The sequence below is a fragment of the Mycobacterium mantenii genome (assembly GCF_001667865.1).
GTDB lineage: Bacteria > Actinomycetota > Actinomycetes > Mycobacteriales > Mycobacteriaceae > Mycobacterium > Mycobacterium mantenii_A.
Map to the genome: position 1 here is coordinate 1 of NZ_LZJP01000008.1, position 53,648 is coordinate 53,648.

Annotated in this window: 66 protein-coding genes and 4 tRNA genes (1 of these 70 running past the window's edge); 41 read left to right on the forward strand and 29 right to left on the reverse strand. The window is 68.0% G+C overall.

Translation table 11 applies throughout. The annotated features are described in order from the left end of the window. The 3 genes from A5688_RS00405 to A5688_RS27610 all read left to right on the forward strand — a co-directional run. Positions 1-344: universal stress protein (locus A5688_RS00405; RefSeq protein WP_068268017.1), on the forward strand; the 344-nt coding region annotated here is incomplete at its 5' end. A gap of 225 nt (positions 345-569) precedes the next feature. Continuing rightward, positions 570-944 (forward strand): hypothetical protein, encoded by a 375-nt coding sequence (locus A5688_RS00410; protein WP_131811906.1) that lies wholly within the window; start codon positions 570-572, stop codon positions 942-944. 305 nt (positions 945-1,249) lie between these two features. Next, complete coding sequence (locus A5688_RS27610; RefSeq protein WP_165606868.1) at positions 1,250-1,408, forward strand: hypothetical protein; 159 nt, start codon at positions 1,250-1,252, stop codon at positions 1,406-1,408. 190 nt (positions 1,409-1,598) lie between these two features. Here A5688_RS27610 and A5688_RS00415 read toward each other — a convergent pair whose 3' ends face one another. Continuing rightward, entirely contained in the window at positions 1,599-2,798 is a 1,200-nt protein-coding gene (locus A5688_RS00415; protein ID WP_067827546.1) for a cytochrome P450, read from the reverse strand. A gap of 299 nt (positions 2,799-3,097) precedes the next feature. Between A5688_RS00415 and A5688_RS00420 the strand changes: the two genes are divergently transcribed. Then, a complete protein-coding gene (locus A5688_RS00420) occupies positions 3,098-3,781 on the forward strand; it encodes a TetR family transcriptional regulator (RefSeq protein WP_067914857.1) in 684 nt (227 codons plus the stop codon). Positions 3,782-3,920: 139 nt separating this feature from the next. On the opposite strand, the gene A5688_RS00425 is transcribed toward A5688_RS00420, so the two are convergent. From A5688_RS00425 to A5688_RS00435, 3 genes are all read right to left on the reverse strand, one after another. Then, positions 3,921-3,995: transfer RNA gene (locus A5688_RS00425), tRNA-Val, on the reverse strand. 15 nt (positions 3,996-4,010) lie between these two features. Continuing rightward, positions 4,011-4,084 (reverse strand) — tRNA-Cys (locus A5688_RS00430). 28 nt (positions 4,085-4,112) lie between these two features. Continuing rightward, positions 4,113-4,185, reverse strand: a tRNA-Gly gene (locus A5688_RS00435). Positions 4,186-4,363: 178 nt separating this feature from the next. Here A5688_RS00435 and A5688_RS00440 point away from each other — a divergent pair. From A5688_RS00440 to A5688_RS00455, 4 genes are all read left to right on the forward strand, one after another. Then, positions 4,364-4,435 (forward strand) — tRNA-Val (locus A5688_RS00440). 120 nt (positions 4,436-4,555) lie between these two features. Then, positions 4,556-5,002, forward strand: a complete 447-nt coding sequence (locus tag A5688_RS00445; RefSeq protein ID WP_067914918.1) for a hypothetical protein — start codon at positions 4,556-4,558, stop codon at positions 5,000-5,002. 29 nt (positions 5,003-5,031) lie between these two features. Continuing rightward, on the forward strand, positions 5,032-5,325 hold the full coding sequence (locus tag A5688_RS00450) for a hypothetical protein (RefSeq protein WP_067914859.1): 294 nt from the start codon (positions 5,032-5,034) through the stop codon (positions 5,323-5,325). 88 nt (positions 5,326-5,413) lie between these two features. After that, a complete protein-coding gene (locus tag A5688_RS00455) occupies positions 5,414-6,244 on the forward strand; it encodes an enoyl-CoA hydratase/isomerase family protein (RefSeq protein WP_067914861.1) in 831 nt (276 codons plus the stop codon). 17 nt (positions 6,245-6,261) lie between these two features. On the opposite strand, the gene A5688_RS00460 is transcribed toward A5688_RS00455, so the two are convergent. The 3 genes from A5688_RS00460 to A5688_RS00470 form a co-directional block, all read right to left on the reverse strand. After that, the gene (locus A5688_RS00460) at positions 6,262-7,050 is read right to left on the reverse strand and encodes an MBL fold metallo-hydrolase (protein ID WP_067914920.1); all 789 of its coding nucleotides are present in this window, start codon (positions 7,048-7,050) and stop codon (positions 6,262-6,264) included. Positions 7,051-7,058: 8 nt separating this feature from the next. Then, a complete protein-coding gene (locus A5688_RS00465) occupies positions 7,059-8,618 on the reverse strand; it encodes a long-chain-fatty-acid--CoA ligase (protein ID WP_067914863.1) in 1,560 nt (519 codons plus the stop codon). 91 nt (positions 8,619-8,709) lie between these two features. Continuing rightward, the gene (locus A5688_RS00470) at positions 8,710-9,312 is read right to left on the reverse strand and encodes a hypothetical protein (RefSeq protein WP_067914865.1); all 603 of its coding nucleotides are present in this window, start codon (positions 9,310-9,312) and stop codon (positions 8,710-8,712) included. A 245-nt stretch (positions 9,313-9,557) separates the two neighbouring features. Between A5688_RS00470 and A5688_RS00475 the strand changes: the two genes are divergently transcribed. From A5688_RS00475 to A5688_RS00485, 3 genes are all read left to right on the forward strand, one after another. Beyond that, positions 9,558-10,349, forward strand: coding sequence for an SDR family NAD(P)-dependent oxidoreductase (locus A5688_RS00475; RefSeq protein ID WP_067827564.1), 792 nt, complete (start codon positions 9,558-9,560; stop codon positions 10,347-10,349). 18 nt (positions 10,350-10,367) lie between these two features. Then, on the forward strand, positions 10,368-11,309 hold the full coding sequence (locus A5688_RS00480) for a catalase family peroxidase (RefSeq protein WP_067914867.1): 942 nt from the start codon (positions 10,368-10,370) through the stop codon (positions 11,307-11,309). An 80-nt stretch (positions 11,310-11,389) separates the two neighbouring features. Then, the gene (locus tag A5688_RS00485) at positions 11,390-12,160 is read left to right on the forward strand and encodes a sulfite exporter TauE/SafE family protein (RefSeq protein WP_120312438.1); all 771 of its coding nucleotides are present in this window, start codon (positions 11,390-11,392) and stop codon (positions 12,158-12,160) included. A gap of 44 nt (positions 12,161-12,204) precedes the next feature. Here the strand turns inward: A5688_RS00485 and A5688_RS00490 are convergent, their stop codons facing one another. Then, the gene (locus tag A5688_RS00490) at positions 12,205-13,290 is read right to left on the reverse strand and encodes a glutamate--cysteine ligase 2 (RefSeq protein ID WP_067914871.1); all 1,086 of its coding nucleotides are present in this window, start codon (positions 13,288-13,290) and stop codon (positions 12,205-12,207) included. A gap of 23 nt (positions 13,291-13,313) precedes the next feature. Beyond that, positions 13,314-13,751 (reverse strand): anti-sigma factor antagonist, encoded by a 438-nt coding sequence (locus A5688_RS00495; RefSeq protein WP_067827578.1) that lies wholly within the window; start codon positions 13,749-13,751, stop codon positions 13,314-13,316. A 154-nt stretch (positions 13,752-13,905) separates the two neighbouring features. Between A5688_RS00495 and A5688_RS00500 the strand changes: the two genes are divergently transcribed. Further along, positions 13,906-14,523: a TetR/AcrR family transcriptional regulator gene (locus tag A5688_RS00500; protein WP_067827581.1), complete on the forward strand. Its 618-nt coding sequence runs from the start codon at positions 13,906-13,908 to the stop codon at positions 14,521-14,523. Here the strand turns inward: A5688_RS00500 and A5688_RS00505 are convergent, their stop codons facing one another. Further along, a complete protein-coding gene (locus A5688_RS00505) occupies positions 14,524-15,189 on the reverse strand; it encodes a DedA family protein (RefSeq protein ID WP_067827585.1) in 666 nt (221 codons plus the stop codon). A 36-nt stretch (positions 15,190-15,225) separates the two neighbouring features. Beyond that, the gene (locus tag A5688_RS00510; protein ID WP_067827588.1) at positions 15,226-16,035 is read right to left on the reverse strand and encodes an SGNH/GDSL hydrolase family protein; all 810 of its coding nucleotides are present in this window, start codon (positions 16,033-16,035) and stop codon (positions 15,226-15,228) included. Between the two features lie 170 nt (positions 16,036-16,205). Here A5688_RS00510 and A5688_RS00515 point away from each other — a divergent pair, with 170 nt between their 5' ends. Then, positions 16,206-17,246: a permease gene (locus A5688_RS00515; protein WP_242660417.1), complete on the forward strand. Its 1,041-nt coding sequence runs from the start codon at positions 16,206-16,208 to the stop codon at positions 17,244-17,246. A 40-nt stretch (positions 17,247-17,286) separates the two neighbouring features. Next, entirely contained in the window at positions 17,287-18,102 is an 816-nt protein-coding gene (locus A5688_RS00520; protein ID WP_067827594.1) for an IclR family transcriptional regulator, read from the forward strand. Between the two features lie 55 nt (positions 18,103-18,157). On the opposite strand, the gene A5688_RS00525 is transcribed toward A5688_RS00520, so the two are convergent. The 5 genes from A5688_RS00525 to A5688_RS00545 are packed head-to-tail and all read right to left on the reverse strand — an operon-like array spanning position 18,158 to position 21,820. Then, positions 18,158-18,874 carry a class II aldolase/adducin family protein gene (locus A5688_RS00525; protein ID WP_067914873.1) on the reverse strand — a complete coding sequence of 239 codons (717 nt, stop codon included), beginning with the start codon at positions 18,872-18,874 and terminating at the stop codon, positions 18,158-18,160. Further along, on the reverse strand, positions 18,871-19,662 hold the full coding sequence (gene hcaB, locus A5688_RS00530) for a 3-(cis-5,6-dihydroxycyclohexa-1,3-dien-1-yl)propanoate dehydrogenase (protein ID WP_067914874.1): 792 nt from the start codon (positions 19,660-19,662) through the stop codon (positions 18,871-18,873). The genes A5688_RS00525 and hcaB overlap by 4 nt, the downstream gene beginning before the upstream one ends. Beyond that, positions 19,659-19,925, reverse strand: coding sequence for a dihydrodiol dehydrogenase (locus A5688_RS00535; RefSeq protein WP_067914877.1), 267 nt, complete (start codon positions 19,923-19,925; stop codon positions 19,659-19,661). The genes hcaB and A5688_RS00535 overlap by 4 nt, the downstream gene beginning before the upstream one ends. Positions 19,926-19,937: 12 nt before the next feature. Beyond that, positions 19,938-20,477 carry a 3-phenylpropionate/cinnamic acid dioxygenase subunit beta gene (locus tag A5688_RS00540; protein WP_067914879.1) on the reverse strand — a complete coding sequence of 180 codons (540 nt, stop codon included), beginning with the start codon at positions 20,475-20,477 and terminating at the stop codon, positions 19,938-19,940. Continuing rightward, the gene (locus A5688_RS00545) at positions 20,474-21,820 is read right to left on the reverse strand and encodes an aromatic ring-hydroxylating dioxygenase subunit alpha (protein ID WP_067914881.1); all 1,347 of its coding nucleotides are present in this window, start codon (positions 21,818-21,820) and stop codon (positions 20,474-20,476) included. The genes A5688_RS00540 and A5688_RS00545 overlap by 4 nt, the downstream gene beginning before the upstream one ends. Before the next feature lie 283 nt (positions 21,821-22,103). Between A5688_RS00545 and A5688_RS00550 the strand changes: the two genes are divergently transcribed. From A5688_RS00550 to A5688_RS00570, 5 genes are read left to right on the forward strand one after another with little or no spacing between them, the layout of a single operon-like run. Then, a complete protein-coding gene (locus A5688_RS00550; RefSeq protein WP_067914883.1) occupies positions 22,104-23,078 on the forward strand; it encodes a Rieske 2Fe-2S domain-containing protein in 975 nt (324 codons plus the stop codon). Then, positions 23,075-23,560 (forward strand): hemerythrin domain-containing protein, encoded by a 486-nt coding sequence (locus tag A5688_RS00555; protein WP_067827614.1) that lies wholly within the window; start codon positions 23,075-23,077, stop codon positions 23,558-23,560. The genes A5688_RS00550 and A5688_RS00555 overlap by 4 nt, the downstream gene beginning before the upstream one ends. A gap of 59 nt (positions 23,561-23,619) precedes the next feature. After that, positions 23,620-24,390: a protocatechuate 3,4-dioxygenase subunit beta gene (gene pcaH / locus A5688_RS00560; RefSeq protein ID WP_067914885.1), complete on the forward strand. Its 771-nt coding sequence runs from the start codon at positions 23,620-23,622 to the stop codon at positions 24,388-24,390. Continuing rightward, complete coding sequence (pcaG, locus tag A5688_RS00565; RefSeq protein ID WP_067914886.1) at positions 24,383-24,949, forward strand: protocatechuate 3,4-dioxygenase subunit alpha; 567 nt, start codon at positions 24,383-24,385, stop codon at positions 24,947-24,949. The genes pcaH and pcaG overlap by 8 nt, the downstream gene beginning before the upstream one ends. Beyond that, a complete protein-coding gene (locus A5688_RS00570) occupies positions 24,946-26,172 on the forward strand; it encodes a lyase family protein (protein ID WP_067914888.1) in 1,227 nt (408 codons plus the stop codon). Before pcaG ends, A5688_RS00570 begins: the two co-directional genes overlap by 4 nt. Here A5688_RS00570 and A5688_RS00575 read toward each other — a convergent pair. The 5 genes from A5688_RS00575 to A5688_RS00595 form a co-directional block, all read right to left on the reverse strand. After that, positions 26,163-26,810, reverse strand: coding sequence for a TetR/AcrR family transcriptional regulator (locus A5688_RS00575; protein WP_067827627.1), 648 nt, complete (start codon positions 26,808-26,810; stop codon positions 26,163-26,165). The two genes, A5688_RS00570 and A5688_RS00575, sit on opposite strands and share 10 nt — an antisense overlap. A 97-nt stretch (positions 26,811-26,907) precedes the next feature. Next, a complete protein-coding gene (locus tag A5688_RS00580; protein WP_067827630.1) occupies positions 26,908-27,171 on the reverse strand; it encodes a hypothetical protein in 264 nt (87 codons plus the stop codon). A 179-nt stretch (positions 27,172-27,350) separates the two neighbouring features. After that, positions 27,351-27,560 (reverse strand): hypothetical protein, encoded by a 210-nt coding sequence (locus A5688_RS00585; RefSeq protein ID WP_179970132.1) that lies wholly within the window; start codon positions 27,558-27,560, stop codon positions 27,351-27,353. 165 nt (positions 27,561-27,725) lie between these two features. Next, on the reverse strand, positions 27,726-28,565 hold the full coding sequence (locus A5688_RS00590; protein ID WP_067914890.1) for a methyltransferase domain-containing protein: 840 nt from the start codon (positions 28,563-28,565) through the stop codon (positions 27,726-27,728). After that, complete coding sequence (locus A5688_RS00595) at positions 28,565-28,876, reverse strand: DUF2249 domain-containing protein (protein WP_067827638.1); 312 nt, start codon at positions 28,874-28,876, stop codon at positions 28,565-28,567. Before A5688_RS00595 ends, A5688_RS00590 begins: the two co-directional genes overlap by 1 nt. 56 nt (positions 28,877-28,932) lie before the next feature. On the opposite strand from A5688_RS00595, the gene fdxA reads away from it, so the two are divergent. The 5 genes from fdxA to A5688_RS00620 all read left to right on the forward strand — a co-directional run bounded on the left by fdxA (position 28,933) and on the right by A5688_RS00620 (position 31,779). Next, a complete protein-coding gene (fdxA, locus tag A5688_RS00600; protein ID WP_067827641.1) occupies positions 28,933-29,289 on the forward strand; it encodes a ferredoxin in 357 nt (118 codons plus the stop codon). Positions 29,290-29,394: 105 nt separating this feature from the next. Next, the gene (locus tag A5688_RS00605) at positions 29,395-30,015 is read left to right on the forward strand and encodes a helix-turn-helix transcriptional regulator (protein WP_242660419.1); all 621 of its coding nucleotides are present in this window, start codon (positions 29,395-29,397) and stop codon (positions 30,013-30,015) included. Then, positions 30,012-30,437: a hypothetical protein gene (locus A5688_RS00610; protein WP_067827646.1), complete on the forward strand. Its 426-nt coding sequence runs from the start codon at positions 30,012-30,014 to the stop codon at positions 30,435-30,437. Before A5688_RS00605 ends, A5688_RS00610 begins: the two co-directional genes overlap by 4 nt. 49 nt (positions 30,438-30,486) lie before the next feature. Beyond that, entirely contained in the window at positions 30,487-30,831 is a 345-nt protein-coding gene (locus A5688_RS00615) for a cupin domain-containing protein (protein ID WP_067827649.1), read from the forward strand. Positions 30,832-30,837: 6 nt separating this feature from the next. Further along, complete coding sequence (locus A5688_RS00620) at positions 30,838-31,779, forward strand: NAD(P)H-dependent flavin oxidoreductase (protein WP_067914895.1); 942 nt, start codon at positions 30,838-30,840, stop codon at positions 31,777-31,779. Positions 31,780-31,785: 6 nt separating this feature from the next. On the opposite strand, the gene A5688_RS00625 is transcribed toward A5688_RS00620, so the two are convergent. Beyond that, complete coding sequence (locus A5688_RS00625; RefSeq protein WP_067827655.1) at positions 31,786-32,496, reverse strand: helix-turn-helix transcriptional regulator; 711 nt, start codon at positions 32,494-32,496, stop codon at positions 31,786-31,788. A gap of 91 nt (positions 32,497-32,587) precedes the next feature. Here A5688_RS00625 and A5688_RS00630 point away from each other — a divergent pair, with 91 nt between their 5' ends. Then, positions 32,588-33,037 (forward strand): DoxX family membrane protein, encoded by a 450-nt coding sequence (locus A5688_RS00630; RefSeq protein ID WP_067914897.1) that lies wholly within the window; start codon positions 32,588-32,590, stop codon positions 33,035-33,037. 9 nt (positions 33,038-33,046) lie between these two features. On the opposite strand, the gene A5688_RS00635 is transcribed toward A5688_RS00630, so the two are convergent. Beyond that, positions 33,047-33,547: a DUF1990 family protein gene (locus A5688_RS00635; protein WP_067827926.1), complete on the reverse strand. Its 501-nt coding sequence runs from the start codon at positions 33,545-33,547 to the stop codon at positions 33,047-33,049. A gap of 57 nt (positions 33,548-33,604) precedes the next feature. Between A5688_RS00635 and A5688_RS00640 the strand changes: the two genes are divergently transcribed. Genes A5688_RS00640 through A5688_RS00655 form a run of 4 tightly spaced genes read left to right on the forward strand, consistent with a single transcriptional unit; the run spans position 33,605 to position 37,136 of the window. Continuing rightward, positions 33,605-34,489, forward strand: coding sequence for an aldo/keto reductase (locus A5688_RS00640; RefSeq protein ID WP_067914899.1), 885 nt, complete (start codon positions 33,605-33,607; stop codon positions 34,487-34,489). Between the two features lie 39 nt (positions 34,490-34,528). Further along, the gene (locus A5688_RS00645; protein WP_067827664.1) at positions 34,529-35,164 is read left to right on the forward strand and encodes a PaaI family thioesterase; all 636 of its coding nucleotides are present in this window, start codon (positions 34,529-34,531) and stop codon (positions 35,162-35,164) included. Positions 35,165-35,197: 33 nt separating this feature from the next. Beyond that, entirely contained in the window at positions 35,198-35,890 is a 693-nt protein-coding gene (locus A5688_RS00650) for a trimeric intracellular cation channel family protein (RefSeq protein WP_067914901.1), read from the forward strand. Beyond that, complete coding sequence (locus A5688_RS00655) at positions 35,880-37,136, forward strand: amidohydrolase (protein ID WP_067914903.1); 1,257 nt, start codon at positions 35,880-35,882, stop codon at positions 37,134-37,136. Before A5688_RS00650 ends, A5688_RS00655 begins: the two co-directional genes overlap by 11 nt. Positions 37,137-37,158: 22 nt before the next feature. Here the strand turns inward: A5688_RS00655 and A5688_RS00660 are convergent, their stop codons facing one another. Further along, entirely contained in the window at positions 37,159-38,868 is a 1,710-nt protein-coding gene (locus tag A5688_RS00660; RefSeq protein WP_242660420.1) for a Na+/H+ antiporter, read from the reverse strand. A 98-nt stretch (positions 38,869-38,966) separates the two neighbouring features. Here A5688_RS00660 and thrS point away from each other — a divergent pair, with 98 nt between their 5' ends. The 10 genes from thrS to A5688_RS00710 all read left to right on the forward strand — a co-directional run bounded on the left by thrS (position 38,967) and on the right by A5688_RS00710 (position 48,769). Continuing rightward, a complete protein-coding gene (gene thrS / locus A5688_RS00665) occupies positions 38,967-41,021 on the forward strand; it encodes a threonine--tRNA ligase (RefSeq protein WP_067914922.1) in 2,055 nt (684 codons plus the stop codon). A 2-nt stretch (positions 41,022-41,023) separates the two neighbouring features. Further along, the gene (locus tag A5688_RS00670) at positions 41,024-41,608 is read left to right on the forward strand and encodes an HIT family protein (protein ID WP_067827673.1); all 585 of its coding nucleotides are present in this window, start codon (positions 41,024-41,026) and stop codon (positions 41,606-41,608) included. After that, positions 41,605-42,246: a phosphatidylinositol phosphate synthase gene (gene pgsA, locus A5688_RS00675; RefSeq protein WP_067914905.1), complete on the forward strand. Its 642-nt coding sequence runs from the start codon at positions 41,605-41,607 to the stop codon at positions 42,244-42,246. The genes A5688_RS00670 and pgsA overlap by 4 nt, the downstream gene beginning before the upstream one ends. Further along, entirely contained in the window at positions 42,243-43,217 is a 975-nt protein-coding gene (locus A5688_RS00680; protein ID WP_242660418.1) for a phosphatidylinositol mannoside acyltransferase, read from the forward strand. Before pgsA ends, A5688_RS00680 begins: the two co-directional genes overlap by 4 nt. Beyond that, the gene (locus tag A5688_RS00685; RefSeq protein WP_067827682.1) at positions 43,217-44,341 is read left to right on the forward strand and encodes a glycosyltransferase family 4 protein; all 1,125 of its coding nucleotides are present in this window, start codon (positions 43,217-43,219) and stop codon (positions 44,339-44,341) included. Before A5688_RS00680 ends, A5688_RS00685 begins: the two co-directional genes overlap by 1 nt. Beyond that, positions 44,341-45,375 (forward strand): NUDIX hydrolase, encoded by a 1,035-nt coding sequence (locus tag A5688_RS00690; protein ID WP_067827686.1) that lies wholly within the window; start codon positions 44,341-44,343, stop codon positions 45,373-45,375. Before A5688_RS00685 ends, A5688_RS00690 begins: the two co-directional genes overlap by 1 nt. Positions 45,376-45,445: 70 nt before the next feature. Continuing rightward, positions 45,446-46,351, forward strand: a complete 906-nt coding sequence (gene pdxS / locus A5688_RS00695) for a pyridoxal 5'-phosphate synthase lyase subunit PdxS (protein WP_067827688.1) — start codon at positions 45,446-45,448, stop codon at positions 46,349-46,351. Positions 46,352-46,360: 9 nt separating this feature from the next. Then, entirely contained in the window at positions 46,361-47,206 is an 846-nt protein-coding gene (gene tesB, locus A5688_RS00700; protein WP_067914908.1) for an acyl-CoA thioesterase II, read from the forward strand. After that, complete coding sequence (gene pdxT, locus A5688_RS00705) at positions 47,203-47,793, forward strand: pyridoxal 5'-phosphate synthase glutaminase subunit PdxT (RefSeq protein WP_067827693.1); 591 nt, start codon at positions 47,203-47,205, stop codon at positions 47,791-47,793. Before tesB ends, pdxT begins: the two co-directional genes overlap by 4 nt. A 220-nt stretch (positions 47,794-48,013) precedes the next feature. Next, positions 48,014-48,769, forward strand: a complete 756-nt coding sequence (locus A5688_RS00710; protein WP_067827696.1) for a YebC/PmpR family DNA-binding transcriptional regulator — start codon at positions 48,014-48,016, stop codon at positions 48,767-48,769. Here the strand turns inward: A5688_RS00710 and A5688_RS00715 are convergent, their stop codons facing one another. Genes A5688_RS00715 through A5688_RS00735 form a run of 5 tightly spaced genes read right to left on the reverse strand, consistent with a single transcriptional unit; the run spans position 48,770 to position 52,402 of the window. Next, positions 48,770-50,350 carry a polyamine aminopropyltransferase gene (locus tag A5688_RS00715; RefSeq protein WP_067914909.1) on the reverse strand — a complete coding sequence of 527 codons (1,581 nt, stop codon included), beginning with the start codon at positions 50,348-50,350 and terminating at the stop codon, positions 48,770-48,772. It abuts the gene before it with no gap. Then, the gene (locus A5688_RS00720; RefSeq protein ID WP_067827702.1) at positions 50,347-50,802 is read right to left on the reverse strand and encodes a DUF350 domain-containing protein; all 456 of its coding nucleotides are present in this window, start codon (positions 50,800-50,802) and stop codon (positions 50,347-50,349) included. Before A5688_RS00720 ends, A5688_RS00715 begins: the two co-directional genes overlap by 4 nt. Before the next feature lie 27 nt (positions 50,803-50,829). Next, a complete protein-coding gene (locus A5688_RS00725; protein ID WP_067827933.1) occupies positions 50,830-51,261 on the reverse strand; it encodes a DUF4247 domain-containing protein in 432 nt (143 codons plus the stop codon). Beyond that, positions 51,258-51,773, reverse strand: a complete 516-nt coding sequence (locus A5688_RS00730) for a DUF2617 family protein (protein WP_067827704.1) — start codon at positions 51,771-51,773, stop codon at positions 51,258-51,260. The genes A5688_RS00725 and A5688_RS00730 overlap by 4 nt, the downstream gene beginning before the upstream one ends. Before the next feature lie 17 nt (positions 51,774-51,790). Further along, complete coding sequence (locus A5688_RS00735) at positions 51,791-52,402, reverse strand: DUF4178 domain-containing protein (RefSeq protein WP_067914911.1); 612 nt, start codon at positions 52,400-52,402, stop codon at positions 51,791-51,793. A 180-nt stretch (positions 52,403-52,582) separates the two neighbouring features. On the opposite strand from A5688_RS00735, the gene ruvC reads away from it, so the two are divergent. Together ruvC and ruvA are read left to right on the forward strand one after the other, a co-directional pair. Beyond that, entirely contained in the window at positions 52,583-53,149 is a 567-nt protein-coding gene (gene ruvC, locus A5688_RS00740) for a crossover junction endodeoxyribonuclease RuvC (RefSeq protein ID WP_067827711.1), read from the forward strand. Next, positions 53,146-53,648 carry the 5' portion of a Holliday junction branch migration protein RuvA gene (gene ruvA / locus A5688_RS00745; RefSeq protein WP_067827714.1) on the forward strand. Its footprint extends 97 nt past the window's final position, so the window shows 503 of its 600 coding nt (coding positions 1-503); the start codon lies at positions 53,146-53,148; its stop codon lies off the right edge, out of view. The genes ruvC and ruvA overlap by 4 nt, the downstream gene beginning before the upstream one ends.

The following is a 53,648-nucleotide window of genomic DNA, read 5'->3' on the forward strand; positions in this document are numbered from 1 at the left end:
CGGCGCATACTCCCGTCCCCGAGGAACGGGGCCGCTACGCCATTCCGCCGGGGAGCGACCACGGTCAGGACTACCGGACCGTGGGCGAGGCCCCCTTCTACGCGATCCTGCGGGACGCCAGGGAGCGGGCGCACCAGGCCGGGGCCAAGAACGTGGAGGAGAAATCGGTCGTCGGTGCCCCCATCAACGCGCTGGTGCAACTGGCCGAGGAGGTCGCGGCCGACCTGCTGGTCGTCGGCAACGTCGGACTCGCCAGCGTCGCCGGGCGGCTGCTCGGGTCGGTCCCGTCCGCGGTCTCCCGCAGGGCCAAGACCGACGTGTTGATCGTCCACACCAGCGACTGAGGCATCGCCGTCGTTCGGCGTCGAGTCGCAACCGAGCATTGATTCTAAAACCGCGCCAAAGCTGGTGCGCGATACTGGGATTGCGCGTCGGGTTCGCGCCAGCGATAGTCGCGAGTTGTCCACGACCGCGAGCCGTCCATCAACGGATGACACACTCGCCGTCCCGCGAAAATCGCTCAGATTGGGAGGCGCCGGGTTGAGCGAGTCAAGGGCGAGAGCTGACGATTGATCCGAGACAACCCCGGCATCGAATTGTTTGCTGATTATCCATCGTTGCAGCTGGGTATCCGCTTAAACATGCGTTTCGTCCACGCCGCCGCCGCGATCGGCATAGCCATCGCCGCCTTGTTCATCGCCCAGGCGATGCTGACAGAGACGTCTGCCCACGCCGACTTGAGTGGTTACCGCCGCTGCGTGGGAAAGGTGACCGAACCTGTGGCGGGACGAGACCCCCAAAACTTGCAGCTTGTGGGCACTGTTGAGCAGGATCTCAATTCTGGCGCCTCCCCTGCTGCTGAGGCTCAGAAGGTAGCGCGGATGGGATTCGACCCGCCCCTTGCCAATGCGATTGTTCAGTGCGTGATTGAAGAGCACCCTTAAGGAGTGTCCGAGCGAAACGGTTGAGCTCTGGTGCGCGGGCTGCGGCCGAGCAGGCGCCGGCCGATGATGCGACGACGACCAGGCGACCGCGTTCGACCCGACTGTCGTAGCTGGGAAGGTTCAGGCTTTACAAGCCGCGGGAATTTTTACAATTCCCGATGTAAATAGACGCGGAAGCGTCTAGGCTGCCATCGACGAATCGGCACACATCACCAGATGCCAGGGTCGCCGAACGGGAGAGGTTTGGAACGAATGTTGTTGTTCGGGGCAGCTCGCGTCGCCGCACGCGCGGTCACCACCGTCTGATGGCCGACGCGTTGCTGCAGCAACATCTCTACGAGTTTGCCGTCGAATTGCGCCAGCTGGCCTACACCATGCCCGGCGGGTATGAGGACCCGCTCATCCACCTGAGTGAGCGGATGATCCACTGCGCCAGGCAACAGAGCTCGGAGGGCGTTAACTAGCGCAGCGGGTTGACGTCTGGTTATCTGGGGTGCGCACGAGCGACCGGCAAACGCGCAGTGTGCTTACCGGCAGTCTGTTTTCTCTGGATCGCGGATGCCTCGGATTTATTGACTCGACCGCCAATAAATCCGAGGCGGAGCATTCCCGGAGACGCGGCACGGGGCCTGAATACTTGCCCATGCGCCTGAGCTAGATGAACGCGGGCATCGATTCCCAGCCTCGGACAGCCGACGCTGATGATAAGTGTGCGTTCTGGGTGTCGATATCCCATTCGGGGAAGCGCTTGAGGATTTCCTCGAGCGCGATTCGTGCCTCCAGCCTGGCGAGTGCCGCTCCTAGGCAGAAGTGAGCTCCCACGCTGAATGCCAGGTGCTGACGCGGCTGTCGGTGAATGTCGAATCGGTCTCCCTCAGGCGGGAATTGGCGATTATCACGGCAAGCTGATGCGATCAGCGGCATCATGACGCTGCCTTCGGGCACCGTATGTCCGTACCACTCGGTATCACGAGTGACGTAGCGGGCGAGGTGCGGTACGGGAGGTTCGTAGCGCAGCAGCTCCTCGATCGTCTGTGGAATCAACCGATGATTGGCTGCGATTTCGTGCCGCTGGCCGGGATGGTCGGCGAGAACCTTTCCGGCCCAGCCGAGGAGTCGTGTGGTGGTCTCGTTGCCCGCGGAGGCGACGAGGCTGATGTAAAGCAGGATTTCGTCGCGGGTCAGCCTTCGGCGGACTCCTGTCTCGTCGTCGAATTCGACGTTGAGGAGTTCGGTTGTGATGTCGTCGGAGGGGTGTTCGGCGCGCCAGTCGAGATAAGCGGCGAACACCTCGTCGTAGTGGACGCCTTTCGACGCCAGGGTCATGGGTTGGCCGGCCTCGGTGAGCAACGCGGCATTCGAGCGTTCCCGAACTTGTTCTTGGTCGTGTTCGGGAATGCCGACCAGCATTCCGATGACTCTCATCGGCATCTGAGCGCCGAGATCGGCGATGAAGTCGAAACGTCCAGTGCCGACGAGAGGGTCGAGACATTGTGCGCAAAACGCGCGAATCTTGTCCTCGAGTTCGGCGATCTTGCGTGGGGTGAACATCCGCGCGAGCAATTTACGATGGATGTCATGAACCGGCGGGTCTTCGAAAACGATGATGCCGGGCGGTATCTCGATGTTGGCCTTGATCACTTCGAGGATCATTCCGCGGGCTGAACTGAACGTGCCGGTGTCGACAAGCGCACGACTCACGTCCTGGAAACGACTGAGCGCATAGAAATCGTATTGCTCGTTGTAGTACAGCGGCGACTCCTCGCGCAGCCGCCGGAACACTGGGTAGGGATCGGCCAGAAGTTCCACATCGTAGGGGTCGTACCGAATGTCACTGACCTCACTTACGGTCATCGCCCGTCCTCCTGGCGCAGTGGAACATGCCGCAATTCCTTGATCTATCACAGCAGACCTAGCGCCAACTGACAAGACAAATCAGAGCAATATGTTGCGTCACTATTAACTGTTGCGGATCCGCGAGGTGTGGTGAAGAAGAACTCCTGTGCGGCAGTCGCGGACATTTGCTTAAAGTTTCGAACGACCTGGCATGTACGGAGCGAGAAGATACCGTTGACCTCGGCGCCAGTTCGCAATACTTTTAGCTACAGGTTGTCAAGTCGTACGGAACTGGAGCAGGATGATGGGCCTTACCCTTGCGTAGCCATGGATGGTCGGGCCGCACGCCGACCTCCGATGAGGAAGCCGTCAACAGGATTCTCGACGCGGTTGACTCCTTGATTGCCGAAGGCGGATCTTCCATCCGCGTCAGCGATTTGGCCCGCACTCTGGGAGTGAGCCGCCAGACCATCTACCGATACTTTCCCGGCGCTGAAGCGCTAGTAGTCGGCAGTCAGATGCGAGCGGCTAACGGGTTTCTCGACCGTTTAGCCGATCACCTGCGTGGGTGGACAAATCCGGCGGCTGCCGTCGTGGAGGGCGTAGCATTCGCGGCCGAGGAGTTCGCCGACGACCCGCTGATGGCGCGCGTCTTGGACGCACGGCTACCGGGTGGCACGTCGGCCTCGTTCACCGCCGGCGCGGCATTTGGCCTCGGACGAGAAATGTTCCGACGATATGACGTCGACTGGGCCGCCCATGGCTTCGACCACACTGCGATGGACGACCTCATCGAACTCGCTGTACGCACACTCCAGTCGATTCTGCTCGATCCTCCCGAGCGGCCACTCAACCCAGTGGCACTCCGCAGTCTCTTGAGCAGATGGCTTGGACCGGCCGTCCTCTACCACCAGCTCAGCCGCGACATCGATGCACTAACCGCTCTCACGCAGGCCAGCCAACCGGCTCCCGGCCCTCGCGAATCAGTCAAATTGGCGTGACCAGAGCGCATCCAGCCACCCGGCGCGGGCGTCATCGAAGTGCGCCGCAGCGGTCCTTTTTTGGCGAGCCCAAGTTGCGCGTATATTGCGCGGCGATCATGTAGACAGACTGGGCACACGCTGTAGGCTGCAAAAACTCTGGTGCGCGATACTGGGATTGAACCAGTGACCTCTTCCGTGTCAGGGAAGCGCTCTCCCGCTGAGCTAATCGCGCCGGGAAACCAAAAGCTGGAGGTGGAGACGGGAATCGAACCCGTGTGCACGGCTTTGCAGGCCGTTGCCTCACCACTCGGCCACTCCACCGTTGGGGTCCACGCCACTTGCACCTTCGAGCGGATGACGGGATTCGAACCCGCGACCCTCACCTTGGCAAGGTGATGCGCTACCAACTGCGCTACATCCGCGCGCCTCGGACGACTCGTCGCCCGGTGCGAAGCACGACGATAGTCCACGTGAGCGGGCACATACAAATTTCTTGGTACGAGCCGTGTCTAGGCTAGCGCTTCGACCCGTCTACGCTGTGGCCGGTATTGTCGGCGGTCGGCGCGTGCTAGTCTTCGACGTCGTTCGCCATCTCGGCGCGGTCCCGTGGCTCAGTGGGAGAGCGTCCGCTTCACACGCGGAAGGTCGCTGGTTCGATCCCAGCCGGGACCACAAATCAACGCAGGTCAACGACATGGTTGGCCGCCTCCTTTTCGCACTGCAGCCGCACGCTCGCCGCCGTACCCCGCTGAGCCCGCGGCACCCTTGCCCGATCGCACCGGCTGGGCCACCATGAACCTCATGAGTAAGGTAACCCTAACTACCGAGTTGCCGATCCCGGTCGAGACGGCCTCCGCCCTGGCGCGCAAGCCCGAGCTGATGAAGCACGTGCTCAGCCCGGTGCTGCGGGTTTACCGGCTCGACGTCCCCGAGCGGATCGGGGTCGGCACCCAGGGATCGGCGCGGTTCTGGTGGTTCGGCGTGGTCCCGGCCTGGACGCATCACCTCACCATCAAGCGACTCGAGCCGACCGAGATCTACACCAACGAGCACGGCGGACCCGTCCGCACCTGGAATCACCGCCTGACGTTCGAGCCCATCGACGAGCACAGCTGCCGCTACACCGACGAGATCGAAACCGACGACGGCCTGCACGGGCTGCTGACTCGCGCCTTCGTCCGGCTCATGTTTCGCCACCGGCATCGGCGATGGCGCAACCTCGCGAAGATCCTGCATTGACAAGCGCATACCCGAGAGGACGGTGAACCATGGTCGGCAACCAGGAGGGCGTCGGCATGCTGAAACTCGAATGCCCGCAAGGGCATCCCGTCGGCCGAATCCTCAAAGACGCCCCGCATCAGTCGGTGCAGTTCGACCCCGGCGCACAAGTCGGGCCGCGCCGGTTCTGGCCGGACGAGGACGAACAGCCGAACTTCTCTACGCGCTGCAGGTTCTGCGACAAGCCGGTGGGGGACACCACGTCCACGCTCCAGACCAAACTCGCCTCCCTGCTGGCCGATGCGTCTGCGACCGCCGAGACGGCCACCCTGTCTTACGTCTAGGCGGCCGCTTCGCAGAGATACCGTAAGAGCTACAGTAGCGGCGTCGCGGCGCGCTGTATCCGTGGCGACGCCGACCCGAAGGAGTCCCGTGGCGCAGACGCCGAAGAACACCCCCCGCCCACCCGAAGGCGATTGGCTGGGTACGCCGTACCTGCGCTTCGAGCGCGAGGGACCGATCGCCGTGTGCACCATCGACCGACCCGAGGCACGCAACGCCCTGAGCCCGGCGATGTACTTCGGAATCCGTTATGCGGTAGGGCGTCTCAACGAGGATCCGGATCTGGCCGGGCTGGTGCTCACCGGAACCGGTGATGTCTTCGCCCCCGGTGGCGACATGGGGGGCGGGGGAGGTGAGGACAACTGGATCACCTTCGGGTCCGCGCTGGGAATGGACGTCACGCCGTTCGACGCGGTGCGCACCTCGGCCAAACCCATCGTCTCCGCGGTCAACGGGCTATGCCAGGGCGGCGGGTTTCAGATCGCGTTGTGCAGCGACCTGTCGGTGGTGAGCGATCGGGCGACCTTCCGGGTGCCCGAGTTGTTCCGCGGCTACGCCGACACCTACTACAGCCAGATGCTCACCCGCGTCGTCGGGCCGGTACGCACCCGCGACCTGATGTTCACCGGGCGGGTGCTCACCGCGGTCGAAGCGCTCGACTGGGGTCTGGTCACCAAGGTCGTTCCGCACGAGGCTCTGTTGGACGCGGCGAAAGACCTACTTGCGCAATGCTGTCGAACCGCGCCCCGCGCTCGCGGCGTCATCAAAGCCAGCATCGACGGCTATCTGGGCCTCTATGACCGCATCGGCATGACCGCCAGCCTGTCCGACGCCGAGGCCATCGAAGGATTCCGCTCGTTCAAGGAACGCCGCTCACCCGACTGGGTGCATCCGGACCTGCGTGTCGAGGGCCGCCTGTAGCGGGTCGCTGTAGCGGCTCAGCCCCAATCGATCCACTCCCCGTGCGCAGCGACCTTGAGCACGTTGCTGATGCCGGCCTGATCGAACGCCGCGACGAATTCGTCGACGCCCTCGCTGAAATGGGCCCAGCCGTCGACGTGGGCGGGGATCACCGCCGTGGCGCCCAGCAGTTCGGCGGCGGCGGCCGCGCGCGCCGCGGTGAGCGTCAACGGCCGACCGCGCTCCTTGGTGGGCACGCTCGCCGCGCCGGCGAACAGCACGGCGATGTCGACCCGACCGACCCGGTCCGCGACGTCTTTGACTGCGGCCATCGAGGCGTTGTCGCCGCTGAGGTACACCGTCGGCAGTCCGGGCCCGGACAGCACGAAACCCGTTACCTCGCAGTTGACGTGGCCGCCGGCGTCGCGCTGCCCGTCGGCCGGACCGTGGACGGCCGGAACCGCTTGCACGCGAAGCGATTCGGATCCGCCTTGCAGTTCGTGGGATTGCCAGGGCGCCAACCCGACCGCTGGCGGACCCAGCCGGGCCGCGGCGCCGGGATGGGTGAGCAGCAACGGCGCGGCCAGCGCCATCCGGCGGCCGTCATCGTCGAAATTGTCGGGATGCTGGTCGTGGCTGACCAACACGGCGTCCACCGGTCCCAGGGCGTCGGCGCTCACCGCGGGCCCGGTGAGCTTGGTCAGGTAGGCGTGCACGCCCGGCGGATCAAACGTCGGGTCCATGACGATCCTGCGGCCGGCGATGTCGACCACCGTGGTCGGCCCGCCCAGCACACTGATCGCGCAGTCGCGCCGCGACACATCCACGCCGGGACTCATATGCCCCGCGCCCGATCGCGCCAAAACGGTTCCCGCAACTGAGTTTTCAGGATCTTTCCGCTCGCGTTGCGGGGGAGTTCCGGCACGAAGTCCACGGTGCGGGGACACTTGAAGCCGGCCAGCTGCCGTCGGCAGAATTCGATGATGTCTTTCGCGTCCACCTCGCCGCCGGTGACCACGATCGCCTTGACCGATTCGCCCCAGAAGTCGTCGGGCACCCCGATCACCGCGGCGTCCTCGACGGCGGGATGCTCGATGAGCACGCTCTCCACCTCGGGGCCGTAGACGTTCTCGCCGCCGGTGATGATCATGTCCTTGATGCGGTCTTCGATGTAGACGTAGCCGGCGGCGTCCAGGCGCCCGATATCGCCGGTGCGCACCCAGTCGTCGGCGGTGATGGTCTCGGCCGTCGCGTCCGGGCGGTTCAGGTAGCCGGTCATGTTCTGGTTGCTGCGCACCCACACCTCGCCGGGCTCCCCGGGCGGCAACGGGGTGCCGGTCTCGGGGTGGGCGATGCGAATCTCGCAGCCCAGCACCGCCTTTCCGGCCGCCAGCTGCAGCTCGGGCCGCGCCGCATCGCGGTGATCGTCGTCGGACAGCGCGGTGACCGCGCCGCACAATTCCGTCTGCCCGTACACCTGCACGAATTTCGTGTCGGGCCAGGTGGACAGCGCTCGATGCAGCAACGGCAGCGGCATCGGTGCGGCCCCGTACACGATGTAGCGCAGGCCGGCGATGGCCGCGCTCGCCGCCTCGCCCGCGTCCAGGAAACGGGCGATCACCGGCGGGACGAAGAATGCGTGGGTGGCACCGGCCCGCACCGCGCCGATCAGCGTCGCGGCCTCCGGTTCGCGGGTCATGAACGTCGGTGCGCCGGAACGGATTCCGAACAGCGCATACCCGATCCCGCCCACATGGAACAGGGGCATCGCGACCAGGTTGGCGTCCCCTTCGGCGAAGGGAAACGCCGGTGCCAGGTTCGACGCGTGATTGACCAGCGCGCGCTGGCTGAGCAGCACGCCCTTGGGGCGTCCGGTGGTGCCGGAGCTGTAGATCACCAACGCGGTCTCGTTCTCGCCGACGCTCGCGTCGGACCGCGTCGGTGTCGCCGCGGCGAGCAGCGATTCGTACTCGTCGCCGACCTCGATGATGCTTTCGACTCCCGGTACCCGCTCGGCGGCCGCCTCGGCCGCCGCACGCAGCTCAGCGCCGACCAGCAGTACCCGGGCACCGCTGTCGTTGAGAACGTGGACGAGTTCGTCGCCGATCACCCGCCAGTTGACGACGGTGGTGACGACGCCGATGGAGGCGCCGGCGATGAGCACTTCGAGGCAGGCGGGGTGATTCTTGTCCAGGACGGCCACGCACTGGCCGCGCTCGAGACCGGCCGCGCGCAGCGCCCCCGCCGTGCGGCGGATCCGCGAGCTCCATTCGGCCCACGACCACTGGCGTTCGCCGTAGCGGATCGCGATCGCGTCGGGCCGCTGCTGTGCGTGTCCTTCGACGATGCCGGCGAGCGTCTGCGCCGTGCTGGTCGCCGTGTCGGCTGGTGGCATGAACCCCTCCGCGGTCGGTTTGCTCCAGTCTCTATACGCGGTCGATTGTGCGCACTCGACGCCGACCCTCGCCAGCAAGGTCGCCGGCGCCTCATTCCATGGAATTGATCATCACGCCGCCGTCCGCGGCGGCCTGGGTGGTCGCGCTGCTGTCCTGCCGGAAGTCGATGAACGCCGATCGGCCATTCGAGGTGTTGAGCAACTCGGTGAACCTGCCGATCACCGGAATCGAGCCCTGCGGGTTCACCACGGTGGCCGTGTAGTCGATGGACGCGGCCTGCTGGAAGTTGGCGCCGGTCAGCGGCCTGGTCTCGGGCGGGTTCAGGCGGTTCACATCGGTCAGGACCGCCGAGGCGCCGCCGGTGTACTGGTCGATGTCGGCCTGCAGCAGCCCGGCGGCATCGGCGCCGCCCGCGGGTTTGACGGTGATCCGCAGCTGCGCGCTGGTGTCGGCGTTGTTCAGCGCCACCCAGTTCGGGCCGCGGTTCCCGAGCGTCCAGCCGGGCGCGGGGGTGACCGAGACGCCCTGCGCGACGGCGATCGCATCGTCGGACATCAGCGCCACCGCGGCGGTGGGCTCGGCGTGGTGGGCGACGCAGGCAAGGGCGACCACCGCGGTCGCGGCGGCCGCGCTGACCGCCCCGAACCTCCCTCCGGCCCGACGGGACAGCGGCTGAGGCTCAGTTGTCGACATCGTCGTTCCTAACGCCGTCGGGCGCTGCGGAATTCGCCCGTGGGTTTATCGTCCTCCCGCGGCGGGAGGAATGTCCAAGACGGGTTTGCTATCGGCTGATACAGCCCGCCTATCGAAGCGCCGGAGGGTTTTGTAAAGCTCAGTGCACGAACGGCTTTGACCAGAATTCCGGTATCCGTGAACCTGTTGCGGGGTGGTGTGTCACCATGACTGAGCCGACCCGCCGATTCGTTGAAGGATCCGACATGGTGAACCCCGACCGCGCCCGTTCCCGCACCTTCGTCGTGACCGGGGCCGCGTCGGGAATCGGGCTGGCCACCGCGCGGCGGCTGTTGGCCGAGGGCGGCACCGTGATCGGCGCCGACCTGAATGCCCCGCCCGGCGATCTGGGTTCGCGGTTCACGTTCGTCGCCGCCGACGTAACCGACGAACGCGCGATCGCCGCGGTGCTGGCCGCGGTGCCGGGTCGGCTCGACGGCCTCTTCCACGCGGCCGGGGTCGCCGGGGGAGGGCCGGTGCACCTGCTCGAGCGCGCCGAATGGGACCGGGTGATCGGGATCAACCTCACCGGCACCTTCCTGGTGGCCAAGGCGGCTCTGGCCCGGATGATCGACCAGCCCCGGGCCGATGGCGAACGGGGATCGATCGTGACGGTCGCCAGCGTCGAAGGCCTGGAAGGCACCGCGGGCGGCAGCTCGTACAACGCGGCCAAGGGCGGCGTCGTGCTGCTCACCAAGAACATCGCGCTGGACTACGGGCCGAGCGGTATCCGGGCCAACGTCATCTGTCCCGGCTTCATCGAAACGCCCATGGCGCACAGCGTCTTCAGCATTCCCGGGATGGAGGGGCCGCTGGCCTCCATCACCAAGGAGCATGCCCTGCAGCGGCTGGGCCGCCCCGACGAGGTCGCGGCCATGGCCGCCTTTCTGCTGTCTCCCGACGCCTCGTTCGTCAGCGGCCAGGCCCTCGCCGTCGACGGCGGCTATACCGCCGGCCGCGATCACGGTGTCGTCGAACTCTTCGGCTTTCCCGACTGAGCCGACTAAGATTCGTCCATGAGCGGTGGACTTACTCCTGACGAGGCGATCGAGGCGATCCGGGGCGCCGGCGGAGCCCGGCCCGGCTGCCGCGCACTGCACGCCAAAGGCACTCTGTATCGCGGCACGTTCACCGCGACCCCCGACGCGCTCATACTCTCGCGCGCAAAGCATCTCGATGGTTCGACGGTCCCCGCGCTGATTCGCTTCTCCAACGGATCGGGCAACCCCGAGCAGCGCGACGGCGCACCCGGAGTGCGCGGGATGGCGGTGAAGTTCACCCTGCCCGACGGCTCCACCACCGACGTCTCGGCGCAGACCGCGCGGCTGTTCGTCTCCAGCACTCCGGACGGCTTCATCGATCTGCTCAAGGCGATGCGACCCGGCCTCACGACGCCGCTGCGCATGGCCAAACACCTGCTCTTCCATCCAGGGCTGCTCGGTGCGCTGCCCATCCTGCGTGAGGCGAACCGCATCCCGGCCAGCTACGCCACCACCGAATACCATGGCCTGCACGCCTTTCGCTGGATCGCCGCCGACGGCAGCGCCAGATTCGTTCGCTACCACCTGGTTCCGACCGCCGCCGAGGAATACCTGTCGGGGTCGGACGCCCAGGGCAAGGATCCCGACTTCCTGGCCGACGAGCTCACGGCGCGGCTGGACGACGGCCCGGTGCGGTTCGACTTCCGGGTGCAGATCGCCGGGCCCACCGACTCGACGGTCGACCCGTCGGCGGCCTGGCAGAGCACCCAGATCGTCACCGTCGGCACCGTGGCGATCACCGGCCTGGAAACCGAACGTGAGCACGGCGGCGACATCGTGGTGTTCGACCCGATGCGCGTGACCGACGGCATCGAGGCCTCCGACGATCCGGTCCTGCACTTTCGCACCCTGGCGTATTCGGCCTCGGTCAAGCTGCGCACCGGCGTGGAACGCGGCGCCGAAGCTCCTCCCGCCTGACCGGGGATCGCGCGGGCGATCCTCGCGTCGCGCCGAAATCGGCGGCAGGCTAAGGTTTTTCTTCGGTGTCGCCATTTCAGATGTTCCTCATATGCCTGGCCGGGCTGGGCGCCGGTGCGATCAACGCGCTGGTGGGGTCCGGGACCCTGATCACCTTCCCGACGCTGGTCGCGCTCGGCTATCCGCCGGTGACGGCCACCATGTCGAACGCGACGGGTCTGGTCGCCGGCAGCGTCTCGGGCACCTGGGGTTATCGCGTCGAGTTGAGCGGTCAATGGGATCGGCTGCGCTGGCAGCTCCCGGCATCGCTGGCCGGCGCGGCGCTGGGCGCCTACCTGTTGCTGCACCTGCCCGAGAAGGTGTTCGCCGAGATCGTGCCGGTGCTGCTGGTGCTGGCGCTGGTGCTGGTGGTGATCGGTCCGCGAATCCAGGCGTGGACCGCGCGGCGCGCCGAGGAGGCGGGCCGCTCACCCGAACATGTCAGCCCCCGCCGGATGGCGACGCTGGTGCTCGGCACGTTCGCCGTCGGCGTCTACGGCGGCTACTTCACCGCCGCGCAAGGCATCCTGCTGGTCGGCCTGATGGGTGCCCTGCTGCCCGAGTCGGTGCAGCGCATGAACGCCGCCAAGAATCTGCTGGCGCTGGTGGTGAATGTGGTTGCCGCCGTTGCCTATACCTTGGTGGCGTTCGACCGGATCAGCTGGCCGGCCGCCGGGCTGATCGCCGCGGGGGCACTGGTCGGCGGCCTGCTCGGGGCGCGATATGGGCGCCGGTTGTCGGGCAACACGCTGCGCGGCATCATCGTGGTCGTGGGCCTGATCGGCCTCTATCGCCTGCTCGCGGTGGCCTGACGAGAGATCAGCTGCGGCAACGGGATTGGCCGTGCGGGTAGGCCTCAACTCAGGGTGGCCGCGGCGGCTTCGGCGATGACGTCGCGCACCTCACCGCGTTTGCGCCACGCCCGCAGCTGACGCATCGCCCCGTTACCGTGGGACATGACGCGGTCAAGTTCTGCGACGACGCGGTCGTATTCGCCCAGCGATTCCAGCGCGGGGCGCACCCGCCGCACCAGAGCGGCCAATTGCTCACTCGCCGGCACCGCCCCGCGGCCGTGGACCAAATCGAGTGCGCGGCCGGACAACCCGTCGTGTGCGGCCTTCCAGTACGCCGCCCGCAACGCACCGGGCGGCAGCCGCCGCGCCTCATCGGGTGCGTCGAGCGCCGTCATCACCGCCGCCCGGATCAGCGTGGCAAGCAACACGGTTTCGGCGACGGTGGCCGGCACGTCGGCCACCCGCACCTCCACCGTCGGGAAGTCCGCCGAAGGGCGTACGTCCCAATAGATCATGTCCTTGTCCAGGATCACCCCGGTGTCGACCAGCATGCGCACCGCGTCGTCGTACTCGTCGGGCGAGGCGAAAAACGGCGGTGCCCCCGCGGCCGGCCAGCGCCGCCACAGCACGCTGCGCCAGCTCGCGTATCCGCTGTCCGCGTTGCGGTACACCCGCGAATTGGCCGACAGCGCAAGCAATGACGGCAGCCACGGCCGCAGCCAATTACTGACATGGATGGCCGCGGCGCGGTCGGGCACCTGCACGTGCACGTGGCATCCGCAGATGCCCTGCTCGTGGGCGATCATCCCGAACTGGTCACCGATTCGCCGGTAGCGAGGGGTGTCGGTGACGGGAAACTCGTGCGGTGTGGTCGGCGGGAGCCCGGAGGCCAGCAGCTGGACGCCGACGGCCTCGGCGGCCTGCGCCGCGGTTCGCCGCAGTCGGCTCAGTTCCTCGCCGAGTTCAGCGCTGGTCGCCGCCACCTGCGACGTGGTTTCCACCTGGCAACTGCTCAGTTCCAGCTGCAGCTCGACGCCCCGCCGCTCGGCCTCCGCGGCAACCGCGGCGTTCTGGGCGGCCGGCTCACCGGTTCGCGGGTCGACGAGGAGGAACTCTTCCTCGGCGCCAACGGTGGGATGTTCACCCATTGAGCCGGCTACGGCCCGAGGTATTACCAGCGAGCAGCCGCGGACAGCGCGGAGTCGACGGTCGGGTAAATCGGCAGCACAGCGCTGAGCCCGCACGCGTCGACCACGCGCGCGGCGATCGGCTCGCAGCTCACCAGGCGCAGTTCGATGCCGCGTTCCCGGCAGCTCTTGGCCTCCTCGGCCAGCACCGCGAACGCGCAGCAACCCATGAAGTCCAGCCCGGTGACGTCGACCACGAAGAAGCCGGGCGCGGTGACGCCGCTGGACGCCTCGCTCACCAGGTGGCGCCAGGTGACCTCATTGCAGGCGTCGACCTCGCCCCCGGCGTAGATCACCACCGAGGGGCCGCTGCGGTCCGCGGTCGCCCGCAACGTGCTGTTAGGGTCGCCGAGCTCGTAGACAAGTTTGGTGCTCAGCGTCAGATGACTGGTGGGCATCGCTTCCACAACGACGGAATTCATGATGGACCCCCTAATCGACAGGCGTCGCAGACGCCTCGATGGATGCCCGTCCTAATGTCTGAAGACAGACTGTACGCGGATGCGAATCTCTTTTCTATAACGAGACAGGGCGGTCTGTCTACCGGCCTGGGTTAAGAGTATGGTAAGCCTGGCAATGACGACTTCCGATGTCGGAACGCCCCCCGCCTCGGCGCGTGAACGTGTCCTCACCTCGGCATATGAGCTGTTCAGCCGGCGTGGGATTCGCGCCGTCGGCACCGACGAAGTGATCCATCGCGCCGGCGTCGCCAAGGCCACCCTGTACCGCCATTTCGCCACCAAGGACGACTTGGTTCTGGCTGTGCTGCAGCGCCGCGAGGAGCTCTGGACCCACGGCCTGATCGAGGAGCAGTCGCGGCTGCGCGCCGGTACCCCCGACGAACAATTGCTGGCGATCTTCGACGTCATGCATGACTGGTTCCAGCTGCGCGATGGATACGAGGGCTGCTCGTTCATCAACGTGCTGCTCGAACTGGGGCCCGAGCATCCGGCGGGACAGGCCTGTCTCGTCCACATCGAGCACGTCCGTGACATCGTGCGCCGCCGCGCCGTCGCGGCCGGCCTGACCGACGTCGAGGACTTCGCCTCCTCCTGGCACATCCTCATGAAGGGCGCCATCGTGCTGGCAGCCGTCGGCGACCTGGACGCCGCGCTGCGCGCACGCAAGATGGCTCGCACCTTGATCGACGAACATCGGCCGCCTTTGGTGGCGGACACCGGCGAGGCCGTCTAGTCAGACGGTGTCGGGCGCGCCTGCGCCGGTCTTGCGGTAATGCTCGGCCTCCAATTCCTTGATCATTCGGGATGTGCGCTCCCGCAACAGGATCGCGGCGGTCAGCCCGGCCGCGACGGCGACCAGCAGCCCGATCCAGGAGAACCGTTCCAGCCAGCGTTCGGCGGCGATTCCGGCGAAGTACACCAGCGCGGTGGTGCCGCCCGCCCAGCAGATCGCACCCGAGACGTTGGCCGCCAGGAAGCGGGGGTAATGCATGTTCAGCGCCCCGGCCAGCGGGCCGGCCAGGATCCGCAGCAGCGCGACGAAGCGGCCGAGGAAGACGGCTCGAACACCCCAGCGGTTGAACAGCTTTTCGGCGAGCGCGACGTGTCCGGGACCGAAATGTTTCGGAAACCGCTGCCCGAGCCGGTCGAAAAGCGGCATGCCGAACCGGCGCCCGATCGCGTAGCCGATCGAATCGCCGATCACCGCGCCGAGCACCGCGGCGATCCCCACGCCGAGCGGATTGACGGCCAGGTCATGGTGCGACGACATCAGCGCGGCCGTCACCAGCACGATCTCGCCCGGCAGGGGAATGCCCAGGCTCTCGATCCCGACCACACCGCCGACCATCAAATAGACCGCAAGCGGCGGAATCGAGTGCAGCACCGGCTCGAGATTCATGCGTCAAGGATGCCTGACCGACCGAGGATCCGTGGCTTAAGGTGTGCGCTTGAATTCGCTTGCGGCGCCCAGCCCCTCCAGCCGCGGGCGTTTGGGTTCGCGCCCGTCGTACGACGAGAGGCCGCGCAGCCGCCGCCAGATCCACGGAAAGAAACTCTCCTGTGTCCAGCGCAACTGTTCGTACGTGCCGGCGGCAAAGGAACGCTGGGTGGGGGTCAGGCCGCCGCGTGCCCAATCATGGTTGCTGTCAGGAAGATTGAGCGCTTCGGCGGCCGCGGCGGCGAACAGTATATGGCCCTTGCTGGACGCGTGAACCCGGTCGATGGCCCAGGTGTCCAACTCGCGCATCGAGGGCGCGTTGTACAGGTCGACGAGCCGGAACCCGTAGCGATGGGCGGCCGCCCTGATCGCTCCGTTGATGCGGGTGAGCCGCCCCGCCACCAGCCGTCCCAGCGGGAGGAACTGCGCCACGTTCGGGAACGTCGTCGTCACCACGGTCGCACCCGACTCGGCCAGCGCCGCGTAGATGTGCTCGAGGTCGACCAGGGCGGGCGAGAAGGATCGCCCCGGCTGGATGACATCGTTCATCCCGGCGCAGACGGTGATCAGATCGGGCCGCATCGCCAGCGCCTGCGGAAGCTGCTCGCTGAGCACGTGGCCGATCCGCTTCCCGCGAATCGCCAGGTTGGCGTACTGCAAGCCGGGGTAGAGCGAGTCGACCATCACCGCGAGCCGGTCGGCGAATCCGAGCAGGCCGACGGTGTCGTCGCCGTCCCACAAGCCCTCTGTCTGGCTGTCACCGATGGCGACGTAACGGTGGTATCGAACGTGAGTAGCCCCGCTCACGATGCCGAGAATAATAGGTATCTCTGATTCCGGAAGCGTCAAAACGCGGCGTCGGCCACCCGCTGCCGTGGGCGGCCCGCGGCACGCGTCGCGCCGGTCCTGGGCTAGCGTCATTCACCATGGCGAAGCCATTGCCGGTCAAGACAATTGGAACGCGAAACCGTGCGGACGTGGCGATCGGTGTTCTGATCGCATCGGCGGTGTTCGTCGTCGGACTTCTCTGGGCCAAGTGGACGCCCTACGTGACCAAGGCCCTGGGCGCCGGGCGGACCCATCGTTGGTCCGGCCCCAACATCTTGACCGTGGGTTCGGTGCGCGCCGGCGACAGCCCGTCGTGGCACGCCGCCGCGACGTTCTTCCACGCGTACCTGGTATCGATCTGGCCGGCCCTCGTGGTGGCCTTGCTGATCAGCGCCTCGGTTCAGGCGCTGCTGCCGCGATCATGGCTGCCGCGGGCGCTGAACCGCCGTCACCCGATCTCGAGCGCACTGGCCGGCGGGGTGGCCGGCATGCCGTCGATGATGTGCACGTGCTGCGCCGCCCCGGTTGCCGTCACGTTGCGGCGCAACGACGTCACTTCCCCCGCGGCCGTCGCCTACTGGCTGGGGAATCCGTTGCTGAACCCGGCGGTACTCGCGTTCTTGTGGCTGGTTGCCCCCTGGCAGTGGACGCTGACCAGGATGGTCGTCGGCGTCGCTACGGTGCTCGGCGTCGCGGTGGCGGTGGGATTGGTCACGGGTGCGCGCGGGAATCGGCTTGCGACGACCGCGACGGCCGACGCACCCAATGACGAGCGGCCCGCGGCGCGGGGCCGCCGATTCGTGCAAGCGCTCCTGAGGCTGTGCGTGTTCTTGTTGCCCGAGTACGCAATCCTGGTGCTTCTCATCGGCGCAGTCCGGGGCTGGCTGCTCACCCTGGTTCAACCGGGCGGCAATGGCCTGCTGCATGGTCTGCTGATCGCCGTACTCGCCGCGATCGTCGGCACGCTGATCGTGATCCCCACGGCCGGCGAAATTCCAGTCCTGCAGGGCTTGGCGTTGCTCGGGGCCTCGTCGGGGACGCTCGGTGCGCTCCTGATCACCCTGCCCGCCGTCAGCATTCCGGGTGCCGCGATGGTCGTCCGCGGCTTCGGGTGGCGGGTCGTCGCGACCACAACGGTCGTCGTGATGCTCGCGGGGGTACTGGGCGCGACTGTGCTGAGCCTGCTGTAAACACGGCAATCCACCGCGCCGCCGCGGGTACCGTCATGTCATGCCTCCCAAGCGCCGGCCGGCCGACGCGACCGCCACCGCGGCGCCTGGCGCCGATTCGCTTGCGCCGCAATATCCGATCGAGTCGGTCGACAACGCGCTCAAGTTGTTGCTGCTGCTGGGTGAACAACCCCAGATCCGATTGAGCGAGGCAACCCGCTACCTGGGCGTGGCGTCGTCGACCGCGCATCGGTTGCTGGCGATGCTGGCCTATCGCGGGTTCGTCCGCCAGGACCCGGTGTCCAAGGCGTACCTGCCCGGTCCGTCGTTGACCGGGGTGGCATTCGCGATCTTCGGTCGCATCGACATCGCGCGCTCGGCCGCGCCCGTCATGCGCAGCCTCAGCGAACAACTGCGCGAAACGGTGCATGTCGGAATGCTGGACGGCGCCAGCGTGCGCTTCGTCGCCGCCGTCGAGGGCCCTGCCGCGGTGCGGGTGGCGTCGCGGCTCGGCCGGGCCATGCCGGCCCACTGCACCTCGACGGGCAAGGTCATGCTGGCCCAGTTGTCGCCACCGGAATTGCGCGCGCTGCTGCCGCGCGAGCGGCTCAAGCGCATCACCTCGCATTCGATCGGCAGCCGCACCGAGTTGGAAGCCGAGCTGTCCGGCATCCGCGAGCGCGGCTACGCCACCAACCGGGAGGAAAGCGAGGAGGGGGTCGCGTCGGTCGCGGTGCCGATCCCCACCCACGCGCCCGGGCTGCGGCTCGCGCTCAACGCCGCCGCACCGCAGAACCGGCTGGATGCCGCGCGGTATCCCGCGGTGGCCGCGGCCCTTGCGGCGGCCGCCAAAGAGATCGGCGATCAGCTCGGCTAGCCCCCGGCGACGATGCGGGCTCCGTAGGGCTCGCTGAGGAGGCGGAAGATCCGGCTCAGTCGAGCCTGGCCACTTCGTGACGCCAGGCCGCCTCGGCGGTGAACGCAGATCCCAAGTCCGGCAGGTCATCCCAGTCCGCGTCATCGATGTCACGCAGCGTGCCGCCGGCCGCGACCACCCGCAACGACGTTCGCGCCAGCGCGTCGAGGCTGATCGCCTGCAGCACCGCCTGCGGCACGGTGGCGGCGGCGCTGGTGGTCCCGTGCCCGCGGCAGATCACCACGGGACGTCCTTGCATCGCCGCCACCATTTCCTTGCCCAGGCCCGAATTCCGGATCAGCACAGCGCGTTCGTAGACCGGGACACCTCCGCGCGCCAGCCAGGCGCCGGGAATGTCATAGGCGCCGTAGATCGGCCGCAGCGTGATGCCGGCCAGATCGGCGGCGACCACGTCCGGCGGGTGCAGGTGCGCGACGGCGGTGTGCGCCGGGTCGGCCAGCATGGTTTCGACGTGGATCGGCAGTTCGTTGGGGACGCGGTAGCCGTCGAGTTCGCCTGGGGCGCCGGCGGTGCCGTCGAACGTGATCAGCCGGATGTCGCTGGGGCGGGTGAACGCCACCCCGGTGTCGGTATCGCTTCGGCAGCGCACCAGCAGGCGCTCGTCGTCGACCCGCAGGCTCAGGTGACCGAGGATGCCGTCGACCAGGCCGCGGGCCGCCGCGACGCGGCAGCCCTGCGCCACCAGCTCGCGTTGTTGATCCAGGTCCGTCATCGCGCACCCAGCCCGAATCCGCCGTCCGGCCGCACGGTTTCGCCGGTGATTCCGCGGGAGCGTCCGGACGCCAGGAACACGTAACTCCACGCGTGATCCTCGCCGGTGAGCGCGACATGCAGGGGAGTGCGCTCGGCGACATCACGCGCCCGGTCCGGGCTGTCGTCGAGTCGGGTCTCGTCGAGCCCCAGGCTGGACAGGCCGCGCAGGTCGGTGTTGAGCGTGCCGCCGGGTGCCACCCCGTTGACCCGAATGTCCGGCGCGAGTTCGTGCGCCAACGCCGACACCAGCCCGCGCACCGCGAATTTCGAGGACACGTAGAGCACACCACCGCGCCCGGGATAGAACGACGACGCGGATTCGGTCAGCACGATCGACGACCCCCTCGCGCGTCGCAGCGCCGGGATCGCGGCCTTCACCGATTGCAGATGGCTGAGCACGTTGGTGCGAAACATCTCGTCGAACGCGCCGGGCAGCGCATCGGGTTCGATGTCGCCCACGCCCCGGTAGAAGTCGAAGACCCCGACGCAGTTGACCAGGGTGTCCAGCCCGCCGAACGCGTCCACCGCGGCGGCGACGGCCCGGTCATTGGCCTCGCGGGTGGTGGCGTCGCCCTCGATCACCGGCACCCGCGGCAACTGCTGCCGCAGCGCGTCACATTTGTGTGGATCACGTTCCAGCACGGCAACATTCGCACCCTCGGCGCCGAAGGCCGCCACCACGGCCCGGCCGATCCCGGAACCCGCGCCCACGACCAGCGCGCGCTTGCCCTCCAGCCAGCCCGTCATCGCGGGGGTTCGCCTTCGTCGGGCAGCAGCGGCTCGTGGGAATTGCCGACCATGGCAGCCAGGGTACGGGGGTTCTGCCACGTCAATGCCTCGACCTCGAGCGCGTCCAGGGTGATCCACCGCCCGGATTTCGGTGCGCTGATCAACAGCCGTGACCCGTTTCGGGTGTCGATCCGGCACACCACCACCTCGGTGAATTCGTTTGCGACGCAGATCGCTTCGCCGACCGCGCCGTCCAGCAGCCGCTGCAGTTCATTGTCCATTGCCGGCACCGTTCATAGAAACACCGCGAGGTTCTGCATCCTCAGCACCGATTCGTCGGCGATGATCGTGCGGCGGGCCAGCTTCCAGCGATCACCGCACCGGCGCAACACGTCCTCGCGCCCGCACGACATCAGGGCGCTGTCGTTGACGTCGCCCCGGCTGCGGAACAGCAGTTCGGCCGATTCGACCAGTAGGTGGGTTGTGTCTTCTGGGTCGTGGGGCTCAAAGCTGCGCACGTTGGTGACGAAGTGGCGCAGCCGCGACGGCGGATCCTCGGCCCACGCGTGCTCGGTGCTCATCCGCGCGACCCGCTGGTTCAGCGAGTATTTGTCCTCGTCGAAATGGTGCATGCCGGGCCCCCTTTCCGCCGACGCGCCGAACCCGGCGCCGCGCGCGGTCGTGACGCGCACCGGCATGGCGTAGCGGACGTCGTCGGTCAGCGTGTCCAACCACGCCTCATACTCCTGGGCGTCGAGCAGGTACGCCTCGTCTACCAGGAACTGATGCGCCTCGAAGTGGCGAATGTCGTTAAACGGCAACGGCTTTCTCATGCGGGCACCCGCTGCAGATAGTCGGCCCACATGTTCAGCAGCGCACGCTGGTTGTGCTCGTTGTAGCCGACCTGCGCGCGCCCGGGGCCGTGGAAGGCGTTGGGCGACAACGCCTCGATGACGGGACGGTCGTCGGCGAGCAGCCCCATCCTGCTGTTCAGCAGCAGCCGTCGCGCCATGGAACCGCCCGCGGTGGTGGTCAGCGACACCCAGTTCTCCACGTCGTCTTGTTCGAACATGCCGGTCGACCCGAAGCACATCAGGTAGGCCCGGTACGAATCTTGCTTGTACTGCGCGGGAGCGGCGGAGTCCACCGCGAACCACGAGCACACCTCGGTCTCGTTCTCGCTGATCGGCTGCCACAGCCGGATGGAGATGAATGGCAGCACCTGGTCCTCGCGGTCGTGCACCTTGGGCCAGTTGTGCACGAAGCTCAGGTTCGGAAAGCACGTCGCGGCCGAGATCATGAATCCGTCCTCGCCGACCACTCGTTGCTGTTGCGGTGTCCACACGCCTTTGATCCGGCCGATCATCTCGTCGGGGTAGCCCACGTAGCGCATCCGCTCCTCGAAGCTGCCCGGCGGAAGTTTGTAGGTGGTCCCACCGCCGCGGTGCGCCCAGTAGGTGGCACCGTCCTTGCGCTTCTGGGCTTTCGGCTCGCGGAAGAGCCCGATGTCGACGATCGACGCATGGGTGTGCGGGGTGTGGTACATGTCGCCGGCGAAGTTCTCCGCACCGATCTTCCAGTTCGCCTTGATCCGCCAGCGCTGCGGCCCCCGCACTTCGACGCCGCCGGCGCTCTGCTTGGTGTAGTAGTCGAGGTAGAACTTGAAGTCGCCGAGGAACTCCTCCAGCGGTTCGGCTTTCGGATCCAGGCTGATGAACAGCAGGCCGTTGTAGCTCGCGAAATTCGGTGCGGGCAACAGGGTTTGGTCCTTGGCGAACCCCTCGTCGCCGCCGTATGCCTCCCGGTGGAACGGCAGCCCGGTGAGCCGGCCGTCGTTGCGGTAGGTCCAGCCGTGGTAGGGGCAGCGGAAGTTGGAGGCGTTTCCCATCTCCGCGCGACAGACCTGCATTCCGCGATGCAGGCACATATTGAACAGCGCGCGCACGGTGCCATGCGCGTCGCGGGTGATGATGAACGAGTCGTCGAGCACGCGGCGCACCACGTAGTCGCCGTCCTGGCCGATCTCGGACTCGTGGCCCACGAACGTCCATGCCCGGCTGAACAGCCGCTGCTTCTCCAGCGCGAACAGTTCGCGGTCGTTGTAGATGTGCGCGGGGATCATCCCCCGTCGCACGTTCTCGAAGACCTCGACAAGTTCGCCGCGATGGTGTGCCATGGCCCCTCTGCGATATCTCTGTTCTACAGAAAAACTCTCCGCTCAGTAGAATCCCGCAGTCTTCGTCGCGGGTCAATCACCTGCCAGCGGCGCCGTCAGGTTTCCCCAAGAATGCTTGGTGCTAATTCACAGGTTGCACGCAGGTAAAAGGTGGAAGCCCGCGGCTACGGTGGGTCACGACAACCGCTCCGCGCTTGTGAGCGCGGCGTAAACAAGGGGTAACCGTTCGGTTTTGCGGTAATTAACCGTTGTTTTCCGCTGATCTGAGGAAGGAACTGGTGCCATGGTGGGTCGACCACGAGGGGGTCGATTGCAGCAGGTCGGGTCGAAGGTCTTAGCCACTATCGGGCGCCAGGAATGGATTGATCGACCGAGCTATCGGTTCGAACACCTGCTCAGTTTCGCCTTCAACGGGCTCGGCGGCGCCCGCAACACCGTCGCCAACGCGCTCAACGGGGTCTGGCTCGGTCACCCGGTGCACCCGCCGCTGGCCTCACTCACCAGTGGCGCCCTCGGGACGACCGTGGCGCTGGACGCGCTCAGCATCCTGCCCGGACAGCCGGCGTCCGAGGTCGTCGACGCGTCGCGGTTCGCGTCGCGCGCACTCGGGGTGGGCATCCTGGCGAGCCTCGGCTCGGCCGTCACCGGTGTCACCGACTGGCAGCACACTCACGAGGAGGACCGCCGGATCGGTGCGGTGCACGGGCTGGTGAACATGGCCGCGACCGCGCTGTACATGCAGTCCTGGTGGGACCGGCGCAAGGGGCGGCACGGACGCGGCATCCTGCTCACCGCCCTCGGCTACGGCATCACCGTGGCTGGAAGCTATCTCGGTGGGGCGCTGGTCTTCGAGTCCGGGATCGGCATCGATCAGTCGGGTCCGCGGTTGCGCACCGCCACCTGGACGCCGGTGCTGCCCGCGAGTTCGTTGAACGGCAAGCCGGTACGGGTCGAGGTCGACGGAGTGGGTTTGGTGGTCTGCCAGACCAAGCCCGGTGAGGTGGCGGCGTACGGGGAATTCTGCCCGCACCTGGCCGCGCCGATGTCCGACGGCTGGATGGACCGGGGCCGGCTGGTGTGCCCCTGGCACGGTTCGTGGTTCGCGGCCGAGTCCGGAGAAGTCGTGCGCGGTCCGGCGGCGGCGCCGCTGCCGTGCTACGAGGCCCGATTGAACGACGGAGTGGTCGAAGTCCGCGGCGAGCAGCAGCCCGCTCCCGGCGGCGCGGTAGGAATCGCAAAAGGAGGAGCAGCCAATTGAACGCCTACGACGTCCTGAAAGAACACCACATCGTGATCAAGGGCCTCGGCCGCAAGATCAGCGACGCCCCGGTGAATTCCGAAGAGCGCCATGAGCTTTTCGACGACCTGCTGATCGAGCTGGACATCCACTTCCGCATCGAGGACGACCTGTACTACCCGGCGCTCAAGGATGCCAGCAAGTTGATCGCGGTCGCCCACGCCGAGCACCGCCAGGTGGTCGACCAGCTTTCGGTGTTGTTGAGGACCCCGCAGAGCGCGCCCGGCTACGAGGACGAGTGGAACTCCTTCAAGACGGTGCTGGAGGCCCACGCCGACGAAGAGGAACGCGACATGATCCCGGCTCCGCCGGAAGTGAAGATCACCGATGCCGAGCTCGAGGAGCTGGGCAACAAGATGGCCGCGAAGATGGAGCAATACCGCGGCTCGGCAACGTACAAGATGCGCACCAAGGGGCGGGCGGCGCTGGTGCGCTCTCTCTGAGCCGGCGACACCGCCCGCTTGCGGGATTCGGTGGGCCGGCGAGAGTAGCCTCACGGCACATGGACGCCGAGCGTGTCGCTTCCCAGGGTGACATCACGGCGGAGATCGCCCGCATCGCAGCGCAATACCAGGGCGGCGGGGGAGTCGGGCATGGCGACCGGCCGCTGCTCGACTACCCGCCGTACCGCAGCACGATCCTGCGCCATCCCAAGCAACCCTTGGTCGTCGTCGATCCCGAGGGCGTCGAACGCTGGGCGCCGTGCTTCGGCCACCAGGACGTCGACCCCCTCGACGCCGACCTGACGGCCGGTCATGCGGGCGAGCCGATCGGCGAGCGGGTCGTCGTGACCGGACGCGTCCTGGACGAATCCGGCCGGCCGGTGGTGGGCCAGCTGGTGGAGATCTGGCAGGCCAACGCCGCCGGTCGCTACCGCCACCGGCGCGACCAGCATCCGGCGCCGCTCGACCCGAACTTCACCGGTGCGGGCCGCTGCCTGACCGGTCCGGATGGCACCTACCGGTTCCTGACCATCAAGCCCGGGCCCTACCCGTGGCGCAACCACCACAACGCGTGGCGCCCGGCGCACATCCACTTCTCCGTCTTCGGAACCGCTTTCATCCAGCGCCTGGTCACCCAGATGTACTTCCCGGGTGACCCGATGTTCGCGCTGGATCCGATCTTCCAGTCGATCCTCGATCCCGCCGCGCGCCAACGGCTGATCTCTCGATACGACCACGACCTCAACGTGCCGGAGTACGCGACCGCTTACCGGTGGGACATTGTGCTTGCCGGTGGCGCAGGCACCCCGACAGAAGGCGAGCATGACTGAATCAGCTTGCACGCCAGGGCAAACCGTCGGGCCGTTCCTCGATCTGGGATTGCCGTATCCCGGTGACAACCTCATGGTCGACGACGGCCATCCGCAGGCCATCCGGCTGCACGGCACGGTGTACGACGGTGCCGGCGCGGCCGTCCCGGACGCACTGGTGGAACTCTGGCAACCCGACGGCGCGGGACGCGTTCCGCGACAAGCCGGTTCGCTCCGGCGCCATCGGGATACCTCATTCACCGGGTGGGGGCGTTGCGCGACCGACGACGCCGGACACTACGCGTTCACCACCCTGACGCCCGGTTCGGCGATCGCCGGGCGGCCGCCCTTCTTCGCGCTCACGGTGTTCGCCCGGGGACTGCTGGACCGGCTCTTCACCCGCGCCTACCTGCCCGGCGCCGACCCGAACGCCGATCCGCTGCTGGCGGCGGTCGCCGCCGAGCGTCGGCCCGCATTGCTGTGCACCGCCGAAAATAACGGCGCCGCTTACCGTTTCGATATCCACCTGCAGGGCCCGGCCGAGACCGTGTTCCTGGCGTATCGGGACGACGCGCGATGACCAACCTGTTGTGGCCCGGAGACCATCGCGCCGGGGAGCACATGACGGACCGGGCGCTGCTCGCATCGATGGTGGCGGTGGAAGCGGTGTGGCTGAGCGCCCTGGCGACCGCCGGTCTGGCGCCGGCCGCCTGCGCCGAAGCGGACATCGGGAACCTGGCCACGCCCGGCGACTGTGAGTCGCTCGCGGTCTCCGCCGAGGACGGCGGCAACCCGGTCATTGTACTGGTGGCCCTGCTGCGGCAGCGGGCCGAACCGGCCGTCGCGCCCTGGATTCACCGCGGGCTCACCAGTCAGGACGTCCTGGACACCAGCCTGATGCTGGCCGTGCGGGCGGTCGCCGATGAGCTGACAGCCCAACTGACACAGCAGATTTCCACACTGTCCGAACTCGTAGCCCGGCACCGGGACACGCCGATGGTGGCCCGCACCCTCACCCAGCACGCCGCGCCCACCACGTTTGGCGGCAAGGCCGCCGGCTGGCTGAGCGGAGTCATCGACGCGTTCGAGCGGGTGGCCGCGCTGACCACACCGATCCAACTCGGCGGCGCGGCAGGCACGTTGGCCGCGACGACGGAGCTGGCGGCATTGCTCACCGGCGCGACCGACCCGGCCGGCGTCTCACTGCAGCTAGTGCGAAGCACCGCAACCGCATTGGGATTGGCCGCGCGGTCGCCGTGGCACACCACCCGCGCACCGGTCACCGCGGCCGCCGACGCCTTCGTCGGCTGCACCGACGCCTGGGGCCGCATCGCCTCGGACATCGTCACCCTGGTCCGACCGGAGATCGCCGAACTCAGCGAGCCGGCAACCGGAAACCGCGGTGGCTCGTCGTCGATGCCCCACAAGCGAAACCCGGTGCTGTCCATCCTGATCCGCCGTGCCGCCATCGCGGCCCCGCCATTGGCTGCGACGCTGCACACCGCCGCGGCGCTGGCCAACGACGAGCGGCCCGACGGGGCGTGGCATGCCGAATGGGACACCCTGCGCACGCTGGGCCGGCGCAGCGTCGTCGCGGGATCCCAGAGTGGGGAGCTGCTGGCCGGATTGACCGTACATACGCAGCGGATGGCCGAAAACGTCAACGCCGCAGACATTGCGGGCGAACAGCGGGCGATCGCCGAGCTGGCGGGCAAGGAGCCGTCCGCCACCTACTTCGGCGCCGCCGGCCGGTTGATCGACGACTGCCTGAGCCGTGCGGCAACGGTGCTCGCTCAGCGCTGATAAATGCTGGCCAGCCAGATGTGCAGCAGCGTGTCGATCACCCGGTCTTCGGGGATCGCCTGATCCTCGGCGGTGAAGGCCGCGGCCATCATCCGCTCGCTCAACATGTTGAGCGCCACGGCCAGCTCCGCGGCCGGGATGGTGTCGGGGGCCGCGCCGCGTCCGCGCTCGGACTTGATCGCGATGGTGGTGTAGGAGATCCACTTGCTCATGAGTGCGGACCACAGCTGCCGCACCTCGGGGTTGGTCGCCTTGGCCGCGGCGCCCGCGACCGCGACGGCCCGGTGCGATCCGGACACCTCGAAGAACGCTTCGATGCGTGCCCGCCAGATCGCCTCGGGGTCGCCCGAAGACACGACGTCGAGCGCCCGCAGCGCCGCCTGCGCCTTGGCGTTCATCTGGTCGAGCAGCGACAGCAGCACCGCGTTCTTCGACCGGAAATAGAAGTAGAACGTGGGCCGCGAAATTCCGGCGCCTTTTGCTAGATCGTCGACGGAAAAGTCGGCCAGCGGTCGTTCCTCCAGCAGCCGCTCGGCGGTGGCAAGTATCGCTTGTTCGCGGTCGTCACCGGAGTGATGCGACGCGCGGCGGCCCCTCGAGGCCTGCGGATACTTTGTTTGTGTCGGGACGTCGGACACGCCCGTTACTGTTGGGCACGTCGATATACGTCAACGAAACTGTCGATGAAAACCAGCAATAATGTCGATTAAAAGCGTCGCTTTGCTGAACGACGTTTCAGTCGGCCACCGCGATTTCGATCGCCAGGCACTCGCTCAGCGCGTGCGCGGCCGCCCAGTCCCCGCCACACACGGCGCGCTCGAGTTCGTCGACCAGCGGGCTGTCGGCACCCAGGTCGGCCAGCCACGCCGCCACCGTCGCCGTGATCTCGTGCGCGGGTACCCGAGCGATGTGTCCTTTGTGGAGGCGGTCGGTCAGCTGGTAGATCGTGGCCGTCGGCCTGCGCTGCGGCCAATGAACCATCCATTTCGGTGAATTCATCGTCCCCTCCCCGCTGGCCTCGACCACTCAACCGACCCCGACCGCGTGTTCAGCTCTAGGGCACAATAGTACGTCTGTACCAATGCGGTGGTCGGCATTTTCGCCGTGCGAAATCCCGTTTTTTTCAAGTCTTTGGTCATCGGATCGCCTACCTGGTCCTACATAAGTCAATTGGCCCGTCAACGCCGCGCCAGCGTGGCGCGGCCGCGGGCCATGATGCGTTCCAAAACGTTGTGGGACAGGTCGCCGTCGTTGGCCACCCGGGCGAGACCCCGCCGCCGCAGGAACATGTCGAGCCGTCGATCCGGTGACCAATCGGCATAAATGGACCCGAAGTAGTGCGACTGCAGGAAATCCGACGCCAACGCGTCGAGGTCGGACTCCGTCAACAACGGTGGGGTAGCACCCATAACCGGCAAGCTCCTTTGTTCTCCCCGCAACTGCCGCAGCCAAGTTTTGTCAGGGGGCGTAACTAAACCGTCACGCAGAGATTGCGGAACGGGCCCAAAGTGAGCCGGGGTGCAAAGGCGAAGGTTGAAGCGTTGCAGCGGTTGTCAGGCGGTGCCCGGCCCCGCCGGTTTATGCGCGACGATGGCGACGGCGGCCAACCGCTTGCGGTGTTTGTGGAACGTGCGGCGCATCGTCAGGACCCGCTTGCGCGCCTCGCGGTGCACGAGCACGTTCCTGGCGAATCGCAGCGCACCGAACAGCCCTTCGTCGGAGACCAGCCGGCGCGGCTGCAGCAGCGCCATGGGCGCTGTCGCCACATGATCGACCACCAACCCGTGCTCGGCGAGCAGTCTCGACCACTCCGCGACCGTCAAGGGACGGGCGTTGACCTTGATCGCCCGGGCGAGCGCCTGCCGGATTTCGGTGCTGATCTCCTCCGGCACGTCGTCCGGGGTAAGGGCGAGTTCGTGGATCGCGTAGCGCCCGCCCGGCCGCAACACCCGGGCCGCCTCGGCGACGATGGCCGCCTTGGCCGCCTCGCCCTGCATGCTCAGCATCGCCTCGCCGATGACCACATCGCTGCTGGCGTCCGGCAATCCGGTGTCGGCCGCGTCCGCGACCCGCACGGCCGCGTTTTGCGCACCGAGATCGCTGAGCACGCCGCGCACGACGTTGGCCGCGTCCGGGTCACCCTCGGCGCCGACGTACGACCGCGGCGCCCGGGCCACGATCTCGGTGGCGGTCCGGCCCAGGCCGGGTGCCAGTTCGACGACGTCGGCGCCGGTCAGTTCCGCGCTGGACAGCAGGGTGCGGGTCAGCTCGACACCGCCGGGGCGCAGCACGCGCTTACCGAGCCGCGCCAGCAGCCAATGCCCGGCGACCGCGTCGTCGGCGCGGCTCGAGGACGGTAGCGGCAGTTCGGAACCTGCTCGTTGTCCTGGCATCAGATCTCCTGCCGCGCAGCGCTTTCCACCGGCTCCAGGGCCAGCTCGAGATGTCCGGGGTGGCGCACGGGGGGTGGGGTCTCGATGAGTTTACCGATCCGGATCCGCCAGACGGTGGGGCCTTTGTCGAGGTACTCCCAGTCGTAACCGCCGGGATGGTCGGCCTCGAATTCGTCGTGCAGGTGCTTGGGGTCGTGGTTGTTGACCAGAACGAACGAGTCGCCGACTTGCAGCGCGGCATAGGTGGCGAAGATGGTCGGGTGCTTTTCCGGCTTGCGCAGTTGGCGTACATCAAGTTCGTTGGCGGCCATGGGTTCTCCGACCTTTACTCTAGTTTTCACAAGTACAGTTGTGTAAACTCTAGCCCATGACCTACGTGATCGGGAAGCCATGCATCGATGTGATGGACCGCGCATGCGTCGACGAATGCCCGGTGGATTGCATTTACGAAGGCGGCCGGGCCCTCTACATTCATCCCGATGAATGCGTCGACTGCGGCGCGTGTGAACCGGTCTGTCCGGTGGAGGCGATTTACTACGAAGATGACCTGCCTGAGGATCTCAAACCCTACCTGGCCGACAATGAGGCGTTCTTCGCTGAAACGCTGCCGGGTCGCGACGCCCCCCTGGGGTCCCCGGGTGGGGCGGGCAAGCTCGGTCCGCTCGGGGTCGACACACCTCTGGTGGCGGGCCAGCCCAGTGCCACCCACTCGGACGGGGCGTGAAGGACTAGGAGCGGGAGGGGCCCTTTGAAATCCGAGAAATCCGACAATTCCCAGAAGGCGCAGGACTCGTCAACCGGGGAATCGGCGGGCCGGCGACGCGCCGTGATGCGGCTGTTGCGGGCCTCGCCGGATCCGATGAGCATCGCCGGCATCGCCGGCGTGCTGGGTGTGCACCCCAACACGGTCCGCTTCCACCTCGACAGCCTGGTCGCTGACGGGCAGGTGGAGCACGTCGAGCTGGATCGGAAGGGTCCGGGACGCCCACCGCTGATGTTTCGCGCGGTCCGGCAGATGGATCGCGGCGGGACGCGGCACTATCGGCTGCTGGCCGAGATCCTGTCCATGGCCTTCGCCGACGAGCGCGACCCCGCGCCCAAGGCCCTGGCGGCGGGTCGCGCCTGGGGGCACAAGATGGATGCCGAACTGCACGCGGTGCCCGATGACGCCGACGGCGCCGAAGAGGCGATCGCCCGCTTGATCGAGGTGCTCGACGAACTCGGCTTCGCCCCCGAGCGCCGGATCAACGACGGACAGCAGCAGGTGGGGTTGCGGCACTGCCCCTTTCTCGAATTGGCCGAGAACTCCTCGAGCGTCGTCTGCCCGGTGCATCTGGGCCTGATGCAAGGAGCCATGGAGACCTGGGGAGCGCCCGTCTCGGTGGACCGGCTCGACCCGTTCGTCGAGCCGGATCTGTGTCTGGCTCACCTGACACTGGCGGCCAAATGAGCACCGGCACGGCGACTGCCGTTGCGCTGACCTTCATCTGGCTCGGCATGGTGCTCGCCATCTCGTTCCTGGAGGCCCCGCTGAAATTCCGGGCGCCCAATGTGACGCTGCAGATCGGGCTCGGCATCGGGCGGTTGGTGTTTCGCGCGCTCAACACCGTCGAGGTGGCTTTCGCCCTCGTCATCGGGGCCATCGTGGTGGCCGGTCCGACCCCGGCGGGCGTCAGGGTGGCGATCGCCGTCGCCGTGGCCGCACTGGCCATCCAGCTGGTCGCGGTGCGCCCCGCGCTGACCCGTCGGGCGGACAAGGTGCTCGCCGGATCGGACGGGCCGCGTTCCCGCGCCCACTACGGGTACGTCGCCCTGGAGGCGGTCAAAGTCATCGGCCTCATCGCGGCGGGGATACTGCTACTGAGCGGCTAACAGCAACCCTCAAGGCCTCATGAGGGCCTTGCAACTTCGAAGGACCATTATGGATTCCATCTCGCTGACCGAGCTCTCGTCCGAAAAGCTCGCCGAGGCCAAGCAATCGCACAGCGGACGGGCCGCCCACACGATTCACGGCGGTCACACCCACGAGCTCCGCCAGACACTGCTGGCCCTGCTCGCCGGGCACGACCTGTCCGAACACGACAGCCCCGGTGAGGCGACGCTGCAGGTGCTGCAGGGTCACGTGCGGCTGACGACCAACGGCGACGCCTGGGACGGCAAGGCCGGTGAATACGTTGCGATTCCCGCCGAACGGCACGCCCTGCACGCGGTCGAGGATTCGGTGGTGCTGCTGACCGTGCTGAAGACCATTCCGTCGGCGCACTAACGGACGATGCTGTCGACGCCCTGGTCAACGAGTTTCGGTCTGCGGGTCCCCATCGTCAATGCCCCGATGGGCGGGGTGGCCGGCGGCCGCCTGGCCGCCGCGGTCACCGCGGCCGGTGGCCTCGGCATGGTCGGCATGGGCAGCGTCGCGTCCAGGGAGTTGCTCGCCGAGCAGCTTCGGCACGTCGACGGGCGGTTCGGCATCGGCATGGTCGACTGGGTGATGCGCAACGAGGACGGGCTGCTCGAGGATGCGCTGGCCGCCCGCCCGGCCCTGTTGTCGGTCAGCTTCGGAACGGAATGGTCATGGGTCGCCAAGGCGCATGACGCCGGAATCCCCACCGTGACACAGGTTTACGACGGCGTCGGGGCCCGGCGGGCCGTCGACGCGGGCGTCGACATCCTGGTCGCGCGCGGATCCGAGGGCGGCGGGCACGGCGAGGACAAGCTGGGGCTGCTGCCGCTGCTGGACGCCGTTCTGGATGCCGTCACCGTCCCGGTGCTGGCCGGTGGCGGCGTCGCCTCGGCGCGCAGCCTGGCCGCGGTGCTGGCCGCCGGTGCCAGCGGGGCGTGGGTGGGCACCCGGTTGTCGGCATGCCCGGAGGCGCTGACCGGCGACGCCGGGCGCCGGGCCCTGGTCACGGCCACCGAAACCGACACCGCGGTCACCCGGGTTTTCGACGTCGCCAAGGGCCTGCCCTGGCCGGCGCGGTTCCCGTCGCGGGTGTTGGCCAACGATTTCGTCGAGCACTGGACGGGCCACGAGGAAGCGATGGACGCGGGGGCCTGCGATGAGCTGGCCGCCGCGATCGCCGCGGGGGACTGCCGGATCGCGCCGGTGGATGCCGGTCAGGGCGTCGGGATGATCCGCGGCGACGCCTCGGTGGCCGACGTCATCGACGAGATGTGTACGGGCGCTGAAGGATTGCTGTCCGGGTGGGGCTCGTAGCGGGAACTATTCGGGGCCGGGCGTGAGCACGACGCAGCACCGGTCCCGGTCGGGGCAGAGGCGCGCGTCGGGCCGGTGCGGTCCGAGCGCCTCGGCCACGCCGGTGATCAGCGCGTGGTTCATGGTGCAGGCCAGTTCCGTCTGCTCCTGTGCCAGGGCATGGAACGGGCAATTGGCGAGCTCGACCTCACCGTCGCCGAACCGCGGCTCGTAGCCGTACCGGCTCAGCACCCGGACCGCCCGCTTCAGCGCGGCGGCGGCGTCCTGCGGGGGCGCAGGCCCCGAAAACGCAGTGGCGCCCATGGTTCGGCCGTACTCGCGGGCGACACCGTTGAGGACCTCGGCGACGGGCTCGCCGGTATCGGCCGAGCGGGTGATGGCCGTCGCCATCAAGCGCCCGGCCAGCTCGTACTCCCGCTGCGGCAGGCTGACCGCGATGTCGCGGCGCGTCCTGCGATACAGCTTGGAGGTACGTCCGGCGCCGGGGCCCGAGCGTCCGGACAGGCGCGCGTAATCGGCTTCCAGCAGGCCCTCGGCGGTGAGCCGGTCCAGGTGAAACTTGGCCTGGTGGTGGGCGATTCCGACGGCGTCAGCCGCCTGGTCGCGGCTCACCAGTCCCGGTTGGGCGCACACGAACTCGTAGAGCTGTCGGCGCACCGGATCGGTGAGCGCGCCGATCGCTGCGGCGTCGCGCTCCAGGGCGTCCGCGTCGTCCATTCGACCGCCATTTCTAACAGACAAAATGCTTGACGCTACAGTGTACTGGATCTAACGTTCAAATTATTATCCGTTAGAAATGGAGGCTCCCATGAGCACCGAGCAAGTCAGCCCCACCCCCGCCCTGACCGACCAGCTGAGGGATCCGGCCTTCTCGGCATACGTCGCGCTGCGAACCGTGTTCACCGTCGCGCCCATAGTTTTCGGGCTGGACAAGTTCTTCAACCTGCTGACCCACCCGCATCACTGGAGCATGTATCTGGCCGGCTGGATCAACGACCTGGTGCCCGGGACGGCCGATCAGTGCATGTACCTGGTGGGGGTCATCGAGATCGTGGCCGGGGTCCTGGTTGCGGTGGCCCCGCGCTGGGGCGCCTGGGTGGTCGCGGCGTGGCTCGCCGGCATCATCATCGACCTGGTCAGCGGCCCCGGCTTCTACGACGTCGCGCTGCGCGACTTCGGTCTGCTCGTCGGCGCCGTCGCACTGGCCCGGCTGGCGCAGGGCGTGCACAGCGGCAGCATCGGGGGCGGCGCGCGGTAGCGCCCGCCGTCACACCGCGCGCAGGTAGCGCTTGGCGATGACGCGCTGGCCCAGCTTCACCACCGGCCCGCCGGCCTTGCTCCACCAGGTGGCGGGCCGGGAGAAGGCCGACACCTCCGCGTACACCGCCGCGGTGACCGGGTCGTGGCGAACCACGAAGCGTTCCTCGCCGGACTCCGGATGGCCGGGCAGGGTGCCGTAGCCGAAGCCCCGGATGTCGGGCTCGTCGACGACGTAGACGACGCGGCAGGGCGCGGGCAGAAAGCCCATCTTCACCACCACCACCGCGTCGACGACGGCGATCTCGGAGCTGGCCCGTACGCGCAACCCGGATCCGCGCTGCATGCCCCAGCGCATGACGGCGGCGGCGGCCTGCTCGAAACGTTGCCGGCCCGTGCCGATTTGGCGCTCGGCGTGTTGATGGTCGTATCCGGCGGGCAGCTCGCCGGACGCCGTCGCCCCCACTTCGGAGTAGGTCAGGGGAAGTTCCTCGAGCGCTCGCAGGTCCACGTGCTCAGCTTGCCACGCCGAGATGCGCGGCCGCATTCGGCGCGTACGGTCGTAGAAGTGACCGTAGAAAACTCGAAAACTGTTGCAGGGGCATCCGGAACATTCACCTTCGGCGGCGACATGACCGTCAACCGGCTCGGCTTCGGCGCGATGCGCCTGACGGCAAAGGGCGTGTGGGGCCCGCCCGACGACCGCGACGAATGCGTCCGGGTGCTGCGGCGGGCCGTCGAACTCGGGGTGAACTTCATCGACACCGCCGACTCCTACGGTCCATACGTCTCCGAGGAGATCATTCGCGAGGCGCTGCACCCCTACGACGGTCTGGTGATCGCGACCAAGGCGGGGCTGCTGCGCACCGGCCCGGACATCTGGATCCCGTTGGGCAATCCCAGTTATCTGCGTCAGGAATGCGAGATGAGCCTGCGCCGGCTGGGCGTGGACACCATCGACCTGTTCCAGCTGCACCGCATCGACGCGAACTTCCCGCTCGAAGACCAGGTGGGTGAGCTGCTGACCCTGAAGAACGAGGGCAAGATCCGCCACATCGGCCTGTCCGAGATCGATGCCGACCAACTCAACGCGGCCCTGCGGATCACCGAGATCGTGTCGGTGCAGAACATGTACAACCTGACCGCCCGCGGCGCCGAGCCGCTCCTGGACACCGCGACCAGGCAGGGCATCGCGTTCATCCCGTGGTTCCCGCTGGCCGCCGGGCCGCTGGCCGCCGCCGACGGCCCGCTGCAGCGCATCGCCGCCGACCACGACGCGTCGCCGTCACAGTTGGCGCTGGCGTGGTTGCTGAAACGCTCGCCGGTGATGGTGCCGATCCCCGGCACGTCCAAGGTTGCGCACCTGGAGGAAAACGTCGCCGCCGCCCAGATCGAGCTGTCCGACGACGAGTTCGAAACGTTGTCGGCCGCCGGGGCGCAGCAGCCGGCCTAACCACCGCGCGAAAGCCCGTCGGCCGGGCAATACGGTGTTGTGGTGGCCGAACATCAGCGACACCCCGGCGGGGGATTCAATCCGCCGGAACCGACGACCAAGGGCGGGCCCGACTACGGCCGGTTCATCGACGCCGTCCGCGCGTTGCAGGACCACGCCCGGGCCGCCGACGCTCCCGACGAGGTCATCACCGAGGCCGCTGACCTCCTGGAGAAGGCGTCGGCGCTGCTGGCGCCGTTCGACGCCGACGAATGGGCGTCCCCGTCGGGCCGGCGGATGGACCTGCCGATGCGCGGCAACATCCTGACGATCCCGATGAAGGTCCGGAACGGGCCGCTAAAAGGCACTGACGGCCGCATCCACGGCCAGGCCCGCTTCGCCCGGTTCCACCTGGGCCGCAACGGCGCCGTGCACGGCGGCGCGCTGGGGATGCTGTTCGATTCGATCCTCGGGTTGTCGGCCTCGGTGCTCACCGGCAACCCGCGACAGCGCACCGCCTACCTCAAGATCGACTACCGCCACATCGTCCCGGTGGAAAAGGAACTGCAGTTCGACGCCGGCATCGATCGGGTGGACGGGCGCAAGATCTTCGTGTCCGGCCGGTTGACCGACGGCGAGCAGCTGCTGACCGAAGCCGACGCGCTGTTCGTGCGGCTCAAACCGGGCCAGCCCTGAAGGCACGTTCCCCGAGTGGGTACCCCGGTCGGTGTGGTGATCGCCGAGCTGACTATGACGGACTTATTCCGTGCGGTAGACCTGACCGGCGTGTTCGGCAATGCGCTGTTGGGCGGCGTGGTCGCCCGCAAGGCGAAACTGGATTTCGTCGGCTTCGCCGCGCTCGCTGTGCTGTCCGGCCTGGGCGGCGGCATCATCCGCGACACCCTGCTCCAGCACGGCACCCCCATCGCGCTCACCGACTACGCCTACCTGCTGACCGCATTGGCGGGCGCGGGGATCGCGTTCGTGTTCCGGATTGAAGGCCGATTGTGGAACGGGGTGTGGCCGATCGTCGATGCGCTGGCACTGGGCTGCTGGGCCGCAACCGGTGCGCACAAGACGCTTGCCGTGGGGCTCGGCTGGTTGGCCGCGCTGCTACTGGGCACGATCTCGGCGGTCGGTGGGGGCGCCACGCGCGACATCGTGATGCGACGGGTGCCGGGCATCTTCGGCGGCAACACGTTGTACGCCACTTGCGCGCTCGCCGCCAGCGGTGTGTTGGTGCTCTTCAATTACCAAAACCACCCAACCCCAGGGCTTTTGGGTGGAGCGCTGACCGGAATGGTGTTGTGCTGGCTTTCGCAGCGACGTGGCTGGATGTTGCCTCCCGCTGGAAAATGTTATGCCACAGGGCGTTTCGTAGTACATCGTCGCAACAGAAAAGATGTGGAAGATGGACACTGACTCGGCGGTACTCGCAGGCCTGGCCGACGTCCGTGGCTGGCAGCAGGACTTTTATCGCAACCTGCACCAGCACCCCGAACTGTCCCATCAAGAACACAAGACCGCTGCGGCAGTGGCCCAACGGCTCCGCGGCCTCGGCTACGACGTGCACGAGGGCGTCGGGGGCACCGGCGTCGTGGGGATGCTGCGCAACGGCGAGGGCCCAACCGTGCTGCTGCGTGCCGACATGGACGCGCTGCCGGTGGCCGAAGACACCGGCCTGGCGTACGCCAGCGCCGTCATCGCCACCGATAAAGACGGCAACGAAGTGCCGGTGATGCACGCCTGCGGGCACGATGTCCACGTCACCTGTCTGCTCGGCGCGGCCTCGCTGCTGGCCGCGGCACCGGGGCATTGGCACGGCACGGTGATCGCGTTGTTCCAGCCCGCCGAGGAAGTCGGTGACGGCGCGCGGCGCATGGTCGAGGACGGCCTGGCGACGCTGGTAGGTCACGTCGATGTCGCACTGGCCCAACATGTTCTTCCGTTTCCGGCGGGTCAGGTGGCCACGCAACCCGGTCCAGTCCTGACGACCGCCGACAGCATGCGGATCACCGTGTACGGCCGCGGCGGACACGGCTCGATGCCCCAGGCGACCGTCGATCCCGTCGTGCTCGCCGCCATGATCGTGATCCGGCTGCAGACCGTCGTCGCCCGTGAGGTCGCACCGACCGATCCCGCGGTGCTGACCATCGGCCGGATCGAGTCGGGTACCAAGAGCAACGTCATCGGCGACCGTGCGGTGCTGGAACTGAATCTGCGCACTTATAGCGGGCAGACCCGCAACCGGATCCTGGATGCGATCCGGCGCATCGTCACCGCCGAATGCCAAGCCTCGAACTCCCCGAAAGACCCGCAATTCGAGCTCTTCGACCACTATCCGGCGACCAACAACGACCCAACGGTCACCGGACGGGTGCGCGCCGCGTTCGACGACTACTTCGGCGACCGGGCATGCGACCTGCCGCCGCAGACCGCTAGCGAGGACTTCAGCGACATCCCCAACGCCCTCACTACGCCTTACAGCTATTGGGGTATCGGCGGGATCGATCCCGACACCTACCAGGCGGCCGCCGCGGCGGGCCGCGTCAGCGAGGACATTTCCGTCAACCACTCGCGGACGTTCGCCCCCGTCATCCAACCCACTCTCGACACCGGCACCCAGGCGTTGGCCGTGGCCGCGCTGGCCTGGCTGGCACGACGCTAATCGGCACCAAATATGTTGGAAATCAATACTTTTGATGACCTCGGCGTGGTCGAGGTGTCCCCAACGGCAGCGTTTCCTCCTCGTGGTCGAGTTCGCGTTCGAGCACGCGAAGGCTCTGGTCGGGCAGCATGCCTGCATCACGCCAGCGCACGAGTTCGTCGCGTTGCGCATCGATGGCCGCCCGCCGTATTCCGACTGCGGCCTCGTACTCAGGGGAGCGGGCGAGCTCACCGGAATCCGAGAGCAGATCGAGGCGACGTAGATATCGTTCAAGTCGGGCGGACAACTGCCTTCGCACTCCGTCGATTGCCCGATGATCGACGTCATCACGACCCTGTTGATCCAACTCGTCGAGCCTGTCGAGCGCCGCCTGAACCGCGGCCGTGCGAGCCCGATTACGCAGGCGTACTTCGTCCACGGTGTTGGCGCGCAGACCCAGCGCACGCACCAGCGGACCGAACGTGATGCCCTGGCCGATCAACGTCACCAGCACCACCACCAAGGTGCAGAACAGCAACAGGTCCCGGTCGGGAAACGGTGCGTGGCTGTCGGTCACGAACGGAACTGCGAAAATCGCGGCGAGGCTGACCACGCCCCGGGTGCCGGCCCAGCTCAGCACGAGGACTTCGCGGCCACTGAGGCGCTCGGAGTTGCGGCCGGGCCGCCGGCCCGCGTCTGCTTCGGCTGTTTCGTTCGCCGCGGACCCGGAGACATCGCCCAGGCGGGTGTGCAGCGGCCGCGGAAGTGACTGGGTGACCAGCAGCCACAGCGGCCGCACCAAGAGAACCACCGCGACGGTGACGCTGACCGCCAGGATGATTGTCGACAGTTGATAGCCGCCCAGGTCGTCGAGAATGGCCGGCAGCTGATGGCCGATCAGCAAGAACACCAGGCCTTCGAGCAGGAAGTTGACCAGCCGCCAGACGGCCCTGGTCTGCAATCGGTTCGCCCCCGATTCCAGCCGGGGCGAGTCGTGGCCGACGATCAAGCCACACACCACGACCGCCAGCACGCCGGAGGCGGAGAGCTCCTCGGCCACCAGATAGGTGACAAACGGTGTGGCCAGCGAGATCGCATTGGCCGTCAGCACGTCTTGTCGCCAACGGCGAAGGAGACGCCGGCAGAATGCGAACACCACACCCACCAGGAGCCCGCCCACCGCCGCCAGCGCGAACTGCCGGATCGCCGCCGGAGCCGAGAACGCTCCACCGCGCGCCACCGTGATGGCGATTGAGAGCGTGGTCAGCGCGGTCGCGTCGTTGAGCAGTCCTTCGCCCTCGATCAGGGTGACGATGTTGAGCGGGAGGCCTTCCTTGCGGGCGACAGCGAGCGCGGCCACCGGATCGGTCGGCGCCACCGCGGCACCGAGCACCAGGCCCACCGCGAGCGTCGCACCGCTGACGAGCAGGCCGAATGCGACGCTGACGGCGGCCGCGGTGAGCAGAACGAGGACCACCGACAGGCTGATGACGGTGCGCAGATTGCGGCGTATGCCGACCAGTGAGGATTCCAGCGCCGCGTTGAAGAGCAGCGGCGGCAATACGCAGGTCATCACCACGTCGGGCTCGAGGCTGATGTTCGGCCCAGGCACCAGCGCATAACCGATGCCGACCAGAACCAGAAGCGTCGCACTGGGCAATCCGGTGCGTTCGCTGATCCAATTGACCAGCACGATGGCCGTGATGGCGCCGAGCAGCAACATCAAAGCCGTCTGCGCCCCCATAGGACCCATCCTGCCGGACAGGTGGGCGCCCGCTCGACGGCCCTGCTCGGCTTCGAACCGCCCCGATAGCATGGTCGTCGACCCACCGAGCCTTGGAGACCGCCGCGATGACCGTCCCCGCACAGCCTGCCCCAGCAGCCCCGATCCGGGTGCCTGCCGGGACCACCGCGGCCGCCGCGGTCGGCGAAGCCGGGCTGCCGCGCCGGGGCGCGCCCGAGGCCGTCGTGGTGGTGCGCGACGACTCGGGAAAGTTGCGCGACCTGAGCTGGACACCCGACACCGACACCGACGTCGTTCCCGTGGCCGCCAACACCGACGAGGGCCGCAGCGTCATCCGGCATTCGGCCGCGCACGTGTTGGCGCAGGCCGTGCAGGACCTCTTCCCGGACGCCAAGCTGGGCATCGGGCCCCCGATCACCGACGGCTTCTACTACGACTTCGACGTGGCCGAACCGTTCACCCCCGAAGACCTGGCGGCGCTGGAGAAGCGGATGCGCCAGATCATCAAGGAGGGCCAGCTGTTCGAGCGGCGTGTCTACGAGTCCAAGGACCAGGCACGCACCGAGCTGGCCGACGAGCCCTACAAGCTCGAACTGGTCGACGACAAATCCGGCGACCCCGACATCATGGAGGTCGGCGGCGACGAGCTCACGGCGTACGACAACCTCAATCCCCGTTCCCGCGAACGGGTTTGGGGCGACCTGTGTCGCGGTCCGCACATCCCCACCACCAAGCACATCCCGGCGTTCAAGCTGACCCGCAGCTCGGCGGCGTACTGGCGGGGCGATCAGCGCAACGCCAGCCTGCAGCGCATCTACGGCACCGCGTGGGAGACGCAGGAGGCGCTGGACAAGCACCTGGAGCTGATCGCCGAGGCCCAGCGCCGCGACCACCGCAAGCTGGGCGTGGAGCTGGACCTGTTCAGCTTCCCCGACGAAATCGGTTCGGGGCTGGCGGTTTTCCACCCCAGGGGCGGCATCATCCGCCGGGAGCTGGAGGAGTACTCGCGCCGCAAGCACGAGCAGGCGGGCTACGAGTTCGTCAACACCCCGCACATCACCAAGGAGCAGCTCTACGTCACGTCGGGGCACCTGGAGTGGTACGCCGAGGGGATGTACCCGCCGATGCATCTCGACGCCGAGTTCAACCCGGACGGCACGGTACGCAAGCCCGGCCAGGACTACTACCTCAAGCCGATGAACTGCCCGATGCACCACCTGATCTACCGGTCCCGCGGGCGCTCCTATCGCGAACTTCCGTTGCGGCTCTTCGAATTCGGCAGCGTCTACCGCTACGAGAAGTCCGGCGTGATCCACGGCCTGACCCGGGTGCGCGGGATGACGCAGGACGACGCGCACATCTACTGCACCCGCGAGCAGATGCGCGACGAGCTGACCTCGGTGCTGCGCTTCGTACTCGACCTGCTGGCCGACTACGGCCTCAACGACTACTACCTGGAGCTGTCCACCAAGGACCCGGAGAAGTCGGTGGGCTCCGACGAGGTGTGGGAGGAAGCCACCGAGATCCTGCGCGAGGTCGGTGAGGCCTCGGGCCTGCAGCTCGTTCCCGACCCGGGCGGCGCGGCGTTCTACGGACCGAAGATCTCGGTGCAGGTCAAGGACGCGCTGGGCCGCAGCTGGCAGATGTCGACGCTGCAGATCGACTTCAACATGCCGGACCGATTCGAACTGGAATACACCGCGTCCGACGGATCCCGGCAGCGGCCGGTGCTCATCCACCGGGCGCTGTTCGGCTCGATCGAGCGGTTCTTCGGCATCCTCACCGAGCACTACGCGGGGGCCTTCCCGGCCTGGCTGGCGCCGGTGCAGGCGGTGGGCATCCCGGTCGCCGACGAGCACGTGGAATACCTGGAAAGCATTGCCGCACAGCTGAAGTCACACGGCGTGCGGGTCGAGGTCGACGCCAGCGATGACCGGATGGCCAAGAAGATCGTGAATCAAACGAACCTGCGGGTGCCGTTCATGTTGCTGGCCGGTGACCGCGACGTGCAGGCCGGGGCCGTGAGCTTCCGATTCGGTGACCGCACCCAGATCAACGGCGTGCCCCGCGACAACGCGGTCGAGGCGATCGTGAAGTGGATCGCCGATCGCGAGAATTCCGTGCCCACGGCCGATCTCGTGAAAGTGTCGAGTGGTGAGTGACTGTGACTGATCGCGAGCCCGTGGAGCAGGGTGCCGACGACACCATCCTGGACAGGGGTGTCGGCGAGCGAGATCACCTGCAGCGGTTGTGGACTCCGTACCGGATGACCTATCTGGCCGAAGCGCCGCTGAAGCGCGACCCCAACTCTTCAGGCAAGACCGAGCAGCCGTTCAGCGACATTCCGCACCTGTCCGACGAGGACGGCCTGGTGGTCGCCCGCGGCGAGCTGGTCTACGCCGTGCTCAACCTCTACCCGTACAACCCCGGACACCTGATGGTGGTGCCCTACCGGCGGGTCTCCGAGCTCGAGGACCTGACCGACCCGGAGAGCGCGGAGCTGATGTCCTTCATCCAGAAGGCAATTCGCGTCATCAAGAACGTGTCGCGGCCGCACGGCTTCAACGTCGGCCTGAACCTGGGGACGTCGGCCGGCGGGTCACTGGCCGAACACCTGCATGTGCACGTGGTGCCGCGCTGGGGTGGCGATGCGAATTTCATCACCATCGTCGGCGGGTCCAAGGTGATCCCGCAACTGCTGCGCGAGACGCGTCAGCTGCTGGCCACGGAGTGGACGAAACAACCATGAGCAAAATGCCGTTCCTTTCCCGGGCGGCGTTCGCGCGGCTGACCACTCCGACCGCAAGGGCATGCCTGCGGATGGGTTTGACCCCCGACGTCGTCACCATCGTGGGCACCACCGGATCTGTGGCGGGGGCGCTGACGCTGTTCCCGATGGGCAAGCTGTTCGCGGGTGGCTGCGTGGTCTGGTTCTTCGTCCTGTTCGACATGCTTGACGGGGCGATGGCCCGGGAACGGGGCGGCGGCACCCGGTTCGGCGCGGTGCTGGACGCGACCTGTGACCGGGTCAGCGACGGCGCGGTGTTCTGCGGGCTGCTGTGGTGGATCGCCTTCGGCCTGCACGACACGCTGCTGGTGGTAGCCACGCTGATCTGCCTGGTCACCTCGCAGGTGATCTCCTACATCAAGGCGCGCGCCGAAGCCAGCGGGCTGCGCGGCGATGGCGGCTTGATCGAACGGCCGGAACGGTTGATCATCGTGCTGGTGGGCGCTGGCGTGTCGGACTTTCCCTATGTTGCCTGGCCGCCCGCGCTGCCGGTCGCGATGTGGGTGCTGGCGGTGGCGAGCCTGGTCACCTGCGCGCAGCGGTTGCACACGGTGCGCACCTCGCCGGGGGCGACCGACCGGCTGATGGGCCAGCCGTGATTCCCACTCCGCCGGGCATGAAAGTGATTGGGGCACAACGCCGGCTGGCGAGCCGGCTGGTGGGCCGGCTGACCGGTGGAATAAACGCCGACTGGGCCTATGCGTCCGGCTGGATGGCGGTGCGGGCGATGCCGGAGTTCGCCGCGCGCAACGCCTTTGAGGCCGGGGCGCGGTACGCGGCCCGCGGCGGCGGCCCCGACCAGCTGCGCAAGAACCTGGCCCGCGTCGTCGGGGTGTCGCCCGGGGACGTGCCGGACTCGCTGATGCGTGCCTCGCTGGCCTCCTACGCCCGCTATTGGCGCGAGGCGTTCCGGCTTCCGGGCATGGACCTGCGCGAGCTGGGCCGCGAGCTGCACGACTCCGTCCTGGGCCGGGACCACATCGAGGCGGCGCTGGCCGGCGGCCGCGGCGCGGTGATCGCGTTGCCGCACAGCGGCAACTGGGACATGGCCGGGGTGTGGCTGGCGCAGACGCACGGCACGTTCACCACCGTCGCCGAGCGGCTCAAACCCGAATCGCTGTACCGGCGCTTCATCGCCTACCGCGAACGCCTCGGCTTCGAGGTGCTGCCGCTGTCCGGGGGAGAACGGTCGCCGTTCGACGTGCTGTGCGATCGGCTGCGCGACAACCGGGTGGTGTGCCTGATGGCCGAGCGCGACCTCACCCGCACCGGCGTGCAGGTCGACTTCTTCGGTGAGCCCACCCGGATGCCGGCCGGGCCGGCGAAGCTCGCGATCGCGACCGGGGCCGACCTGCTGCCGGCACACTGCTGGTTCGACGGCCCGGGCTGGGGGGTGTCCATCCACCCGCCCCTGGATTGCACCGGCGGCGACGTCAAAGCCATCACCCAGGCGATGGCCGATCAGTTCGAGAAGAACATCGCCACCTACCCCCAGGACTGGCACATGCTGCAGCCGCAGTGGCTGGCCGACCTTCCCGAAGCCAAGCAGGCCCGGCTGAAGGAAACCTGATGCGGATCGGGATGGTCTGTCCCTACTCGTTCGACGTTCCGGGCGGGGTTCAGTCGCACGTCCTGCAGCTGGCCGAGGTGATGCGGGGCCGCGGGCACGAGGTCAGCGTGCTCGCACCGTCGTCGCCGCACGCGTCGCTGCCCGACTACGTCGTCTCGGCGGGCAAGGCCGTCCCGATTCCCTACAACGGGTCGGTGGCCCGGCTGCGGTTCGGGCCCGCGACCCACCGCAAGGTGAAAAAGTGGCTCGCCGAAGGCGATTTCGACGTGCTGCACCTGCACGAGCCCAACGCGCCGAGCCTGTCCATGCTGGCGCTGAACATCGCCGAGGGTCCGATCGTCGCCACGTTTCACACGTCGACCACCAAATCGCTGACGCTGACGGTGTTTCAGGGCATCCTGCGCCCGATGCACGAGAAGATCGTCGGCCGGATCGCGGTCTCCGATCTGGCCCGCCGCTGGCAGATGGAGGCGCTGGGCACCGACGCGGTGGAGATACCCAACGGCGTCGACGTGGCCTCCTTCGCCTCGGCGGCGCGCCTGGACGGCTACCCGCGCGCCGGCAAGACGGTGTTGTTCCTGGGCCGCTACGACGAGCCGCGCAAGGGCATGTCGGTGCTGCTCGATGCGCTCCCCGGGTTGGTCGAGCGTTTCGCCGACGTGCAGCTGCTGATCGTCGGGCGCGGCGACGAGGACCAATTGCGGGCCCAGGCAGGCGAATTGGTGGACCACATCCGCTTCCTGGGTCAGGTCGACGACGCGGGCAAGGCGTCGGCCATGCGCAGCGCCGACGTGTATTGCGCACCCAACCTCGGCGGGGAGAGTTTCGGCATCGTCCTGGTCGAGGCGCTGGCCGCCGGCACCCCGGTGGTGGCCAGCGACCTGGACGCCTTTCGGCGCGTGCTGCAGGGCGGCGACGTGGGCTGCCTGGTGCCCGTCGGCGACGGCGACGCGCTCGCCGATGCGCTGATCGCGGTGCTGGAGGATGATGTGCTGCGGGAGCGTTACATAACGGCCGGCTCGGCAGCCGTCCAGCGCTACGACTGGTCAGTGGTGGCCAGCCAGATCATGCGGGTGTACGAGACGGTCGCCGCTTCGGGCGCCAAGGTTGAGGTGGCCAGTTGATGACATGGCTGATCGTCGCCATCGCGGTCTTCGTCGCGGTGCTGGCGGTCTTCGGCGCCTGGGCTTACCGGACGGCCAACCGGCTGGACCGGCTGCACGTCCGCTACGACCTGTCGTGGCAGGCGCTCGACGGCGCGCTGGCACGGCGCGCGGTGGTGGCGCGCGCCGTCGCCATCGACGCCTACGGCGGCGCGTCCGAGGGGCGGCGGCTGGCGGCGCTGGCCGACGCGGCGGAGGGGGCGGCGCGGCCCGCGCGGGAGAACGCCGAGAACGAGCTGTCGGCCGCGCTGGCGATCGTTGATCCGGCTTCGCTGCCGGCCGGGCTGATCGCCGAGCTGGCCGACGCCGAGGCCCGGGTGGTGCTGGCCCGTCGCTTCCACAACGATGCCGTCCGGGACACCCTGGCGCTGGCCGAACGGCCCCTGGTGCGGCTGTTCCACCTGGGCGGGACCGCCGCGTTGCCCAGCTATTTCGAGATCGTCGAGCGGCCGCACGCGCTGGCCCACGGCGACGCACGTTTTGAAGGCCTCCTCAACCACCGCACCTCGGCGCGCATCGTGCTGCTCGACGACACCGGCGCGGTGCTGCTGTTGTGCGGTTCGGATCCCGCGCTCGCCGAGCGGCACGCGCCCAAGTGGTGGTTCACGGTGGGCGGCGAAGTCCAGCAGGGGGAGCGGCTGGCCGAGGCCGCCGCGCGGGAGCTGGCCGAGGAAACGGGCCTGCGGGCCGCGCCGGCCGACATGGTCGGGCCGGTGTGGCGGCGCGACGAGGTCTTCGAGTTCAACGGCTCGCTGATCGACAGCGAGGAGTTCTACTTCGTCTACCGCACCCACCGATTCGAGCCGTCGCGCACCGGCCGAACCGAACTGGAACACAGCTACATCCACGGCCACCGCTGGTGTGACGCTGCCGACATCGCCGCGCTGGTCGCGGCGGGGGAGACGGTATACCCCATGCAGCTATCCGGACTGCTCACCGAAGCGGCGGCGCTGGCCGGCGGCCGCACCCCCGGGCCGCTGCTGTCCATCCGCTGACTCCGCGGTGTCAACGCGGGCCAAAGCGCCTCATTAGACTGGGTCGACAACGGTTGAAGGAGATCATGCAGTGACTACCGCCCACCCCAACAACGGGCGAACCGGAACGGCGCGCGTCAAACGCGGCATGGCCGAGATGCTCAAGGGCGGCGTCATCATGGACGTCGTCACCCCCGAGCAGGCCAAGATCGCCGAGGCCGCCGGCGCCGTCGCCGTGATGGCGCTGGAGCGGGTGCCCGCCGACATCCGCGCCCAGGGCGGGGTGTCGCGGATGAGCGACCCCGACATGATCGAGGGCATCATCGCCGCCGTCACCATCCCGGTGATGGCCAAGGCACGCATCGGCCACTTCGTCGAGGCGCAGATCCTGCAGAGCCTCGGCGTGGACTACGTCGACGAGTCCGAGGTGCTCACCCCCGCCGACTACACCCACCACATCGACAAGTGGAAGTTCACCGTGCCGTTCGTGTGCGGGGCGACCAACCTCGGCGAGGCGCTGCGGCGCATCAACGAGGGCGCGGCCATGATCCGCTCCAAGGGCGAAGCCGGCACCGGTGACGTGTCCAACGCGACCACCCACATGCGGGCCATCGGCGGCGAGATCCGGCGCCTGACATCGCTGTCCGAGGATGAGTTGTACGTCGCGGCAAAGGAATTGCAGGCCCCCTACGAGCTGGTCGTCGAGGTGGCACGGGCGGGCAAGCTGCCGGTCACGCTGTTCACCGCGGGCGGCATCGCCACCCCGGCGGACGCGGCGATGATGATGCAGCTCGGGGCCGAGGGCGTGTTCGTGGGCTCGGGCATCTTCAAATCCGGCGATCCCGCGCAGCGCGCCGCGGCGATCGTCAAGGCGACCACCTTCTACGACGACCCCGACGTGCTGGCCAAGGTGTCCCGCGGGCTGGGCGAGGCGATGGTCGGCATCAACGTCGAGCAGATCGCGGAGCCCCATCGGCTGGCCGAGCGCGGCTGGTAAAAACAGTCCGTGTCGATCCAAGAGATCCTCGATCTCGAGCAGCTCGAGGTCAACATCTATCGCGGCAGCGTGTTCAGCCCGGAATCGGGCTTCCTGCAGCGCACGTTCGGTGGCCACGTGGCGGGGCAGTCGCTGGTGTCCGCGGTGCGCACCGTCGACCCGCAGTACCAGGTGCACTCGTTGCACGGGTACTTCCTGCGGCCCGGGGACGCCAAGGAGCGCACGGTGTTCATCGTCGAGCGCTCCCGCGACGGCGGCTCGTTCGCCACTCGCCGGGTCAACGCGATCCAGCACGGCGAAATCATCTTCAGCATGGGCGCCTCCTTTCACACCGACCAGGAAGGCATCCATCACCAGGACGTGATGCCGGCCGCGCCGCCGCCCGACGGGCTGCCCGGGCTGGACTCGATCAAGGTCTTCGACGACGCCGGCTTCAAGCAGTTCGAGGAGTGGGACGTCTGCATCGTGCCGCGCGACCTGCTGCAGCTCTCGCCGGGCAAGGCCGCGCAGCAACAGGTTTGGTTCCGCCACCGCGACCCGCTGCCCGACGACCCGGTGCTGCACATCTGCGCGCTGGCCTACATGAGCGACCTGACCCTGCTGGGATCGGCCCAGGTCACCCATCTCGACGTGCGGGAGCACCTGCAGGTGGCGTCGCTGGACCACGCCATGTGGTTCATGCGCCCGTTCCGGGCCGACGAATGGCTGCTGTACGACCAGTCCTCGCCGTCGGCCAGCAGTGGCCGTTCACTGTGCCAGGGCAAGATCTTCACCCAGTCGGGCGAGATGGTCGCGGCGGTCATGCAGGAGGGGCTGACCCGCTTCAAGCGCGGATACCAGCCGACCACCCAGTGAGCGCCCCGCGGATCGGGGTGCTGGCGCTGCAGGGCGACACCCGCGAACACCTGTCCGCGCTGCGCGAGGCCGGGGCCGAGTCGATGCCGGTGCGCCGGCGCAGCGAGCTCGAGTCGGTCGACGGCCTGGTCATTCCCGGTGGGGAATCGACCACCATGAGCCACCTGCTGCTCGACCTCGGCCTGCTGGAGCCGCTACGGGGGCTGCTGGCCGACGGGCTGCCCGCCTACGGCGCGTGCGCGGGCATGATCCTGCTGGCCAGCGAGATCCTCGACGCCGGCGCGGGCGGGCGCGAGGCGCTGCCGCTGCGCGCGATCGATATGACGGTGCGCCGCAACGCTTTTGGGCGGCAGGTCGACTCGTTCGAGGGCGACATTCCGTTCACGGGGCTGGGCGATCCGGTGCGCGCGGTGTTCATCCGCGCACCCTGGGTCGAGCGCACCGGTGACGGCGTCGAAGTGCTGGCCACCGCGGCCGGGCACGTCGTCGCGGTGCGGCAAGGCCGCAAGCTGGCCACCGCGTTTCACCCCGAGATGACCGGCGACCGGCGCATCCATCACCTGTTCGTCGACCTCGTCACCGGCTGACCGCCCGACGGGTGGTCACATGTGCCGCCCTCCGGTGGTGCGTGTGCGTACGCGAAGCGCTAGCGGATGCGCTATCGCTTTCCGGGGCGCGCATATCCCCATTCAGCCGTGACTCCTGGGGCCACTGCGACCGCTGGGTAGACGCCGGGCCAGCCACCGCGACCGTCCACGTAGACTCGTCTGGCCACAAAAACAAGAAGACTTTCAGATAAGGACACCGATGAGCGGCCATTCCAAGTGGGCCACCACCAAACACCAGAAGGCCGTCAAAGACGCGCGCCGCGGCAAGGAGTTCGCCCGGCTGATCAAGAACATCGAGGTCGCCGCCCGCACCGGCGGCGGTGACCCGGCGGGCAACCCGACGCTGTACGACGCCATCCAGAAGGCGAAGAAGACCTCGGTGCCCAACGACAACATCGAGCGCGCCCGCAAGCGGGGTGCGGGCGAGGAAGCCGGTGGCGCCGACTACCAGACGATCATGTACGAGGGCTACGGGCCCAACGGCGTGGCGGTGCTGATCGAGTGCCTCACCGACAACCGCAACCGCGCGGCCGGCGAGGTCCGGGTGGCGGTGACCCGCAACGGCGGCAACATGGCCGATCCCGGATCGGTGTCCTACCTGTTCACCCGCAAGGGCGTCGTCACCCTCGAGAAGAACGGCCTGACCGAGGACGACGTGCTGACGGCGGTGCTCGAGGCGGGGGCCGAGGACGTCAACGACCTCGGCGACAGCTTCGAGATCATCTCCGAGCCGACCGACCTGGTGGCGGTGCGCACCGCGCTGCAGGACGCCGGCATCGACTACGAATCGGCCGAGGCCAGCTTCCAGCCGTCGGTCAGCGTGCCCGTCGACGTCGACGGCGCGCGCAAGGTGTTCAAGCTCGTCGACGCCCTCGAGGACAGCGACGACGTGCAGAACGTCTGGACCAACGTCGACCTGTCCGACGAGGTGCTGGCCGCTCTCGACGACGAGTAGCTACTCGTACCCGCGCCGCATGTCCTCGACGATGCGCGGATGGTCCAGGGTCGACGGCTCCACCGCGCGCGGCGCGATGTCACCGGAGAACACCGCGGCGGCGTCGAGCACCTGCTGGCTGAGGTAGCGCAGCGGGGGCGCGTTGGCGGGCACCTTCGGTGTGGGCGCGGCGCCGGCGCGCTGCGCCAGGGCGAACCCCCAGTCGCCAAACGTGGGCACGTGCACGTGATACGGCGTGACCGCGTAGCCCGCGGCGCGGATCGACGAGACGGTCCGCCAATACGCCGTCGGGGTGGAGTAGGGACTGCCCGCCTGCACCACCATCAGCCCACCGGGGGTCAGCGCCCGGGCGATGAGCGCATAGAACTCCGTCGAGTACAGCCGGCCCAGCACGGGGGTGTCGGGGTCGGGAAGGTCGACGATGACCGCGTCGAAGCGATCCACATCGGGCCGGCGCAACCAGTTCATCGCGTCCTCGGTCAGCACGGACACCCGCGGGTTGTCCAGCGAACCGCCGTTCGCGTTGCGCAGCGTGGTGCGTGCGATGTCGATCACGGCGGGGTCGAGCTCGACCTGCACGATCTTGGAAATGCTTGGCTGACGCAGCAATTCGCGCGCCGCCAGGCCGTCGCCGCCGCCGAGCACCAGCACCGAGTGAGCGCCGTTGCCGAGGGCGGGGTAGACGAGGCTCTCGGTGTAGCGGTATTCGTCGCGGGTGGAGAACTGCAGGCCGCCGTCGAGGTAGAGCCGGGTGTCGTCGCCGCGGCGGGTCACCACGATCTCCTGATACGCCGTGTGCCGGTAGGCGATGATCGGGTCGGCGTAAAGCCTTTGCCTGCTTGTTGTTTCGATGTCGGCCGAACGCAGCAGCAGGGTGGCGAGCAGGCCCGCCGCGGCGGTCAGCGCGCACAGCGCCAGCAGCAACTGTCGCGTCGAAACCACTTGGCGCAACAGGAAAACGGCCACGACGGCCGCCGCCGCGAGGTTGATCATGCCGGTGGCCGCCGCGCCGCGAATCATGCCCAGCTGCGGCAGCAGCAGGAACGGCCAGACCAGCCCGCCGAGCAACGCGCCCAGGTAGTCCGCGGCGTTCAGGTTGGCCAGGGTGCGGCCGGCGTCGGCCCCCGGGTCTGCGTCGGGGCCCATCTTGCCCCGGTGCAGCAGCGTCATCAACAGCGGCACCTCGGCGCCGACCAGGCCACCGATCAGCGCCGTGCTCACCGCCAGCACCCACGTCGACCCGTCCACAAAGGCGAACACCACGTACAGCGCCGCCGCCGAGAGCCCACCGATGATGCCCAGCAGCGCCTCGACGGCGATGAAGGTGATCGCGGCGTGCGCCAGCAGCGGTTTGACCAGCAGGGCACCCACGCCCAGCGCGGCGATGTAGCCCGCGACGATCAGGGAGGTGGCGACGATCCCGCCGCCGTCGAGACTGGCCGACAGCGTCAGCAGCGCGAGTTCGTAGATGATGCCGCACGCCGCGCACGCCGCCACGGCGGCCAGCAACACCGCCCGCCACCGCCCCGACGACGCCGCGGGCGGCGTCGGGGCGGGCGTCCGCACCTCGACCGTGCTCATGACACCGCCGCGGCGGTCACCCCTCCGACGGCGAGCAGTATCAGCGCTACCGCGAACGATCCCGGATGCAGCTCCGGCTCGTCGATGTGCTCGTGGAAACTGCCCGGTATCAGCAGATGCATGGTCAACAGCGCGATGCCCAGCAGGATGACCCCCATCAGGCCGTAGACCGCCACGCCGACGAGGCCCTGGCCCAGCTGGCTATAGCTGTTGGTGATGGCGGTGATGATGACGACGGTCAGGGCGATGTACATCGCACCCGCCACCACGACGGCGTTCGGTCGGCGGTCGATGAACACCAACTGGCGCAGCTTTCCCGGGGTCAGCACGTCGACCGCGTAGAACCCGACGAGCAGCACGGCCATGCCGACCACGAAGTACAGGATCGTCGCGACCGCGCCTTTCAGCACGGGATTGAGGTCGACGGTGCCGATCTCGACGGCGAGGTACATGGTGCTCTCCTTTGCGGTGGGGTGCCGTCACTTGGTTCCGCCGGGGCCGCCGGGGGTGCCACCGGCGCCGCCCGAGGGGGATCCGGGGGAAAATCCGGGGCCCAGGAAGATGAAGGCGCCGTGGCTGTATCCGGCGCTCAGCGGTTCGACGCGGATGCTGCACGGGTAGTTGCCGTCGGGGCCGACGATCACGATGTTGTTGTTGTAGCGCAGGTACTCGGTTTTGTCGTTGTCGGCTCGCGCGTCGGGTTCCTGGTAGTCGGCCAGGGTGTCGGCCACCTGTTCGGGGGACCCGCTGCACTGGTAACGGGTCCCGTTCACGTCGCGGGCGTATTCGTGATAGTGCCCGGCGACATACGACGCAATGTTCTTCTGCAGCAAGATGATTCCGAAGATCAGACACGTCACCCCGGCCAGGCCCAGCACGCCGGCGATCACGAACAGGCGATTGCGGCTCACGGGCGCCACCGGCTGGTCGTGTGCACCACCGTTCCGCCGTTGCCGGCGGGACGGTTCGGATAGAGATGCCAGGTCTGCCAGCGCCAGCCGGCGCCGTCGGGTTCGGCGGCCAGCGCGGTCAGCGCGGCGTCATCGCCGGGGAACGTTCCGCCCAGCCAGCCCGCCCCGCTGGCGCAGCGGTCGCGCAGGTCCCGCGCGAGGCGACGAAAGCTCGCCTCGTCGTGGGTGTCGGTACAAGATTGCAGGCGGTAGCCGGGCGCGTCGGTGCGCTCGGGCAGGTCGGCCCCGAGAGTGCGTGCGGTGCAGGAGATTTCCTCGGAGAATTGGCCCGCCGCGTGCTCGACCGCGACGACGTGTGAGGCGCCGAGCACCCCGAGCAGGAGCGCGGCGCCACCGCCGGGGTGAGCCAGCCGGCAGCTGGCCAGCGGAGCGGGTAGGGGCGCGTTGAGCGCCAGTCCCAGCCGTTCGCCGGATACGTCCGCCGGGGTCACGGCGAGCTGATGAAGGGGCACCGAGCAGACCTCGTGCCCTAGGCCGAGGCGGGCGGGGGCGCCGCGTACACGGTGATCTCGCCGGGCGACACGGACTTGCCCGTCGACACCTCCCAGGGCATGTCGGGTGCCCAGCGCTCGAACGAGAGCAGCACCGACTCGTCGGCGTTGGTGCAGTCGACGAATTCCATCTCGCCGCCGGCGGGCAGGCCGGTGGCACCTTCGGTCGTGTAGGAGGCCCGGCCGCGTTCGGACTCGTGGAACATCACGCCGTCGACGACGTAGGGGTCGCCGGGCCGCAGCGGCACGTCCTTGCGGGTGACCCACATCGCGAGTTCGAGCCGCCCGTCGTCCTCCTCGACGCTGAACCAGATCGGCTGGTCGCCGCCTTCCAGCAGGTGCTCCCACCACACGAACGGGCCCTCGCGGTAGGTGACCGACCCGCGCACGATGTAGTCGACGCCGCCGTAGCTGACGACGGCGCCGGGGCCGAGCTGGCGCGGTCCGAACTGCGGCATCGCGTCGGACGCCAGGGGATCCGGGCGTCGGCCTTGCTGGGCCGGTTTCTTGGGCCGCCGCAAAGCCACCACCAGCACCACGATGGATGCGATGAAGAGCGCCACGGCGATGATGAGCAGCAGAGATCCCACGCCAACCCTTCCGTTGCCACATTGCTTGAGCGAACGTGGGCTAAAGCTAACAGCTTTTCCGCGGGTTCGGCGCCGTAACGTCACCCCCGGGAATCGGCCGCGTCGCCGCGTGTCCTACCCGGACCCGTCGGGGCCGGCCGCTAGGGTATCGAACAGCTGTTCTACTAGTTGGGAGCGGGAATGCGGGTGATGGGCGTCGATCCCGGCCTGACCCGATGCGGTCTGTCGGTCGTCGAAAGCGGGCGCGGGCGCACGGTCGTCGCGCTGGACGTCGACGTGGTGCGCACGCCGTCGAATGCACCGCTTGCCGAAAGGCTGCTGCAGATCAGCGATGCCGTCGAGCACTGGCTGGCCACCCACCAGCCGGACGTCGTGGCCGTCGAGCGGGTGTTCTCCCAGCTGAATGTGTCGACGGTGATGGGCACCGCCCAGGCCGGCGGGGTGGTCGCGCTGGCGGCGGCCAAGCGCGGTGTCGACGTGCACTTCCACACGCCCAGCGAGGTCAAGGCCGCGGTCACCGGCAACGGCGCGGCCGACAAGGCGCAAGTCACCGCTATGGTCACCAGAATCCTTGCGCTGCAAGCGAAACCGACACCTGCCGACGCCGCCGACGCGCTGGCGTTGGCGATTTGTCACTGCTGGCGGGCGCCGATGATCGCCCGGATGGCCGCGGCCGAAACCATGGCCGCCCAGCAGCGACAGAAATACAAGGCCAAGTTGGATGCCAAGCTGAAGGCCGCGCGATGATCGCCTCGGTGCGCGGCGAGGTCCTCGAGGTGGCGCTGGACCATGTGGTGATCGAGGCCGCCGGCGTCGGCTACCGGGTGAACGCGACCCCGTCGACGCTGTCCACGTTGCGGACCGGCACCGAGGCGCGGCTGATCACCGCGATGATCGTCCGCGAGGACTCGATGACGTTGTACGGCTTCACCGACACCGACAGCCGCGACCTGTTCTCGACGCTGCTGTCGGTGTCGGGGGTGGGGCCCCGGCTGGCGATGGCGACCCTGGCCGTGCACGACGCGGGAGCGCTGCGCCAGGCGCTACATGACAGCGACGTCAGCGCGCTGACCCGGGTGCCGGGCATCGGCAAGCGCAGCGCCGAACGGATGGTCTTGGAGTTGCGGGACAAGGTCGGTGCCGGCATGGCGGGCGCGCCGGGCGGCGCGTCCGTGGTGAACGGGCACGCGGTGCGGGGGCCGGTGGTCGAGGCCCTGGTCGGGCTGGGCTTCGCCGCCAAGCAGGC

Bases quoted from the DNA above. Each gene is read 5' to 3' on its own strand.
- hcaB (WP_067914874.1), bottom strand. From the start codon at position 19,662: ATGACGGGCTGGCTGGAGGGCAAGCGCGCGCTGGTCGTGGGCGCGGGT.
- A5688_RS00620 (WP_067914895.1), top strand. From the start codon at position 30,838: ATGCTGTCGACGCCCTGGTCAACGAGTTTCGGTCTGCGGGTCCCCATC.
- A5688_RS00655 (WP_067914903.1), top strand. From the start codon at position 35,880: ATGGACACTGACTCGGCGGTACTCGCAGGCCTGGCCGACGTCCGTGGC.
- A5688_RS00500 (WP_067827581.1), top strand. From the start codon at position 13,906: ATGACGACTTCCGATGTCGGAACGCCCCCCGCCTCGGCGCGTGAACGT.
- A5688_RS00490 (WP_067914871.1), bottom strand. From the start codon at position 13,290: ATGGGTGAACATCCCACCGTTGGCGCCGAGGAAGAGTTCCTCCTCGTC.
- A5688_RS00485 (WP_120312438.1), top strand. From the start codon at position 11,390: ATGTTCCTCATATGCCTGGCCGGGCTGGGCGCCGGTGCGATCAACGCG.
- A5688_RS00495 (WP_067827578.1), bottom strand. From the start codon at position 13,751: ATGAATTCCGTCGTTGTGGAAGCGATGCCCACCAGTCATCTGACGCTG.
- pcaG (WP_067914886.1), top strand. From the start codon at position 24,383: ATGACTGAATCAGCTTGCACGCCAGGGCAAACCGTCGGGCCGTTCCTC.
- A5688_RS27610 (WP_165606868.1), top strand. From the start codon at position 1,250: ATGGCCGACGCGTTGCTGCAGCAACATCTCTACGAGTTTGCCGTCGAA.
- A5688_RS00525 (WP_067914873.1), bottom strand. From the start codon at position 18,874: ATGACGGACCTGGATCAACAACGCGAGCTGGTGGCGCAGGGCTGCCGC.
- fdxA (WP_067827641.1), top strand. From the start codon at position 28,933: ATGACCTACGTGATCGGGAAGCCATGCATCGATGTGATGGACCGCGCA.
- A5688_RS00710 (WP_067827696.1), top strand. From the start codon at position 48,014: ATGAGCGGCCATTCCAAGTGGGCCACCACCAAACACCAGAAGGCCGTC.
- A5688_RS00595 (WP_067827638.1), bottom strand. From the start codon at position 28,876: ATGGCCGCCAACGAACTTGATGTACGCCAACTGCGCAAGCCGGAAAAG.
- A5688_RS00540 (WP_067914879.1), bottom strand. From the start codon at position 20,477: ATGAGAAAGCCGTTGCCGTTTAACGACATTCGCCACTTCGAGGCGCAT.
- A5688_RS00465 (WP_067914863.1), bottom strand. From the start codon at position 8,618: ATGCCACCAGCCGACACGGCGACCAGCACGGCGCAGACGCTCGCCGGC.
- A5688_RS00550 (WP_067914883.1), top strand. From the start codon at position 22,104: ATGGTGGGTCGACCACGAGGGGGTCGATTGCAGCAGGTCGGGTCGAAG.
- A5688_RS00415 (WP_067827546.1), bottom strand. From the start codon at position 2,798: ATGACCGTAAGTGAGGTCAGTGACATTCGGTACGACCCCTACGATGTG.
- thrS (WP_067914922.1), top strand. From the start codon at position 38,967: ATGACCGTCCCCGCACAGCCTGCCCCAGCAGCCCCGATCCGGGTGCCT.
- A5688_RS00505 (WP_067827585.1), bottom strand. From the start codon at position 15,189: ATGAATCTCGAGCCGGTGCTGCACTCGATTCCGCCGCTTGCGGTCTAT.
- A5688_RS00480 (WP_067914867.1), top strand. From the start codon at position 10,368: ATGAGCGGTGGACTTACTCCTGACGAGGCGATCGAGGCGATCCGGGGC.
- pcaH (WP_067914885.1), top strand. From the start codon at position 23,620: ATGGACGCCGAGCGTGTCGCTTCCCAGGGTGACATCACGGCGGAGATC.
- A5688_RS00685 (WP_067827682.1), top strand. From the start codon at position 43,217: ATGCGGATCGGGATGGTCTGTCCCTACTCGTTCGACGTTCCGGGCGGG.
- pgsA (WP_067914905.1), top strand. From the start codon at position 41,605: ATGAGCAAAATGCCGTTCCTTTCCCGGGCGGCGTTCGCGCGGCTGACC.
- A5688_RS00520 (WP_067827594.1), top strand. From the start codon at position 17,287: ATGCCTCCCAAGCGCCGGCCGGCCGACGCGACCGCCACCGCGGCGCCT.
- A5688_RS00605 (WP_242660419.1), top strand. From the start codon at position 29,395: ATGCGGCTGTTGCGGGCCTCGCCGGATCCGATGAGCATCGCCGGCATC.
- A5688_RS00690 (WP_067827686.1), top strand. From the start codon at position 44,341: ATGACATGGCTGATCGTCGCCATCGCGGTCTTCGTCGCGGTGCTGGCG.
- A5688_RS00660 (WP_242660420.1), bottom strand. From the start codon at position 38,868: ATGGGTCCTATGGGGGCGCAGACGGCTTTGATGTTGCTGCTCGGCGCC.
- A5688_RS00450 (WP_067914859.1), top strand. From the start codon at position 5,032: ATGGTCGGCAACCAGGAGGGCGTCGGCATGCTGAAACTCGAATGCCCG.
- ruvC (WP_067827711.1), top strand. From the start codon at position 52,583: ATGCGGGTGATGGGCGTCGATCCCGGCCTGACCCGATGCGGTCTGTCG.
- A5688_RS00445 (WP_067914918.1), top strand. From the start codon at position 4,556: ATGAACCTCATGAGTAAGGTAACCCTAACTACCGAGTTGCCGATCCCG.
- A5688_RS00475 (WP_067827564.1), top strand. From the start codon at position 9,558: ATGGTGAACCCCGACCGCGCCCGTTCCCGCACCTTCGTCGTGACCGGG.
- A5688_RS00535 (WP_067914877.1), bottom strand. From the start codon at position 19,925: ATGGACAATGAACTGCAGCGGCTGCTGGACGGCGCGGTCGGCGAAGCG.
- A5688_RS00615 (WP_067827649.1), top strand. From the start codon at position 30,487: ATGGATTCCATCTCGCTGACCGAGCTCTCGTCCGAAAAGCTCGCCGAG.
- A5688_RS00570 (WP_067914888.1), top strand. From the start codon at position 24,946: ATGACCAACCTGTTGTGGCCCGGAGACCATCGCGCCGGGGAGCACATG.
- A5688_RS00610 (WP_067827646.1), top strand. From the start codon at position 30,012: ATGAGCACCGGCACGGCGACTGCCGTTGCGCTGACCTTCATCTGGCTC.
- A5688_RS00625 (WP_067827655.1), bottom strand. From the start codon at position 32,496: ATGGACGACGCGGACGCCCTGGAGCGCGACGCCGCAGCGATCGGCGCG.
- A5688_RS00580 (WP_067827630.1), bottom strand. From the start codon at position 27,171: ATGAATTCACCGAAATGGATGGTTCATTGGCCGCAGCGCAGGCCGACG.
- A5688_RS00545 (WP_067914881.1), bottom strand. From the start codon at position 21,820: ATGGCACACCATCGCGGCGAACTTGTCGAGGTCTTCGAGAACGTGCGA.
- A5688_RS00715 (WP_067914909.1), bottom strand. From the start codon at position 50,350: ATGAGCACGGTCGAGGTGCGGACGCCCGCCCCGACGCCGCCCGCGGCG.
- A5688_RS00590 (WP_067914890.1), bottom strand. From the start codon at position 28,565: ATGCCAGGACAACGAGCAGGTTCCGAACTGCCGCTACCGTCCTCGAGC.
- A5688_RS00720 (WP_067827702.1), bottom strand. From the start codon at position 50,802: ATGTACCTCGCCGTCGAGATCGGCACCGTCGACCTCAATCCCGTGCTG.
- A5688_RS00470 (WP_067914865.1), bottom strand. From the start codon at position 9,312: ATGTCGACAACTGAGCCTCAGCCGCTGTCCCGTCGGGCCGGAGGGAGG.
- A5688_RS00630 (WP_067914897.1), top strand. From the start codon at position 32,588: ATGAGCACCGAGCAAGTCAGCCCCACCCCCGCCCTGACCGACCAGCTG.